This window comes from Aneurinibacillus tyrosinisolvens, assembly GCF_001015055.1.
Classification (GTDB): domain Bacteria; phylum Bacillota; class Bacilli; order Aneurinibacillales; family Aneurinibacillaceae; genus Aneurinibacillus_A; species Aneurinibacillus_A tyrosinisolvens.
This window is the reverse complement of sequence record NZ_BBWZ01000012.1, coordinates 1-54,823: the sequence shown is the minus strand read 5'-3', so window position 1 is coordinate 54,823 and position 54,823 is coordinate 1. Positions and strand designations below refer to the sequence as shown.

Below are 54,823 nucleotides of genomic sequence, written 5' to 3'. Positions count from 1 at the left end.
GGAAAAACACTAGGGCAGGAATGGAGGAGGATGGAGATGTATATTCACCAGTACAGCTTTCCTTTGATTGCTGCAGGCCTGCTCATCCTTGCCTTCGTTTTCATTTACACACGGAAAAGAACAGTCTAGAGGTTTTTCCAGATCCTTGCAACCTTCTATGCCCCCCTTCGTCTACATTGATAAAGGGGGCGATGACTTGAGGAAATATGTAAGTCTATTTACCTTGTCTATGTTTCTTCTGCCCGGGGTTCCCGGTGCCCAGACATCAAACAATATGACGAGTTCTCCTGTTGTTGTAAAAGCAGAAAAGCCGCATAAAGAACAGATCCTGCCTGGCAAAAACAACAGTGATCTGCGGCCAGGGGAAGGGATGACACCTTTGCCCCGGAACGAAGCAAAGCCTGTAAAACCACGGGCAGGACTGACTCCTTTGCCTTCGAATAAATTCAATCCCATAAAACCCGGCGCAGGATTGCTTCCCTTACCCGGTAAAGAGCAAAAAGAGAATCAAAAATTAAAGTGAGCCTGAAATTATCATGATAGCGGGGGGAGGTTTGCTTTTTATCATCTATTGTTCCCGATCCAGAAACCAAGCCCGGCCGCAGCGACCCCCACGCAAACACTAATCCCTACATATAAAATACTTTGCTTCCATTTTCCAATAGCGCCCAGCTGAGCAATTTCATACTGAAACGTAGAGAACGTCGTAAACGAGCCTAAGAACCCGGCGCCAAGCAGCGCTGTGATATGTATGTTTGTGCCCGCACCGTACAGAAGGCCAAGCAAAAACGAACCGGCCATATTCACGGTAAAGGTACCGAATGGAAAAGGAGAATTCATTCGTTTTCCAATGAAGTTGACTACAAAAAACCGGCTCATCGCTCCCACAAAACCGCCAACCGCAACCCACAGCACATCCGTCATTCGATCCTGCTTTCCCGTGCCTTTTCTTTTTCCCTGCCGTTTCCCAGCCATATCCCGAGTAAAGTACAGGCATAGCCGCCCACCAGGCTTAAAAGGATATAAAGGATCGCTAAACTCAAATGCCCTGCCCGCACAAGTTCAAGCGTTTCATAGCTAAAGGCAGAAAACGTCGTAAATGAACCGACAAAGCCGGTCCCAAATCCAGTGCGAAAGTGAGGATGTACAGAAAAGCGCTCCGCCGTTACCGTATAAAAAAAGGCCAGGATAAAACAGCCCAGCAGGTTGATGAACAGAGTCGGGTAAGGAAAGAGATGGGCTCCGCCCCCGGTCCACACGCCCAGCAAATAGCGGGAAACGGAGCCGAGTATACCCCAAATTCCAACAAAAAGATAAACCATCGTATCACCTCATCTTTTTCCATTATGACCTTCTTTACGCAAACAAACAAACTCCTGCCAGTATGTGAGCCTGGCAGGAGTCATCTCTTCTATAATAATGAATCTGAAAAATAACTGTCAACCAAAATCAAATCTTTTCTTCCTATTGAACCTTCCATAGACGTGTACACACCAAAACAGCAAAGGTGCATAGATTCCAAATAGCCGAACTAATAAAGATCGAGGAAGTTCCCCACCATACAATCATCCATCCAGAGAAATACATCGTTATCGGCATGCTACCCGGAAAATCGTCCCTGTAATGCCGCCGATTCTTCCCATCAGATGGCCAGGTGTCTGCTCATGCCTTAATGTATAGACAGCGGTGCTGTGTATGGACAGGGCAAAGCCGATGATAAAAAGGGAAACGGATAACACGGCAAGATTGGTACAGAAATACAAACCAATGTAGGCGGATCCATTTAAAAAAGCGGACATTCCAAAAATCTTCCCCAGCCCGATGCGCGGGCGCAGCCAGTTTATCAGCAGGCTGCCGAGCAAACCGCCAACGCCTGAGATGGATAACACGGCCGCCAGCAAAGAGGATGAGAGGTGCAAGACGTCTTTCGCATAGAAAACAATCGTCGTGCTTACAACCGTCATGGTACAATTTAGAAAAACAACAAAAATCGTCACCATCCATAACAAGTCGTTTGTTTTGAACGTGATCCAGCCTTCCTGAATGTCCCGCCAGAAATGGCCTTTCGTTTTTTCTGCCTTGCTTTCTTCTACGGAAAGCTGGAACATAAACAGTAAGCAGAGGAGATAGCAAATCGCCGTAATAAGAACGCCATCAGACAAATCAGCCAATAAGAAAATCATCCCCGAAAGGGCGGGCCCCATAACACTCACGAACGTTTCAACGAACGTGAACTTCGCGTTTGCTGATGTGAGGTGACTCGGAGGAACGCTAAGTTTGGTCAGGCTGACCTGGGCATTGAAATAGCCGTAGTTAAACGTCATAAGCAGAAAGCCAGCGATGTAGTACAGGTACAGCGCCTGGTTATTTGTTTTGAAAAGGTAGGCGAGGGCGAACAGGAGAACCGCCTGCGCTCCAACCATCCATAGCACCCACTTTTTCTTGTTGACCCTATCAACAAAGACGCCGATAAATACGGCAAACAATAGATTCGGCAGCAGTTCAGCTGTACGCATCGAGGCCATTGATACAGAGGAATGCGTGATTTCGTACATAATGAGCGGCAAGACAATTTCATAAATTTTATTCCCTACCGTTAACAAAAAACTGCTCATTAACAGCATCGTAAACGTTTTGCTTCGCCAGATGGATGCCGGCTTTACCGTAGTTGATGCGCTTACTGACATAATGACTCCCCCAAAGTTTTCAAAGTATGTTTGCCTTCATTGTAAGGGGAGGGGAGCGAATGAAAAATGGTAGAAATTCTTTTACATATTTCAACTTTTTGAGCGAAGAAAGGAGGAAGTCAGGTGCGGCTTGCAAATGATTACCTTCAATTACGAAAATCATTCCCTCAGAGTAAGGAGGGAGAAACGTTCCAGGTGGCGATGGCTGAGCTTGCGGGGGCTCTATTTTGTTCCCCACGGAACGCGAAGCTTATCCTAACAAAAATGATCGATGTAAAATGGCTTTCCTTTGTACCTGGACGGGGAAGGGGAAACACTTCCGAACTTACCTTTCTCATCCATACGGAAGAACTTGTCGTACAGAAAGCAAAGGAGCTGGTGCGAAACGGAGAGGTGGAAGCCGCTTTCCAGCTTCTATTGGAATTCAGTGAGAATCCGGCTACGAAGGAACGGTTTGTAGATTGGTTATCAGGTTATTTCGGATACCAGGTAGAGGAGGAAGAAAATCGGAGTATTGAAGCACTCAAGCTGCCCATTTACCGGACGATCAACACTCTGGATCCCGCACAATCCTACTATGCCTTTGATTCTCATATGATTAAGCAAGTCTTCGCCACCCTTGTAGAGTACGATTATGAGGCCCATAAAATCGCAGGTGGAATTGCCCACCACTGGGTAGCAAACGGGCAGGGTACAGAGTGGACGTTTTATCTTCGCAAACGCATCCATTTTCACCATGGGAGAGAATTAACCGCTGATGATGTTGTATACAGCTTAACGCGTTTACGCAGTGACGCCTGCCCGCAAAACTGGCTTGTTAAAGGCATCAGTGAAATCAAGGCGCTGTCCCGGTATACCGTCCACATTACACTAAAGGAGCCAAATTACCTTTTTCTGCTGTTCTTAAGCTTTGCGCCGGCTTCAATTGTACCGTCGGATGTGTACAAAGAAGGAAAGAGAGCTGCGGGTGCGCTTCCGATCGGATCGGGACCTTACCAGGTCACGAAATGGACGCCCGGGATTTGTGTCCTTGAAGCGTTTGACTCGTATTTTCAAGGCCGTGCGCCTATGGATCGAATCGAGATTATTATCGTTCCTGAATCGCATGGAAGCCTCACATTTGAATTCGAAAACGACCTGCTTATGGTTCATACGGGGGAGGCGGCTATGCCACCTGTCCGTAACTGGACGGAAGCAAAGAGCTTATGCGGAAGCAACATTATGACGATGAACACAAAAAAAGAAGGCATCCTGCAAAATCTATATTTTCGTAAAGCACTGCACCACCTGGTTAACCGGCAGCGAATGGTGGCCGGGCTTGGAGAACCCCGCCTGTACCCGGCAAGCAGTTTCGAGCTGGGGGAGCATGTTCAGGCTTTTGATAAGGACTGGAATCCGGAGGAAGGCCTGCGCATGCTGCGGCAGTCTGGCTATTCCGGCGAAATCCTTCATTTATTTGCATACCGGCGTCATGCGCCGGATGCTTACTGGCTGAAAGAAGAATATAAAAAATACGGGATTCACATTGATGTTACGATCGTTTCGTGGGCTGATATGTTGGTGAGAGAAAACATGGAGAAGGCCGATTTCACTTTGTTTGAACCCGTACTAAGCGAGGGAGTGATTCGGCTTATCGAATGTTACTACTCGGTTAACAGCTTTCTAAGAGCCCATGTTGATGAGGGGCTTGCTTCCTTTATCGATGAAAGCATCCGCCAGGTGTTGGCTGAACAAAATGAAGAGGCCCGCACGCAGAAGCTGCAGGCCATTGAGGAAAGGTTAAAACAGGAATACGCGATGGTATTTCTTGTATACAAGTCGGTCAGCACTACGTTTCATCCTTCGCTCCAGGGTGTGAAAGTAGGGCCAGGAGGCTGGGTGGATTTTAAGGATGTGTGGTTTCAAATCGAACAAGCACATGTTTAATAGAAAGACCCTCTCATAATGGGAAGAGGGCCTTTCATATAATTACCCAAGCGCATGAAGCGTAAAATTAAGCAAAAACAAACCGGCAATAAAATAAAGCGGAATGGGAACTTCTTTCGCTTTTCCAAGCGCGATTTTCAACAAAGGATACACAATAAATCCAAAGGCAATCCCATCCACAATACTGTAAGTCAGCGGAATTAAAGCGATAACGAGGTAGGCGGGAAACCCTTCGGAAAAATCCTTGAAATCGATATTTTGCACACTCTGGATCATCAGGCCGCCGATAATAATGAGAATAGGAGCAATGGCACTATCCGGAATCACTTCAATGAGCGGAATAAAGAACAGGGAAATCAGGAAAAGAACACCTGTTGTAATGACAGTCAGCCCTGTTTTTCCGCCCGCTGCAATACCGGCCGCGCTCTCTACCGCTGAAACCGTCGGACTTGTCCCAAGTATTCCGCACGAGATAACGGACAACGCACTTGCCCGCATCGCTGCATCAAATGCCTCCGGTTTTTCGGCCATGCGAAGATGGCCGTGAACAAGTCCGATGTTTTCAAAGACAAGAACGAGCGCCATCGAAAAGGCGGCAACCCAGAAAGGAAAAGAAAGGATTCTCCCGAACGACATCGCGCCGAACACGGATGCATAGCTGCCGAAGGCAAAGGATGTGATTCCAACATGGCTGATGTCAATTTGCCCGCACAGGACAGCCAGCAGCGTACCGGCAATCATACTGATGAGAAAGTTCCCCGGCACATTGCGGATAAATAGAATTAACGTAATGAGCAGGGTAGCGAGCGTAAGCAGCAAACGCGGGTCTCTAAAATCGCCGAGCGCTACAAAGGTTACCGGGTTGGCAACGACAATCCCGCCTTTTTGTAGCCCGAGAAAGGCTAAGAATAGTCCAATCCCAACCGTAATCGCTTCCTTCAATGACTCCGGAACCGCCTTTGTGATAAGGCTGGAAAGAGGCGTAAAGGCTACGGCGGTAAACATAAGACCCGATACAAAAATAGCGGCGAGCGCTTCCTGCCAGGATAGCCCCATCGTATGTACCATCGTATAGGAAAACAGGGCATTAATACCCATCCCGGGCACAAGCACGATCGGAGCATTTGCCCCAAATCCCATCAGCAGACAACCGACGAACGATGCAAGCACGGTCGCAATGATGCCTGCTTCTGCAGGGATACCGGCATCCGCTAAAATCGATGAATTAACCGCAATAATATATACGATGGTAAAAAAGGAAATCATGCCCGCGAGCAGTTCTCTTTTCACTGTCGTTTTGCTTTTATTTAAGCCAAAGTATTTGTCCATCTTAGTGTACAATGCAACCTTCTTTCTACGTAGTCCCTCACCCACCCATAGTATCAAACGATACAGACGCATCTATACCGCCATAAATTTTTATTTTATCAAAGGTCATCGCTTTATTCTAGAACGAACCGGGACGGTACCATAGTCAAATACAGCAAAAAAGTGAAATAAGATTTATCCTTCCCCCTATTTCTATATTAAACGTCCACGGTTATAATGGATACATGTTTTGAATTCATCAATGGGGTGGTACGCAGATGAAACAAGAAGTTGTCATATACTCAACAGCAGGCTGTATTGACTGCGATTTGGTTAAACGTTTTCTGAAGGAAGAAAACATTCCGTTTGAAGTGCGGGACGTTCTAACAAATAAAGACTTTCAGAAAGAAGTGGAGCGCTATGGATTTCTCGGCGTACCGGTCACTGTTGTAGGCCAGCAAGCCGTAAAAGGCTATCAACCCGATGAGCTTCGCAAGCTGCTTGAAAATCGAACATAGTATCTCCACGAACTCCTGCCACCGAGGCAGGAGTTTTTTTGTGGTGAATACAGAACACAACAAATTATAATTAAAAAAGGACATCATATGTATTCATATTTTAAATAGATGTGCCAAAATGCGAAGAATATGTACAACACGACGAACTTTTTCATTCGCCAGGGATAGTATAGTTGAAGAGTGTAAAACAGGTATGCATAATTAAAAATGGGATTTAAATCACAATAAATCCCGAAGTTTTTAATACAACAGGGGGATAATTGTCCATGGATATAGATTTACAACGAGTTCCTTTGGAGGAAAAGGCAATACTACATAACATTATGCAATTTTACATCTATGAGTTTAGCAAATATATTAATAGCATAAAAGTAAACTTTAGAAGGTGAATTGATAAAAATGAGTATTCAAGTAAAGCTTCAAGATATTATTGAAGGTATAGAAGTGCAGGCTGATAGCATTCGTACCTTTTTAAATACCAATACTGGGGATGTAATTTCAGTATCCGAAGATAATTTGAGAGCAGCTGAAGATGAAGAGCCAATGGACCACTTACCTAATTGGCAGCAAGAGGATTTAAAAATTGCTTATGACGTAGTTGAAAACTTTGAAGACTACAAGGAATTACCAACAAAGTTCGAAATCAATGAATACGAAATGATGGAGGACTTTTGTTTAACGATTCGAAATGAAAAGAACCAAGCATTGATGCTAAACTTAATTAAGGGAAAGGGTACTTTCAGGAGGTTTAAGGACATAATAGTGCAATTAGGAATTGATGTACAATGGTATTCCTATCGTGACCAATGCTATAAACAAATAGCGATGGAATGGTGCCAGGATAACAACGTAGACTATGTGGAATAAAAGCTTCAATTGATGAAGAACTAAAAGCAGCCTTAGAAAAATTACTAAGTATGTGTAGCCGATTAGATGTATTGGTTAATAATGCTGGAATCGGAGTCTTTGGCCGTACACCGACAGATGAAGAGTTTAATCAAATATTTGATGTCAATGTAAAAGCTGTTTACAAACTTTCATTACTTGGATTACCACATTTAGAGAAGACATCGGGGAACATTGTAAATTTAGGTTCAGCAGTAGTGGAGCGACCCTTTGCAAACGAACTCGTTTATATGGCAAGTAAAGGAGCAGTGGCTGCATTGACGAAAGGAATGGCTGCCTCCTGGGGTAAACAAGGTGTTCGAGTAAACCTCATTCAACCAGGTGTGATTGCGTCCGATTTTAATGTAACTGCGGGAATCCCCGTGGAAATCGCCAATAAAATGAATCAGTTCTCAAAAGGGTTGAATGCACTTAACACAACAGGAAATCCCGAGGATGTGGCACAGGCTGTTCTGTTTCTTGCATCTGAGCAGGCCCGTTTCATTACAGGGGCTACACTAAATGTGGATGCAGGGCTAACCCTTGGAACAATCAGAATGTAAAAGGCCTTCAATACCTAGGTATAGAAAAAGGCTTGGCTGGTGCAACAACCAAAAAGGGTTAATCTCCCATGAGTGCTACCAGTGCTACCCGTATAGGGTGCGACAGTCTGTGGTGCAGTCTCGCTGCATGGGTGGCTAATGGGAGAATAGTTTAATAAAAAGTAGTAGGAACCCCGCTGGTTGATGTACAAAGGGGTTCCTTGCTTATTACAAATACCTCACTTTATTCAGTGAAGCTATTTTGCTATACATGCTTTCCATTTCCGATTAGGGTCTTGTTTGTTGTTATTAGTTCCTTAATTCGGATCTGACATTCTTTTTTCACAGTAGTATAATTAATTTATTCCCCAATTTCTCCGAAAATTAAGGATTTGCCCCCTGTGTTTATAGTTAACTTCAAAATTCATTTCCTACTGAACAACCCCCATTTATGGTAATAGAGCAAATTCATTTACAAAGACAAACCCTGTTGTATTTATTGGTTTTATTATTTTTATTGTGGAGGGGTGAAATATGGACAAGTCAAGTTCATTATCTCTACTAAGTGACGAAGATTTATTATCTATTTATTTCGAGGCAAAAACACTCGGATTGGATGATGATTTTTTAAAAATGATCATAGATGAATTAAAGAGAAGGGGGATTGAGCCTGCTTAATACTTTAAGAAGTAGTCTGTATTATTAAATGTCTGATAATATGCACTATCATCTTTTGAAAACAGGGGTTTCTCGACAGCCTAAAAAACATCGCGGGCATGCCCGCGATGTTTTTCCTATCTATCTTTTTGTTTTTTTCTTTTTGGCAAGCGTAAGCCTTTTGGAGGTGCATTTTGTCTTGTAATGATATGGAATCGCCTGTTTATAAGGGGGAGGAGCAAGATCAGCCGGCAAATGTTCAGTTATCGGTTTGTCAATCTTTTTGTCGTCACCATCTGTTTGATTTTTCAGATAGTCTACAGCAATGCTGCCTATCTGGCGGCCCAGGCGCAATCCTTCCGTACAGTCAGCCGGATAATGGACACCGCCATAGATGCGGGAAGCAGCACATTCCTTTGCCAGCACCTCAAGGCGGTCCGCTTGGGTCGGGAAGAAGTAGCTTAAAATGACCTGGGTACAGCCCGCAACCGTTGCGTGGCCGGCGGGGTAGCTTGGGTGGTAGGGCGTACATAGAAGGGTAGCGAGCTCTTGATCAAGCTGGTTGGGCCGCGGCACCTGCCAGCTATATTTTAAATACCATGTTGCGACGAACGTATCACTAATTCCCGCATGAACAGCAGCCAGAATCCGTGCCGCCTGCGGCGCCGGAACGCTGTACGTATCAACGAGCCGGTCAACTATCGGCGTCCACTGCTTGGTTGGCGGCCCGGCATCCCAGTACTTTGCGATTGTAATTTGTGTTTCTGTAAGCCGATTGAGCGTATCCTTCACTTCCTTCAACTGCTCACCGGCAAAATCGATTGTACTCGGATGAGCAATATCCAGATTCACGGCTCTGCGGCGAGAATCGGTGAACCTGCCTTTTCCACTGCTCCGCAGAAAATACATCGGCCAGGACCCAGTTTCTGGACTTACACTGGGCGGAAGCCGTTTTTCACCGGCATATGTAAGCTCAGACCATTTTGGCAGCGGTTCGTATCGTACGCTTTTGTTTTCCAATTTGCATCCCTCTTTTTATAAATCCCGGGAGTTCCCGTTTCCTCTATATTCATATGTCTGGTGCCCGGGAAGAGACACTTATACGATCAGATGAATTCGGCTAGGGGTGAGCGGGTTTAATAATCATTTCAACACGCTGGTTCTTTTGCCGGTTTTCTTCCGTATCATTAGGTGCAGCCGGGCTTGACTCCCCAAACCCTTTCGTTGAAAAGCTGATTTTCTTTCTATGCTGCCTACCGCATTGTTACAGCGTCTTGCGGGATTTGTGGGCAGTGGAGAGACAAAGCTCAGTTCTGAGCAGGAATTAATGGAAGAAATGTTTCACAATGTGACGCCAGAAGAATATGCGAAGCTATCCGCGGCGATTTATGATAATAGAGAGATTAGAGTTGTTGGGAGTAGACGGTAAATTTAGGCCTATTCCAATTGACGATAAGCTTGTTAATCATTACTGGAACGGAATGGATGCCGGCTTATTTCGAGTAATTGGAACAGATCAGTATATTGTAGCCTTCCGCGGAACGGAAGGAGATAAAGTTTTTCAAGGAGGCTGGAAAGACATAGGCGAAGATGTTGCGGGTGTGTTTGGTGTGCCTATATTAGGAGTTCTTGGGGCGGCAGGCCCGCGTATTCCTGCCTCTTCGCAATATAAATCAGCCGAAGACTTTGTGGAAAAAGTACAAAAGAAGGTAGGGAAAAATGGTAAAATTACAACAACCGGGCATTCCCTCGGAGGCTGGCTGGCTACAACCATGGCAAGCAAGTACAATGTTGCTGCCGTAACGTTTAACGCTCCAAGGTTCAGTGAAGAAACCAAATCAATGTATCTAAAAAATGACAATAAAAAAATGGTTCATTTCCGGACAGACGATGACCCGGTTTCAGAAAATCATACGATTCTGCGCATGAAGTATTCTCCAGGATTAAACATCCCTGTGCCTAATGCAGAACACTCTTCTTTTCCGCATGGAATTTTAAATCATTTTCGTTTTGATAAGGATGGTTCTATCCTTGTTAGTTCAGGTCAAGGAGATTTACCTATGACAAAGTCGATTGACAACGAAATTGTCACAAAGGAACACCTGGAGGATTTGACAGGCAGCGTTCTGGAATATGAGAACGCACGAAGATGGAGTTATGACTGGAATTCTATTCACCCTGATCAAAAATCAGATGCAGGGAGAACGGCGTTATTAAATGAAATTGATAAAACAATCGCTGAATACAAGGAGCTTGGCGAGTATCAAAGCATAGGAGAACGGAATGTCCCTGATGAAGTAAATGCTGGAGAAATTGATGACCATGAAGATAAGATCAAAAGCCTAAACGCACCTCAATTCGATCAGTCTCCAAAAGAGAGAGAAGAAAGAATCTCAAAGTTAAATGATGAAATAAGAGATTTGAAAACGGGCTACCATTCAAATGATGAGAAGGTAATTGAAAGATTGGAGTGGTTAAAGAAAATAGTCATAAATGTAAAATAAAAGGAGAGACAGATGAAAAAAAGAAGCATTATTTTACAGTTTACTATTCTAGGTATTATGATACTGGGAGGCTTGATCTGGTATATGCAAACTCCATCACTATCTGATTCAGAAGTAAAAGAAATTGTTGAGCCTCAGTTGGAGAAAGTGTACAACCGTAATGTTACCGTGACAGACGTACATTACCGTCCAACCGAGGGGGGCAACTTTTATGAGGTAACTCTCAAGATGGAAGGGGTGGACCAAACCTTCACCATTAGCCGAATGGCGGGCGAACTCCGCAATCTTCCCCCCTATACGATTATTGACCAAATATGGGATCAGCAGTTCGAAAGAGAAGCGAAGGATATATTCACAAAGCATGGATTTCATATTAAAAATATAACAGCCAATGTTATCGTTCCAAAAAAATTAAATATTCCTTTAGAGAAACTGCCACCCATCCAAGACTTGAGAAATACATATGGGGATCGATTTGAAAGTAATGATATACAAGTAGCACTAGAAGATAAGTTTCCAAAAGATATGGCAGGCAAACTTGGGGAACACCAACGAGTTTTTGCACTGCTGCAGGATCTTCAGAAGAAAAACCTCGTCAATGTGTGGTTAAGAATTAGATATTGGGACGCTGAGCAAATTTATTTAATTAATAGTGATAAGGAAAAGGCAACATACCCGTATCAAAAGCCAGAGGATTTGGAAACAGCACTACAGAAATAACGACAAACCAAGAGGAATTATTATACTACCTGATAAAAACCCGCCGCCAGCATGACAGGCGGGTTTTTGGCATTCATTTCTCTTGGTAATTGCAGAATAGTCAAAATATATATAAGATATTTATAACAAAATGATTTAAAATAGTAACCAAGTAAAAAAAGGAGGGATCATGATGGAAAATCTTAACTTAGCCATCCAACCTGCAAACAAAGCACAAATGCGTTCCCTGCAGCCGCCCACGCTCATTCTGTATATGGGAAAAGCTGGTCTTCTTTAGGGAGATTATTGGATCCACTTACACAGGACGCCTGTGCATTTTATGAGGATCATAACTTATATGAGGATTATATCAGTGTTGTTCTTGAAACAGAGGAGGGAAGAAAGATTGGCCAGGCCTTAGGAAACCGTAAGGCAGCCATTCTGCGCAATCACGGTTTGCTGACGGTAGGGAAGACCGTCGATGAGGCGGCCTGGTGGTTCATAACGATGGAACGTTCCTGCCAGGCACAGCTGCTTGCAGAAGCAGCCGGTACACCTACCCTTATTCCTCATGAACATGCGAAGGTAACCGCTGCTTAGGTGGGGAACCCACTGGCCGGATGGTTTCAATTCCAGCCGCTCTGGGACCGAATTGTAAAGGAACAGCCGGATTTACTGGAGTAACGATAAAAGGGAGGAGAAAAACATGGAAGAGAAATACCCCGTCTTACAGGGTGCAGAACCCTTTTTTGCGCAGGGAAACAACATAGGCGTTCTTGTCCAGCATGGTTTCACAGGTACGACCCAGAGCATGCGCTACCTCGCTGAGCACCTGGCAAGCCGCGGATTTACGGTATACGCACCAAGATTAAAAGGCCACGGCACCCATTACGAGGACATGGAAAACTCAACCTATGAGGAGTGGATCCATTCTGTTGAAGAAGGTCAGATATTAAAGCGGAAGGCGTTCAGGAGCTGGCCTATGCAAAAACGCCTGTCAGATCAATCAAAGAGCTGCTTGAACTGACGGATATCGTCAGAAACGAACTCCCGTCGATTACCTGCCCGGCGCTTGCCTTTGTGTCAACAGAAGATCACGTCGTCCCCCCGGCAAATTCGGATGTTATTTTAGAAAAGATTGAATCGGATAAGAAAAGAAAAATTGTGTTAGAGCATTCCTATCATGTCGCTACGTTAGATAATGATAAGCAAACGATTGCAGATGAGTGTGTGTCTTTTATCGAAGAAACAATAAAGGGGAGCTGATTAAGTGAAAAACGAAACATTATCCATCGTCCATACAAAAGTATTTGCCTCAGCTCCACAGGGCGGAAATCCCTGTCCGGTCGTCTTCGGAGGAGAGAACCTTTCCACCGAACACATGCAGGCACTGGCAGCTGAATTTGGAGAGGAAACTGTTTTTGTCCTGCCGCCTGAAAATCCGGAAGCGGATATACGGCTGCGGTATTTCGTTCCTAACCATGAAATGGAGATGTGTGTACACGCCACGGTAGGAGCTGCCACCGTATTAAAGAAAAAAGGAACCATAACGAAGCCGACGATCAAGGTTGAAACCCCGTTAGGTATCATCACAGTGAAATATGCCGCGAATGCAAATGAATTCGACATTACCGTCGAGCAATTCCCGCCGGTCTTCTCAAGTCATGTTCCCTCCAGGTCCCAGATCGCTTCCGCTCTTGGGATAGACGAATCCGACATTGATGAATCAGTTAGCCCAATCCAATCGGTCTCCACTTCAAGAGCCAAGCTAATCGTACCGGTTCGAAGCGAGGGCATCGTACATGCGATGGAGCCGGACTTTGAGAAATTATGGTCTCTATGCGATGAATTCGAGGTAACCGGCGTTTATCCTTATGCACTGAAGGAGCAAGGAACCAATCCGGTTGCTTCGGCCAGACAGTTTCCCAGGCGTGCCGGATACAACGAAGACCCAGCCACAGGTGTCGCTGCCAGCGCTCTGGGAGCATACCTGGCAAACTACAACGTCGTTGGGGGCGATGATTCATCCGAATGGACATCCGTCACAATACAGCAGGGCGATGCCATGGGGAAACCGAGCGTTTTACATGCCGAGTGTACGATGAGGGACAGCGAAATCATAAAGACCCAAATAAGAGGACAGGCCGCCATTGTGAGTGAAGAAGAGAAAATACATACTTAACTCAAAATTGACAGGCAGATCCGAGATCTCTATAATCAATCTTAATGCAAAGATATAGGGAGCGGAGAGAGATGAATAAAACAACAGCAAGAGTTACCGTAGAGGATATTATGCTGGCATACCATACAGTAAAAGATGTGGTGGAAAAAACACCCTTGCAGAGAAACCAGATTTTATCGGAACAGTTCGGCTGTAACGTCTATTTAAAACGTGAAGATTTACAAATTGTCCGTTCGTTTAAAATCCGCGGGGCGTACAACCATATCCGCAATTTAACCGCGGAAGAACGGGAACGGGGCGTTGTATGTGCGAGTGCCGGCAACCATGCGCAGGGCTTTGCTTTCTCCTGTGCTTCCCTTGGGATTTCGGGAACGGTTTTTATGCCCGCTACCACCCCGCGCCAGAAAGTATCGCAGGTCAAGCTGTTTGGCGGTGACTGGGTAGAAGTCGTATTAACCGGGGATACATTTGATGATTCATACGCGGAAGCAGTGAAATATACGGAGGAGAACGGCAGGACCTTTGTTCATCCATTCGACGATCCGAAAATCATCGCAGGCCAGGGAACGGTCGGCATGGAAATTATGGCGGAAATGTCCGAGGAAGTAGACTACGTGTTTGCCGCTATCGGCGGCGGCGGTCTTATATCCGGAATCGGGACGTATATGAAGAGCATCTCCCTTCCACTAAAATGATAGGCGTGGAGCCGGCCGGGGCTCCATCTATGAAGGAGGCACTCGCGCAAAACAAGCCGGTGGCGCTGGCAAAAATCGATAAATTCGTCGACGGGGCAGCAGTGAAACAGGCAGGAGAGCTGACGCTGGACATCTGCCGCTCCGTCCTGGATGACATTGCGGTCGTTCCGGAAGGCAAAGTTTGCACGACGATTCTGAATCTCTACAACCAGAATGCGATTGTCGCCGAACCCGCCGGTGCGCTTTCGATTGCTGCGCTTGACCAGTATAAGGAGCAGTTGCGGGGCAAAAACGTCGTCTGTATCGTAAGCGGCGGCAACAACGATATTGACCGCATGCAGGAAATTAAGGAACGTTCGCTTATTTATGAAGGATTGAAGCACTATTTTATTATTAACTTTCCGCAGCGCGCCGGGGCACTCCGTGAATTCCTTGATAATGTGCTCGGTCCAAATGATGACATTACCCGGTTTGAATATACGAAGAAAAACGACAAAGAGAACGGGCCTGCGCTTGTGGGCATCGAGTTAAAAAAGCCGGAGGACTATACACCGCTCATCGAACGCCTGGACCTTCACCAGATTGAATACATGGAAATTAACAACAATCCGTCTTTGTTCAATTTATTAATTTAAACGATCGTTTAAAAACAAGAACTACGGTCGTAGTTCTTGTTTTTTGTGCGTTGTTGAAAAATTAGAAAAAGGATGTAAAAATAGTATATATTCATGATTTTCGAATGGATAGGAGGGAGCAGTATCTGGCCGCTTGTTAGTCTTTTAGGATTTGTAGGAATGATTGTATTTGGTTTATTGGCAACTATAGCCGCGCTCCGCAAGAAAAGGACAGCAACCTATTTTAAATACGCGATACTCTGTTTTGCCATGCTGCTCGCGTCGCTGCTGTTTTATAAGCCATAAATAATCGTAAGGCAAAGGAGATGAATGCAACCGAAATGAAGTACGGGAAAGCATTTTTAATTAAGCTCCTCCGATTCACGGTCAATTTCTCTTTGTTTATCGGCCTTGTCTATAACGAACCTTTTTATCACGTACTTATACTCGTTCTTGTACTTGCACCGGTATCGTTCCTGCTGGGTGATTTAGTTATTTTGCCGGCGCTGGGCAGCACAGCAGCCCTTCTGATCGATATCCCGCTCATCTTTGGCGGCCTATTAGCGGTTCATCATTGGCTGGGTGTTTCCATAGGGTACGGCCATTTTTTTCTGTTCACCCTTATCACAATTGCTTTCAGTATCGAAGAATTTATGTACCACATTTATGTGGAGAAGAATCTTTTTGGTGTCGATCGCCCCAGCCTGATGGACATGATTAACAAACTGTAGCCAGGCGATGGTATTTATAACACAGCCCCTCATCCGAAGAGAGGGGCTTTTTTCATTTAATCCCGCTGCGGATTGTCTGTCAGGGACGCTGTTGCTCCCGCATGGCCTTTCTCTTTCTTGAAACCCTTATCCAGCCGCCCGGCATTTTCGATATCGCCTGACATCTTGTATCCTGCAATTTCAACGTTTCCTGTTGTTCCATAAAGCCCCATCCCGCCAAGCTCAGCGTGCACATTCTCCTGGATGTTTTTCTTCTTTTCCGCCATTTTTTTCACCTCCCTCAGTAGTAATGTAACCAGGGGAGGGCCTGCTATCCCATCTAAACAAACCCATTACATTTTTCAAAAACTAGACAAAAGTTCGCCGGTTTATGCGGGTAAAATTGAAGTACAATCATAATAGAATCTCACTTATATAGAAAACCTCAGGGAGATGAAGAAAATGATGTTAACAGCAGCTGTTCTTCTTATCGTACTTACACTTGTTTTAACGCTTAAAGGAATTAACATTCTCATGCACGAAGGTGAAAAATAGCCGAATCCAGGCTCAAGCTGAAAAATTTAATCTAAACAAAAGGAAGACACTCTCCGGGGTGTCTTTTCCTCTGTTTCAAAACAGCAAATAGCATCCGCAAAACCGCCCGATATTTCGCCCATAAATGCAGCATAATAAAACAAAAAAGCAGGAGGAACCCATGCACTATTTATACTCGCATAACGATTTAGATGGGGTGGGATGCGGGATCGTGGCCAAGTTAGCGTTTGGTGACAAGGTAGAAATCCGCTATAATTCCGTTTCCGGGTTAAATTTTCAAGTCGCGCGTTTTTTAGAAAGAGGGAAAGCAGACGGAACCTTATTCATTACCGATTTGTCCGTTAACGGAGAAATCGAAAAGCGGCTGAACGAGTATTTTCAGGATGGGGGCAAGGTAGAACTCATCGATCACCATAAGACCGCTCTTCATTTTAACGAATATGAATGGGGGATGGTGAAGGTTGAATACGAAGACGGCCGCCTTGCTTGTGCCACCTCGCTGTTTTATGAGTATTTACTGGAGAGGAAGTTGATCGAACCATCCAGTGCGCTGGGTGAATTCGTGGAGCTTGTCCGCCAGTATGATATTTGGGAGTGGGAGAAAAATGAAAACATCCAGGCCAAACGGTTAAATGATCTTTTCTTCATGGTTTCCATCGACGAGTTTGAAGAGAGGATGATTCAAAGGATTAAAAACAACGGCCATTTTTTCTTCGATGATTTCGAAGAAAAGATACTGGATATGGAAGACGACAAAATTGAACGGTACATTCGGAGAAAGAGGCGCGAAATGGTGCAGACTTTTATCGAGGGCCGCTGCGCCGGCATTGTCCATGCGGAATCTTATCACTCGGAGCTGGGTAATGAGTTAGGGAAAGACAACCCTCATTTGGACTACATTGCAATCCTGAATGTAGGGGGGAAACGAATCAGCTTCCGCACCATTCACGATGATATTGATGTATCAGAAATTGCCAGCCATTTCGGCGGGGGCGGCCACGCCAAGGCAGCGGGCTGCTCGTTAACCGAGCCAGCCTACCAGTGGTATGTTGCTGAACCGTTCCGGATGGAACCGATGGGGTTTGATGCCTTCAGAAACGTTTACAATGTAAAGCAGGCAAAACACGGGTGCTTGTACGGGAATCGGGAGGAAGAGACCTTTTTTATTTATCCGTCCGGAGAAAACAATTGGGTGATTGAACGGAACGGGAGCGTTATTGAGCCATCTTTTTCCTCATTTGCGGAGGCGGAACGGTATATCAAGAGAAATCATTCGGCCTGGCTTCTGCGGGATGATGCTTTTATCGCGTTCCTCATGGAAAATGTAATGCGGACTAAGGAACAAATCCCTGATTCGATATGAGCAGTTCAACGTCGTCAAACTCCTGTTTCAGCAGCTCCAAAACAAACTTGTAGGCGTCCGGGTCATACCAGGATAACAAATCATGGTCTTCGTAAATTTTCCTTATTCCCATTTTTTCCGTCCGTTTGCCCCTGCTGCCGTCACCCATAAAGAAATTATCAATGACGGCCCGGCTTGTGACTTCTCTCAACACCCTGGCGATATTTTTGGTGCAGGGGAGGAGGGGAGAGATCGCCGCCTGCGTCGGCACCCCTGCTTCTGTTATTTCTTTTAAAGCGCTCAAACGAGCCGCAATCGGCGGGGCGGATGGGGTAAACAGTTTTCGTATTTTCTCAAGATCCGTTTCGATTGTCATACTCACCCGTATCTTCTTTCCGAACTGTTGAAATAAATCAACATCCCTTTTCGCCAGCGGGGACCGGGTTTGAACGAACAGGAAATCAGGCGGCTCAAGCAGCATCGCTTCGAGGAGGGAGCGGGTAATTTCATACTTAGATTCGGCAGGCTGATAAGGGTCGGTAGCGGTGGAAAGAAAAATCGTTACGGGCCCTTTTTTTCTCGCCTTTTGAATTTCTTTCGGCAATAGCTCTGCCGCGTTCTTCTTAACATCCACCCAGGTTCCCCATTCCTCATCGCGAAACCTGGCGATCGGCATTTCCCGTACATAGCAATATTTGCAGCCAAACGCACACCCGGAATACGGGTTTAGCGTATGGGAGAATTCGCTGACAAAGCCCGCGGCCGGGGTTAGAATGGTTTTTGCCTGTTTTTCCTGTATGTTCATATTTGTCACCTGCGTTTATTCTGAGTCTGACTTCTTCTTTATAAACCACAAAGCCAAAGCAAAAATAATCATACCGGCTGCGCCGAGAAAGAGGGGTAAATACGGAAGCCAGCCTCTGTCTGTTTGCGGCGGGGAAGGCTGGGCGGACGACCCTACTCCTCTGTTCTGTACTTGAAACTGATAATGGCCCTGGCTCGTATGGCCATCTGCTCCGATGGCAGACCACGCAACTGTAATCTTCCCGTTTGGCAGGATTGTGGAAGTTGTACCGCTCATTTGCTTGCCGTGTACTTGAATTTGCTGTACAGGAATCTTTCTTCCCGTTTCATCCTGGACCGTAAACGTACTTCCCTGCTCTATGTTGGTATCAAAGGCGAGCTGAAGCTCGTTTGTTTTCTCCTTGATTACGGTATCAGCCAGTGGAATCGCGCCCACTAACTCAGCATGGGCATAGGCCAGATTAGGAATAAGGAAAAGAGTGAACATGACGAAGATTGCTGTGAATTGACGCATAGAAGGACTCCTTTTTCGTTGATAATCACTATTTTACCATTGTTATCAAGGAAGTTGAAAATAACATTTGCAAAAACTAATTATATTAGTTATATTAATACTAATGATATTAGTTTTGATAAAAAGGGGACACAGTAATGCGAATCATTCGTGAACGAGAAGTTTACCAGTTGACCTTTCTGCCTCGCTTTTTTCCTGTTAATTGTTACCTGGTAGAGGAAGAGCATGAACTAACGCTCATCGATGCTGCGCTGCCTTATAGCGCGAAGGGAATTCTACAGGCAGCAGCCCGGATCGGGAAGCCGATTACCCGCATTGTTCTTACCCATGCACACGATGACCATGTAGGTGCGCTTGATGCTCTAAAACAAACACTTCCGGACGTTCCGGTGCTCATCTCCAGGCGGGATGCCCGGATTATGAACGGAGATCGAACGCTGGATCCGAATGAACCGGATACGCCGATACGCGGCGGGGTACCTAAAAAAATGAAAACCCGGCCGGATATTTTATTGGAGGAAGGCGACCGGATCGGCTCACTCCTTGCTGTGTCCGCGCCGGGACATACACCGGGTTCTATGGCGTTTCTCGATACACGCACGAATGCCTTCATCGTCGGTGACGCCTTCCAAACGAGAGGCGGTGTGGCGATCGCAGGACAACTCCGGCCTTTGTTTCCGTTCCCCGCCTTTGGTACGTGGAGCAAACAGGTGGCGCTGGAGAGCGCCCGCAAGCTGCGTGAGTACAATCCTTCCTTACTCGCTGCCGGGCACGGACACATGCTTCTGCAGCCGGGAGCCGCTATCCAGCGAGTTATCGCTGAAGCTGAACAGAGCTCCGGATTTTTACCACAGGAAGGGAGGGCCCAGCATGTCTCCAAGAATCGGCCTTGATTTGCCTGCGATTTTGGAGGCGGCTGTGGAAATTGCCGATAAACAGGGCATCCAGGAAGTAACCCTGGCCTCCTTAGCCCAAAAGCTGAACATTCGCCCTCCATCGCTGTACAATCATGTGAATGGATTGCAGGGTTTGCGTACCAGGCTTGCCATCCATGGCCTGGAACAGCTTCACAGCGCCATGACGAACGCGGCCGTCGGGCGAGCGGGAGAGGATGCGATACGAGCGATGGGAGAAGCTTATGTCGAGTTTGCCCGCGTACACCCGGGGCTGTATGAAGCAACCCTGCTTATTCCTCCGACACAGGACCCGGACGTTGAGAAGACGGGAAGCAAAATCGTAGAGCTCACCGTTCGTGTATTGAAGTCATTCGGCCTTGAAGGTGACATGGCCCTGCACGCGACCCGCGGCCTGCGCAGCCTTTTTCACGGCTTTGCTTCGCTTGAGCAGAAAGGCGGTTTCGGGATTCCACTTGATCTTAACGTGAGTTCCGTCTGCTCATCGATGCCTTTCTGGCGGGAATGCACACGATGAAACAAAATACGAAACCAAATTCAAAGCCTGAATAAGGCGCGGGGGAGAGGGGAACATGAGTTTTTTACTTTTTGTCGTCCTATTTACGGTCGGCTGCGGCTGGCTTGATATAAGAGTTCATACGATTAAAGAACAAGAGGTGGACTAAATGTTTGCAGGGCATTTTGGATTCGCGGCGGCTGTGAAAGCGAAATCACCTGAGGTGCCGCTCTGGGCGCTTATGCTGAGCACGCAGCTGCTCGATGTCGTTTTTGTCCCTCTTTATTTAGCCGGGCTGGAGACTGCAGCACCCGTAGCCGGCGGCGGGTACGGCGGCAGTGTGATTCACGCGGATTACTCCCATTCCTTGATAGGAACGCTCATCCTTGCTCTTCTGGCCGGGCTTTTAGCCGGGAAGTTCTGGGGAAGGCGGAGCGGGATTGTCATTGCATCGGTCGTCTTTAGCCACTGGCTGCTTGATTTCGTCGTGCATCGCGCAGACTTGCCTTTCCTGCCTGGAAATACAGGCCACCTTTCATTGTTTGGCTTAGGGCTGTGGGAATTGCCGGCGGCCAGTATTGTGCTGGAAGCCGCCCTTGTTGTTATAGGGTCTGTTCTTTATTTTCACTCAACGGTATCTCGGGCCGGAAGGAGAAGGAAGCGGATGGCGGCTCTTACTGGCGGGGTACTAAGTATTTTACTTATTCTGTCATTGCTTACAGACGTCCTTAATATTTAGCGGCTAATCTAAAGTGGCGAAATCGCCGCTTTTTTTTATGCACCCGGCATAATCATCATCAAATTGTTAAATCCCTATTATTTCATATGAACTTTCCGTACTCCATCCTTGTCTTTTCAGTGTACAGCAAAAATTATTTCAGAAAAAAATAGATAAGTGATGGCAGGAGGTTTCCAAATGAATACACGAAGATTACAATTTACGTATGTTTTTTCCCTCAGCTTAGCGGCTGCTATTTGTTTTTCTATTGTAGCAGGCCTTGTTAGCACACATGAAATCGCCCGCTTTGACAATATAGTGATATCATTTATACAGGGCTATGAATCACCGGCACTAACAAAGGTGATGAAACTATTTACTTTTATAGGTTCAACTTCCTTCGTAGCTATCCTTTCCGTTGTTGTTTTGATTTTCCTGTATAAAGTATTGCACCATCGTTTAGAGCTGCTTTTATTTATTATTGTTATTGCAGGAACAGCGATTCTTAATCAAGCATTGAAATTTTCATTTCACCGGGAACGCCCAACACTTCACCGTCTTATTGAAGAAACGGGATACAGCTTCCCCAGCGGCCATTCAATGGAGGCATTCGCGATGTATGGCGTATTAGCTTTTCTTGTATGGCGCCATATTCCTGCTCGAGCAGGGCGGACAATTATCATCGTCATCAGTACCCTCATGATTTTAGCGATTGGAATCAGCCGTATTTATTTAGGCGTACATTACCCAAGTGACATCATTGGCGGCTACTTTGTCAGCGGATTCTGGCTCGCGCTTACCATTGGTACTACCAAGGGTACAAAGAACGATTTTGAAAGGAAGATTCGTATACATGCATACATCACTGGACAATAAAACTTTTGTGCCGCCCGCGTCCGGATGGAAGAAAACGAAGAAGAGAAAAGCGGGCTGGGCATTCATACTCAAAAGTTCAGATCTTTATTATAAAGGGGATTATTTCGTTCCTCCTTCCAACCCGCTTGGTGAGCGGTATGTAACGACCAGCTTTATCGTGGAAGGGGGGAGATAGACGTGTTTCGTGGTCAAAGAAAAAAATGGCTGATGTGGATAACTGCAGTGCTGGCAGTCACGATAATCCAGCTCGTATCCTTGCAGCAGCTAAATGCATTCTTAAAACCGCCTTCTTTTCAAAAGCAAAATGCAGCGTCAACAGGAGGAAACGCCGATGCCGCTTCCATGGTGCGGGAAGTCTCTATTCCTAAAAATGCAGACCACTATGTAATAACATCGGATCGAAAAGGAATTGCTTATACAAAACGTTTGCCGGATAGCCAAAAGATTGAATTCGTAATTGAGAATGAGCAAGGTGTTGTTTTCCGTCAGTCGGTAGACAATGTGGCGCATATGGAATGGCTGGGGGAGTCGAATACCCTTCTCTATATGCTGGATAAGGAAAACACACAAGAAATGTACCTATTCCAGATGCAGCACAAAGAACCTTTGCCTGTCGGTGAATGGGATGGAAAGACCCGCAACATCAAAACGGTTTTCTTCTCACCTTATCTAGAATCTTTCTATATTCAAATGAATAGTGAAAACAACGATGAAATATATAAGTATAAGTATTCCACCGGCTTAACGGAACTGCCCGTTAAAGATCTTGCAATCGATCACGTTTCTTATGATGAAAAGCAGGACATCTTGTACATGACCAACCTAATCGGGGAGCAATGGCAGTATAGAAACGGAAAATTACGGGATAAGGACGGTAAGGTGGTCGCCACAGGCAAACAGGAGCCGCACTTCAGTAAGAGGCATTAAAAAAGGGAGAAAACATACTTGATTTAAAAAACCAAGAGTCCTCCCACTTCAACCGAAAGGTAAGTGGGGGGAGTATTCATGGAGGTGAAAGATTGAAGCCAAAACACACCTACTATTACATTCACTTAATCCACGCTATCCTTATCCTTGTCCTGCTCGCTACTGGTTCTTTTCTCTATGTTCCTGCTTTACGGACTTTTCTGGGAGAGTATCGTTATGAGTTAAGACAATTTCATTCAATAATAGGAATCAGCTATTTTATATTTCTTTGCTTTGCTGTACCTTCTGTTTTCCGGTATGCCAGAGCGCACCGAAGATGGCAGAAAACATTTCATATTTGCCTGCAGCTGCTTCTTGGAGTAGGATGGACCGCAAGTGGAATCTACCTATGGCTAAATTATACAGAATATTTAGGCATAAGGCAGGCTTCTATACTGCTGCATGATGCGCTCACTTTATTTATCATCCCCTGGGTAAGCGCACACATTCTGCTCTGGTATATCCGGCGAAATCAAAAACCAGTAAGAAAGGGAGGCAGGGAAAGCCGCGACCGCGGCATCCTGATTTCCCGGCGGGATGTTCTTCTTCTTTTTTCAGGAGCTATACTTGCTTTTATGGCAGGAGGTCTTTTCCGCTGGTTTCAGCCGCTTTCCCCAAGGTTTCTAAATGCGCTTGAGACAGTCAAAAGAAAAGGGTATTTTCGAATTTATTCCGTCCGCAGTGATAACCCTGTTTTTAACAGGGAAACATGGCGTTTGACTGTGGATGGTCTGGTTGAAAAACCGGCTTCCCTATCCTTCGATGAACTAATCACCCGGAAATCCCATACATTCACCAGTGATTTCCATTGTGTCACAGGGTGGAGTGTAAACAGTGTGAAATGGAAAGGAATTCCCTTTAGAGATATTATAAATCAAGTAAAACCAAAGGAAGAGGGGGCTTATGTGAGAATGTATTCGGCAGATCGTCTATATACCGAGACCTATGAGTTAACGCAGCTGCTCGAGGAGAATGTCATTCTGGCTTACGAATTGGAAGGAAAACAGCTTTCTGAAAACCAGGGAGCCCCGCTTCGCCTGTTTCACCCTAATATGTACGGATACAAATCAATCAAATGGCTGAATCGAATTGAAATCGTAAAAGACCGCGAGCTCGGATACTGGGAAGAAAAAGAGGGATACGATTTAAATGGCTACCTTCGTTAAAATGATTTTAATAGCAGGAGTATGGACTGTTTTTTTCCTCTCTTCTTATTTTCTTTTTAACAGCCGGGCGGAAGAAGATATGTTAACACTTCAAAAAGCAATGAACCAGGTTCACATGTGGGAATCGTATGAGAGCAGACAAAGTGTGCTGCTGGATAAAGAAGAAGAACTCCATATGGACTCGATTTCGCACCAGAACCCGTATCTTGCTCAGGTTATTGCACGTGCCAGATTGACAGAGACAGAGGATTTTAAGTTTGAAGTGTACTTTCAGCCGGAAGTTATTTATATACATACGTTAAATAAGGATGTCTGGAATAAGACAGACTACACGCATCCTGCAGCAGGCGATCTGGAAGGGATGAGGGATCCAATGGCATTCTGGCTTCGTACGTTAAAACATGCGGATGAAATCATAAAGGAACACGCAGTCGATGGAGGATATCATTATTCCATCACTCTGCATCCGTTCCGGGACGAAGTGCACGGCATCCATTTTGAAGATATGAAAGCCGCCAGCCTCGAAGCATGGGTAACGACTGCACCGCTGCGGGTGGAACGAATGAAGCTCGTCATCGACTTCAAACCGAATCTTTTGCGGCGGTATAACCAAATGACATATTCAACGGAATTCTCAAGCGTGAATCGAGCCGCCACGATTACGCTTCCAAAGCAATCAGCATCCGCAAAAAAAATAAAATAGCCATTCCCGGTTGATAGGGAATGGCTTGTCTTTTATCCTTCATTTGTGAACGCAGACGCATCAGAATCTTCTTTCTTATCCTTCATGCGGCTGAAAATGGAAGCAAGCGTGGAGCCTGAGATATTGTGCCATACGCTAAAGATGGCACTTGGCACAGCCGCAAGCGGCGAGAAGTGGGCGGTCGCAATCGCAACGCCGAGTCCGGAGTTCTGCATTCCTACTTCCATAGCTACCGCTTTCTGCTTTGCTAAATCCATTCCGCATAAGCGTGCGAAGAAGAAGCCAAGGAGAAACCCGAGAATATTATGTAAAACGACCACAGCAAAAATAAGCGGCCCTGTCGTCGCCAGCTTCGCCTGGCTTCCTGCCACGACACCGGAAACAATCATAACAATAGCGATAACCGAAATAAGAGGGAGCGCTTTTGCCCCGGCTTCCGCCTGCTTGCCAAAGAATTTCTTAACAATAAACCCGAGCGCCAATGGAATAATGACAATCTGCAAGATTGAAATAACCAAAGACCATACGTTAATGTCCACCCACTTGCTCGCAAGCAGAAGAATGAGCAGGGGAGTCACAATAGGCGCAAGTATCGTGGAAACAGAAGCGATGGCAACGGCAAGCGCTACGTCTCCTCTGGCTAAAAACACCATAACATTCGAGGCGGTTCCGCTCGGACAGCATCCAACCAGGATAACGCCAACCGCGACTTCCGGCGGCAGATTCAGCCCAACTGCCAGCAAATAGGCGAGAAGCGGCATAACGATAAAATGGCCTAAAACACCCAGGGCCACATCTTTTGGCCGGCGGAAAACTTCTTTGAAATCCGCAGTGGAAAGGGTAAGCCCCATCCCAAACATGACAATACCGAGAAGAGGAACGATGTATGCTCCAATCCATTTAAAATTGCCTGGAGACATGTAAGCTATGATAGCAAACAATAAGACCCAAATCATAAATGTTTTTCCTGCAAACGTGCTGATTCTCTCTACAACTCCCATAACGTCCTCCATTCCACACTTTTCTAACAAAACATTTTAAACACTTTAAAATGTTTTGACTATCATTATAGAGTTTATATTCTATCATTACAATAACGTTTCTCGGGTTTTCGACAAAAGAGAGGAAACAAAAAAAAGAAATATGATAATATACCATTATGCAAATACAAATAGAGGTAAATTGCGAAAAACGATAAGCTACCAGGAGAGGGGCCCATATGAAAAAAACTTCCGTTACCGCATTGCTTCTTGCTTTGAGCCTGTCTGCATTGACTGGGTGTACGAGCGAAAAAAAGGAGACAGTAAGTTCTCCCGTCTCGCCTGCGGGATCCGGGACTGCGGAGAGTAAAACCAACTCTAGCAATCATTCCCCCAATCCGGCAGCGAATTCTACTACTGAGGGAAAAACGAATTCGAATGAAGGGGCTTTGAAATCGCCTGCGGATTCCGGCGAAGCAAATAGTGCAACTGACCCAGATACAAGTAAGGATGCCCAACACGTTGTTGCTCAGCCGGAAAGCATTGCCGTGCTTGTGAATAAACAGTTTGTACTTCCTGAAAGCTATGAACCGAGTGATTTAGTCTATCCGAATACGAGATTTATCTTTAAAGAAAAAGTTGAAAAACGTAAGCTGCGTAAAGAAGCAGCCGAAGCGCTGGAACAAATGTTTAAGGGGGCAGAGAAGGATGGCGTGTATTTGGCCGGTGTTTCCGCATACCGTTCGTATACCACCCAAAAATCATTGTTTAACAACTACGTGAAGCAGGATGGGGAAAAAAAGGCCCGGACGTACAGCGCGGTACCGGGAACGAGCGAACATGAAACCGGGTTGGCCATCGATGTGTCCGGAACGAATGGAAAATGCGCGGCAACGGATTGCTTTGCCGGGACCAGGGAAGCAGGCTGGCTTGCCGAGCACGCCCCTGAATACGGGTTTATTATCCGTTACCCGAAAGGAAAGGAATCGATAACCGGGTACAAATATGAGCCCTGGCACATTCGCTATGTTGGGAAAAAAGCCGCGGCACAAATCGCCCAGAAGGGGATTACTCTAGAGGAATATTCCCGCGCAATTCCTGTTTCGAAATAAGAGCTTTGCCTAGCCTTTGCTAAGGAAAACGTCCGCAAGCAGCTTATAGGAGCGCAAGCGCGCCTCATAGTCATGGGTAATCGTGACAAACATCCATTCGTCCGCCTGGTAGGCCTGCTGCAAAGTATGTACCTGTTCTTTCATTTGTTCCTTTGTGCCAATCAGCATGTTCTGGCGTTTGCTTCGGATTGCCTGCCGCTCAGCTTCGGTATACGGGTAGGCTAAGGCTTCCTCCACGGAAGGGATTCCGAGGTGCGCCGTTCCCTGATCTGTTTTTATCCCCCATAAATCCAGGCTTGCGGCCAACCGGGACGCCTCTTCCTCGGTTTCTGCGCAGATGGCGGATACTGTCACAATGGTCTTTGGCTTCTGCTGTATACGGGAGGGCTGAAAATTCTGCCGGTATTCCTGCAGGATGGCCGGTCCGTCGCTCTCGCTCATAAAATGGCCAAACGCGAACGATGCACCCAGCTCAGCGGCGTATTTCGCGCTCTTCCCGCTCGTGCCAAGCAGCCATATTTCAGGCGGAACAGGCGGAAGGGGACGGGCGTGAATACCGGCAAAAGGGTGATCAGCCGGCAGTTCATCATAAAGGTACCCTATGAGATCAGAAAGCAGGGACGGAAGACGATGAACGTTCTGTAAATAATTTTCCCGCAGAGCGAGCGTTTCATGAGCGGATCCGCCGGGTGCCCGTCCGATCCCGAGGTCAATTCTTCCGGGATAAAGCGTGGAGAGCAAGTTGAAATTCTCCGCCACTTTATATGGGCTGTAATGCGGCAGAAGCACGGCCCCCGAGCCGATGCGGATGGTAGAGGTAAGGGCACCCAGCCGGCCGAGCAGCACTTCGGGCGACGGATTCGCCAGGGATGTCATTCCATGATGCTCAGCGACCCAGTACCGCGTATAGCCAAGCTGTTCGGCTCTTTGCAAGAGGCGGGCGGTTTGTGCCAGTGCTTCAGCAGGGCTGCTTCCGTTTGAAATTGGAGATTGATCAAGTATGCTTATTTTCATAATGTTCCCCCGTGCTATATTTTTGATATCTAAATGGTAGCAATATGCATGGTGAAACGCAACGGGAGTCGAGTGCATCCATTTTGCTTAAATCCTTCACATCTTTGTCGAAATTTTTCGGAAAAATGCACTCCCTCTTTGCGAAAAGTTTACGTATAATCAATAAATAAGGGGGATGGGATATATGATTACTAGCGGATACATACTTGAAGTCGACGGAAATCAAACGGTCATTTTACCTTCGGAATTAATCGAAACGTTATCATCGTACATAATTGAGATGGAAATTGAAAATGGCGAGCTTGTTTTGAGAGCGCTTCCAAGATAGTGGTTATTAAAAAGAGAGCCGGTTCCGGCTCTTTTACGCTATAAAGAAAGTAAGTTCTCCGATATATTTAGAAAGTCAAAATGAACTGCAAATATACAATACTTCCCATTATAACGACAAGTGATGGTTTAGTTAAATGAATTAACCAGACTTTCTTAAAACAAACTTTTTAATGCGATAAAAATACATAAGAAGGGGGAAGATAAGAAAAATAACGTGGAGGGATTCACATGGGCTTCTTTGATTTTCTTAACAGGAGGAATGAAAAACGGCGCAGCGAAATGCTTCAAAACGGAATATGCCCCGATTGCGCGGGGAGGGGGTTTTATGAATACGGGTTTGAGTTCTTTCATACCGTTGACTGCCCACAGTGCGGGGGGACTGGAGAACTATCGCCGGATTAGACATGAAGATAGTACATCCTTACTGTGGGCCTATAGTGAGGCACAGAGTAGAGTATAGGAGAAAGCCGTTTATACGCAAACAAACGGCTTTCTTATGTTATTTATGAGTCTGCGCCTCGTCTATAAGCTCATTCAATGCCTCAGAAAATTTAACAATGCCATCCTCAATCATCTGCTCATTAGCCCGGCCGAAAGTGAATCTAACATAACCTTTTTTGGTTCCTAAAGCGCTTCCGGGCATAAAGATAACGCCACGATAAATCGATGCCTCCATTAACTTTACTTCATCCACGGGAGCTTTCATTTTACACCACATATGGATACCCCCTTCAGGAACCAAAAATTCAACTTGATCGCGAAGGTGCTTCTTTAAAAGAGAAACCATGCTATCTCTTCTTTTTTTCAGTTCCAGCTGAAGCCTATCGATATGTTCATGAAAAGAGGGCGAAGTTAAAAACTCACTTGCAATCCACTGCGGAAAAACACTATGCCCGTAATCGATTTGCTGTTTAGCATCCGACAAGCGGTTGATCACCTGTTGGGGACCAATAATCCAGCCGATTCTCAATCCGGAAGAAACGATTTTGGATAAAGAACTAATATAGAGAACCGTACCATGATGATCCATCGACTTTAGCGTAGGAGGCGGCTTCTTTCCAAAAGTGGTTAACGTATAAGGATCATCCTCAATAATCGGTATACCGTACTTCGCCGACATCGCAAGGATTTTCTTGCGGCGTTCAGGGTGCAAACTCGACCCCGTGGGGTTTTGAAAGTTAGGGTTAAGAAAAACCATGCGGAGGCTGTGTTTTTTGTGGATCGCCTCGATATCACCGGGGTTTACCCCGTTTTTGTCGACCGGCAGCAAGTGTATTTTCAGGCCCATTGATTTAAAAATAGGCAGGGAATAGCTGTAAGAAGGGTCCTCAATCGCGACGGAGTCTCCTGGTTTAAGCAAACATTGGACGACAAGGTGGAGAGCCTGCTGAGCTCCGGAACTAATGAGGATGGAGGAAGCTGTTGCGTCAATATTTTTATATTTTTTTACATGGTCAGCGAGGGCCTCGCGCAACTGTAAATTCCCCTGCGGATTTTCATAGCCTAAATGGAAAGAGTAGTTTCCATTTTTAATAATTTTCTCAAACTGTCCCTGAGGAAATAAATCAGAAGACAATTCACCTGTAGCTAAATCAACAAAATGGTTGTTCTGTGTTTCTTTTATAATCCGACGGATGAGCGGTACATTAGGCAAGAGGGAGCCCCCTGCCACATATTGATTCCAATCCGGGGTACCCCCGCTAAGGTTCCTCATCATAAACGGACTAACCCGTGTCCCGCTTCCTTTTTTACTAATAATAAGCCCCAATGCGCGCAATTCTCCGTAAGCAGTAACAACCGTGCTGCGATTTACCTCCCATTCTTTAGCAAGAACACGCTCGGAAGGCAGTATGGTTCCGGGAGGATATTCCCCATTGGAAATACGGGATTCAATATATTCCACGATTTGTTTATAAATCGGTTTATTATCCGACCGGTTCGGTTTCCATTCCATCTCTTTTCTCCCTCTCCTACCGTTCTGAACAGAATCAGGACTATTATAAACAATTGGATGGGAAATAAAAAGTTTGATTGGATGGTCCATTTATTTTATAATCAAGTATCCTAAAAGATATAATTAAATAAAGAAATGCGGTGGAACTATGAGTGGCGGCATGTGGTTTGCTTTAATCGTTCATATCTGTTTTATTGTTTTTGGGCTGTCGATTTGGGTTTTTTATAAAAAGAATAAAGACCTTTTGTAAAGGGAAAACTATAATTGAACTGAAGAAAAAATAGTAAAGGCATATATTTTCTTGTAATTATCCGCAAAAAAAGATAAAGTTACTCTATAAACTTTTAAAAATAAATAGACATCCTTCGGGGCAGGGTGAAAATCCCGACCGGCGGTGATAGAGGCTTGTAGCCTCTTTAGTCCGTGAGCTGAGGTTGTAAACCGATGCTGACCCGGTGTAATTCCGGGACCGACAGTATAGTCTGGATGGGAGAAGGATATACGGTATAACGGTGGTTATCTCGTTTGTTTGCGTACGTTTTTTAGGTGCAGCTTTTTGGACACTATCTTACACAATAAACCCAACCGCTTACATACTACCGATCTACCCTTTCCCAGAAGTGTAGACAAAGCCCTGAAGACGGAGTTCGTTCCGTTTTTAGGGCTTTTTTGTTTCACAGAAAAGGGGGGAACAGAATGGATCACAAGCATTACATGCAGCTGGCCCTGCAGCTTGCAGAAGCTGCGCGCGGTCAAACGAGCCCGAATCCAATGGTTGGGTGCGTCATTGTAAAGGACGGAGCCATTGTTGGATTAGGCAACCACCTCAAGGCAGGAGAGCCGCACGCCGAAGTGCATGCGCTGAGAATGGCCGGTGAGAAGGCAGCAGGAGCTACGGCGTACGTTACTCTGGAGCCGTGCAGCCATTACGGGCGTACGCCTCCGTGTGCGGAAGCGCTCATAAAAAGCGGTGTACAATGCGTCGTGATCGCCATGCTGGACCCGAACCCGCTCGTAGCCGGAAGAGGCGCCGCCATGCTGGAAGAGGCGGGAATCGAAGTTATCGCTGGCGTATGCAGTACGGAGGCTCAGCGCTTAAACGAAGTATTCGTAAAGTTTATTTCAACCCAGCGTCCGTTTGTTACGGTCAAAACCGCCACAACGCTTGATGGAAAAGTAGCGACCATTTCTGGAAGCAGCCGCTGGATTACAGGAGAGCAAGCGCGCGAGGAAGTCCACCGGCTGCGCCACCAGCATGATGCGATTCTCGTTGGGGTGAACACAGTACTGGCCGATAACCCCCAGCTTACAACAAGGCTTGCGCTAGGCGGCAGAAATCCGGTACGCGTCATTATGGACAGTACCCTTCGCATTCCGCTTGAATCAGCAGTTGTAACAGACGGAGCTGCTCCTACGTGGATTTTTACAACGGAACGTGCGGAGATAGAAAAACAGCTCCAGCTTGAGAAAAAAGGGATTCGCATTTTTTCTGCCGGGTCCGGACCGAGTGTAAACATTCTACGTATGCTGGACATTCTCGGAGAACAATCCATTTCTTCGCTTCTAGTAGAAGGTGGAAGCCAGGTGAATAGTGCGTTTCTTCACGCGAAGGCGATTGATAAAATCGTCGCTTATGTCGCCCCGAAGCTTATCGCCGGGCAGACAGCCCCGTCATCGTTCGGCGGAATCGGCATTGAACAAATGAACGATGCCATTTCACTGGCAGACGTGCAGGTTGAACAAGTTGGACAAGACATCAAAATCTCAGGGTATCCAGTATGGGGGGAAGCGCATGTTTACGGGAATCATTGAAGAAATGGGCGCCATTCGCTCCATCAAACAAAAACATAATGCGGCCATCCTTGAAATTGCAGCTGATAAAGTTTTAGAGGACGTAAAACTCGGCGACAGCATTTCTGTGAATGGAATATGTCTTACTGTTACTAAATTTTCCAATAGCTCTTTTCACGTCGATGTAATGCCGGAGACACTTGCGAAGACGAGCCTGCTTCACTTGTCCGGCGGGTCTCCTGTCAACCTTGAACGGGCGATTCCGGCAGGGGGAAGATTCGGGGGCCACTTTGTCTCAGGCCATATCGATGGAACCGGCACCATCGCTGCCCGCAAACCATACGGGAATGCCATTCTGTTTGAAGTAGCGGCGGATGATGAACTTCTGCGCTATATCATGCCTAAAGGTTCGATTGCAATAGACGGCATTAGTTTAACGGTTGTTTCCGAAACGAATACAAGCTTTACCGTTTCGATTATTCCCCATACGCTTCAGGAAACGGTCCTGCAGCACAAAAACAAAGGGGACATAGTTAATCTTGAGTGTGACATGATGGCCAAATACATTGAGCGGTATGTTACGCGGAGGGAACAGAAAGAAAAGAAATCCTCGCTTACGGAAGCGTTCCTAAGCGAACATGGATTTATCTAAACTAAAGAGAAAGGTGGGAAGAAACATGTTTTATTCCATAGAGGAAGCGCTCCGCGATTTACTTGAGGGAAGGCCAATTATTGTCGTGGATGATGAAGACAGAGAAAATGAGGGAGACTTTATTGCTCTCGCTGAAAAAACAGACGCTTCCACAATTAATTTCATGATTACACACGGCAGGGGGCTCGTCTGTGTCCCGATAACGGAGGAAAGAGCCGCCGAACTGCAGTTGTCCCCTATGGTAGAAGATAACACGGACAATCATGGGACAGCTTTTACCGTGTCGATAGATGAAGTGGGTACAACGACGGGGATTTCGGCTTTTGAAAGAGCGGAAACCGTACAGGCGCTCCTGCGCTCGATAAGCAAGCCGGAAAGCTTTAGACGTCCGGGCCACATTTTTCCTCTTGTCGCAAAAAAAGGCGGCGTGCTTCGCAGGGCCGGCCATACCGAAGCGGCTGTCGATTTAGCAAAACTGTGCGGTTCATACCCTGCAGGCGTCATTTGTGAAATCATGAATGCGGATGGTACCATGGCACGCGTGCCGGACCTTGTAAAAATTGCAGAAGAACATGATCTAAAGATGATTACGATCGAGGAACTGATTCGTTACCGGACAAGGAAAGAGCAGCTCGTCACAAAGGAAATCGAAGTGATGCTGCCTTCTGAGTACGGGGATTTTCGCATCGTAGCCTATACGAATGAAGTGGATAACAAAGAGCACGTTGCCCTTGTGAAAGGGACGATTGATCCTGAGTCCCCTACGCTTGTCCGCGTGCATTCCGAATGTTTGACAGGCGATGTTTTCGGCTCCCTTCGCTGCGATTGCGGCCCACAACTTCACGCGGCCTTGTCCCAGATTGAAGAGGAAGGATCCGGCGTTCTCCTCTATATGCGCCAGGAGGGAAGAGGCATTGGCCTCATTAATAAACTAAAGGCGTACAAATTGCAGGAAGAGGGACTGGATACGGTAGAAGCAAATGCCAAACTCGGGTTTGCACCCGATTTACGGGAGTATGGAATTGGGGCCCAAATTCTTGCCGACCTTGGCCTAAAGAAAATCCGGCTGCTGACGAATAACCCGAGGAAAATCACAGGGATTGAAGGCTACGGACTTGAAGTGGTGGAGCGGGTTCCGATCCAGATGAAGCCCGTAGAAACCAATGAGAAATATTTACGGACAAAGCAAAGTAAGCTCGGCCATATGCTGAATTTGTAGACGATGCATAAAACACAATAAAAAGGAGAGAGTTAAATGACAAAAACATACGAAGGAAATCTGATAGGAACCGGTTTAAAGGTAGGCATTGTAGTGGGGCGTTTTAATGAGTTTATTACAAACAAGCTGCTTGGCGGGGCGCTTGATGCCCTGAAGCGGCATGGTGTAGCTGAAGAGGACGTCGAAGTAGCGTGGGTTCCCGGCGCGTTCGAACTTCCTCTTATCGTTAAAAAAATGGCGGATTCTAAGCGTTATGACGCTTTAATTGCACTTGGCACGGTGATTAGAGGTTCAACCCCGCACTTTGATTATGTATGCAATGAGGCTGCAAAGGGAATCGCTTCTGTCGGTTTACAAACTGGCGTTCCTGCCATTTTTGGCGTACTAACCACCGATACAATCGAACAAGCAATCGAGCGGGCAGGAACGAAAGCAGGAAACAAAGGCTGGGAAGCAGCAGCATCAGCTATTGAGATGGCAAACTTAATTAGAAGTATGGAATAGTTATAGTAAAAAGACAAAAGGAGGCTGGCTCGAAAAAGTCGCTTTTCAACGACCCTTTGAGACAGCCTCTTGTTTATTCTTCATCTTCATCACAGTGTTCTCTGTGCCTTTCGCGCCCCATTTCACGCCTTCTGCGGCAACAGCAAAATCTGCGCCTGCGTCTCTTTCTCCTGTGACAACCACACCCATCGTTTTCGCTGTTTCGTGAATCTTCCATTTCAGAAAGATCCGTTTCGTTTCCTGTAACGTTGTTTGAGTGAATAAGAAGAAGAGGCTGTTTTGTATACATTTTCACCCCTCCTTTTTATAGCGTTACTATTATATATGCTAGTCCTAAACAAAAGGTATAGGCAAGTTCCCAGTAATGGCAAATTTCTATAGGATAGTATTTTTTAATAGACATATAATTCCGTTTTATCAATAAACGATAAAATGATATAATTGACATATGGTAATACATAGAAGGAACAGAGCTTACAGCAGAAGAAATCATTCACTACTGTGTAGGGAAGCTAGCCGGCTATAAAAAGCCCAGATCCGTTGACTTCATTAATGAGCTTCCACGGAATCCTTCCGGTAAAATATTAAAAACAGTGCTTCGTGACCATTATTGGGGAAAACAGAGCGTAAAAATTTAACGAAAAAGGGGAGGGTGTTCGTTGTTTATAACAAAAATTCAGCCAAGGGTATCCGAAACAGATGGTGTTGGCCATATTAACAATACAACGGTTCCTGTATGGCTGGAAGCAGGCAGGGAAGAGATTTTCAGGATGTTTATGCCTGATTTAGGCTTTAGCAATTGGAGGCTTATTATCGTAAATGTAAACATAGATTATGTGAGCCAGATTTTTTATGGGAAAGAAGCGGAAGTGCGAACCTGGATAAAAAAAATCGGCAACACAAGCTTTGTATTATACGAAGAAATTCACCAACACAATACGGTATGTGCGAAAAGCACCGCCACCTATGTGAATTTCAACCATGAAACGCAAAAGACCGAAGCCATACCGGAAACGATTCGCGCACAATTCAAAGAGCATATGCATGAGTTTTGAAACAGTAAAAAAAGAGTATTAGCCCGGGAGCTAACGCTCTTTTTTTGTTTTATATACTTGTTGGCTTATGAGGAAAATCAGTTCGTAAATTGATAATAATATGAGCTTGCTGGGATCAGATTCGTAAGGCGTGTATTGTAAGCCCAAAGCTCAGAAATGATTTTATCCCCAATCCAGTCTTCTGGAAGCAATTCTTTTGGCAGCATTGGATCACGCAAACTTAATTCACTAATGATTTCACCTAACTGCAAGAAATACACAAAAATATCCAGCGGATCTGGATTTCCCTTTAGTTTTTGTTCAACATCCGGCATGAATTGCTCCTTAAAATAATTCCACTTTTCTGTATACATTTGCTTTATTTCATTTAGCTGCCAAATCTCAACCGCCATCTTCGGTGTAATTTCATTGTGAAAAATAATTCCCTTAACCAGGGTGACGTGGTTTTGTATGCCATAATCCTTCGCAAGTTCAATGATGCGCTTCGAGTAATCCCAGGGAGAAATATATACGCCTTTATAGAGGGGGCCAAAACCCTGGTGAAGCAAATCGCTTCTAAATGGATCTCTTTTTTTACGATCACCTTCCGGGATTTCTACCATCGCGATATACCACGTTTTATCCCATGCCGCTTGATATTGGCCTGGCTTTTGGTTAATCGACTGAATAAATGATCTCCCTTGCTGCGTGATGGAATAGAAAGAGCGGGCAGGTGAGACAACATATCCTCCCTTTTCAATTGGGAGAGGGTATTTCGAATGTATTGGGGCGAGTATCCGCGGCCTTCATAAATCTTCACCAGCTCCTGGACCTCCAGACGGGCAATTCTGGTTAGAATATAAAGGATTTGTTTTTCAATCGACAGCATAGCAAACCTCCAAAATCTTATATAGAAGGAAAAATATAATTTCATTCAGACTTAATTATAATATAAAATAAAACTTACAACAAAAATAAAATTATAAATTGACAAAACCAAACAGTATAAATATAATAAAAATTAAGTTATAAAACAAAATAAATATTATAAAAAAGAGGTGTTGAAAATGGTGAAAGTTACGGTGCTTCTTCCAAAGCCCGAAAATCAACAGGCGTTTGACGACCATTATTTCAGTGTTCACGTGCCCCTGGTAGAAAACCTTCCGCAGGTACAGGACGTCTCGATTCTACGAACATTCGAGGTGCAGAACATGAGTATTCATCCTTACATCGTTGCTCAATTTAGCTTTGAGAACAGGGAAGTGATGGATCAATCGCTTGCGTCGGCTGAGGGGAAGGCGTTGTATGCAGATGTTTCGAATTTGCTGGACTTCCTGCCCCATCCTCCGATGATCCTATTCGCTGAATAAGAATATAAAAAGAATAATGAGGTGGCTAAATTATGAAGAAGCTGGCAAGCATTTTATTTAGTGTGACTTTATTGAGTATGCTTAGCGTGCCTGTCTGGGCCGACAATGCTCCCGCCAAGGATGCTTTTGGCAATGTCGGGTCTTTTATGAAATGGAATGGCCCGTACAGCATTAAATTACAAACACCGAAGCAGGAAATTTCAATCCAGGGAAACATGGAGAACTCTAAGTTCATGATTCCTTTTAAGCAGGTATTTTCAAGCACCGGCGCAAAAGTAACCGGAAATAAAAACGCCATAACCGCACTTGATGGCGAAAAGGTTATAACAGCAAAAGCCGGTGAATCCAGAATGAGAATAAACAATGAAGAAATCCAGCTGGACAGTATAAACGAAAATAGAAACGGCGATTTGTTTGTTTCCCTTCGCGCCTTCATTGAATCATACCAGCCCGATATCGATTGGAACGCCAACACAAGGACCCTTACCATTCATCTTCAGAGTAAAACATCATCATTTAAGGCAGCATCTCCCGCGATTCCATTACATCAGGAAATTCCCGCGAAATATGTTCACACAGATAAAAAAAATCAAATGGATGTAAACTTCCCACTTAAGTGGAGCGGGGCACCGAAAGGAACAAAAGCGTTCGCGGTTGCTATTTATGACTTCCACGCAGTGCCTGACAGTTTCCTGCACTGGGGAATAATGAATATCGCGCCTTCTATCAATCAATTGGCAGAAGGGGTTTCACACACAGCGAAAGTCCCATCCGGCAGCTACGAGCCAGCACCTTATTTCGGTCCCGCGCCGCCAGCTCAATCCGGTGATCATTATTATAAGGTAGTCGTATACGCCCTTGACACGGACCAATTAAAAAACATAAAAATAAACAAATTCCCTGCTTACATTGAAGATTTCGAACAGCAAATTGCCGGACATATTCTAGACCGGGCTGTCATTACGTATACATACAAACTGCAGTAATGAGGCAGTGCGGAAAAAGCCGTGCTTATCAAACCTATCTAAATTAAACTTTGGATAGGTTTTTTCTTATGTAAACCAGCTTGTCTGGTGGGATAACATCTTGGAATGTAAGATTATATACCATGGTTTTTTAGAAAAATCAACTTATTCTGTTGATTTATGTTTGGAAATTGATTAAATTAAGAATATAAAATAACTTGATGTTATATAACCTAACATATAAAAAATAAAATCAGCGAGAAATATTTGAAAATTTTTTCGCAAAAGGAGTGAATGGAAGTGGATAATGAAAAAATTATAGAATTAGCCAAGAAAATTTTAGACCTGGATAAAAAAAGGGATGAAATCTACGAAGAACTTATGATTAGAGCGGGTGATAAAGGATTTGAAATTTTAAGAAAGCTGCAAAACAGTTTTCCAGGATAACATATAAACTAATACGCTGACACGAGTGCTTATGCTAACCCTTCTATAACCATAGAAAGGAATAATTCAACAACAGGGAGGATGAGCATATGGTGCCGTATAACAAAGCCTTATCTCGGGCATTTAGTGTTGCTGCCATATTGCAGTTTATATTGAACCTTTCACTCATTTTGTTAGCGGGCGTTCTATGCACTCTGCTTGCAAAAGAGATCTCCCACTTTATTCAGTTTTTTACCCTCCATGGCGAGGTTCCTGTTCAAAATTTACTCGAACGTATCCTTGTTTTTTTTCTGTACTTTGAATTCATCGCTATGATCGCGAAATATTTTCAGGAAAACTACCACTTTCCGCTCCGCTACTTTCTCTACATCGGCATCACCGCCATGACCCGCCTAATTATCGTCCACCATGACGATCCCTTCCACACCTTTCTCTACGCTTGTGTGATTCTCGTACTCATCGTCAGCTACTGCATCGCAAATTTTACATCACAACACCGCGAAAGATTATAGACAGCCGGCTATAACAACAGATAAGATAAAATAAGCTGAAATCAAGTAGGAGTTGAAATGAATGGCTAAAGGGTTGGAAGGGAAGCGGATTGTGATTGCCGGCTCCCGTAAAGTGGATGAAATTAGTACATTAATCGAAAAACAGGGTGGAATTCCTGTTTCCCGTCCTTTGCAGGGGACATCATTTCTGGCGGAGAAAGAAATCGAACAGGACTTACGCCGCTTTGTAGAAGAAGGAAGCGATTGGGCGATTTTCACAACCGGAATCGGAGCCGAAACGCTTTTAGGTTTGGCGGAGAAGCTTGGAATTGACGCTTCTTTTATAAATCGCATTCAGCAGGCAAAGGTGGCGTCAAGAGGCTACAAAACGAACTCCGCTTTAAAGAAACTGGGGATTACACCGGTTGCGACAGATGATGACGGGACGACCCGGGGATTGATTCGTGCTCTCGATTCCCTTGAATTCACGGGACAGCGGGTAATGGTGCAGCTTCATGGGGAAACAGCGCCTGCTTTGATACGTTTCCTTGAAGAAAGGGGAGCGACCGTTACACAGCTCCTTCCATATCAGCACGTTGCTCCGGATGAGCAAGTGGTAGGAACCGTGTGTCAGGAGCTAGCGGAAGGTCTGGTAGATGCCATTTGTTTTACGACAGCAACACAGGTACGGTTTCTTTTTGATTATGCCAGGCAGCATGGCCGCTTAGCGGAAATTAAGGCTGCGTTTGAGCAGAAGACTCTGGCGGTTGCGGTTGGAAAAATCACAAACGAATCCCTTAGAGAAGAAGGAATTGAACGTGTTCTTGTCCCGGAAAATGAACGGATGGGCGCCATGATTATCGAGCTGTCCCGCTATTATGAAGAGCAGCATGTGAACGGGGAAGCATAATAAACCAGGTGATTTTGAACAATAGAATTAAGCGGGCAGAGAGTTAGGAGACATCAAAAGGATGTCTCCTATTCAATTTGGGTGTAACATAAAGGAAGTACAATCCATCAGAATTAGAAGGAGAACAAAAATATGTCAAAAGAAAATTCCACCAATAAAAGCACGAAACTACTTAATCATATCGCGCTGTCGGTTCTTGACCTTGCTCCGATCGTAGTCGGCGGAACACCCGCCGATTCTTTCCGAAACACTCTGGATCTTGCCAGGCATGCCGAGAAGTGGGGATTTAACCGCTACTGGCTGGCAGAACACCACAATATGCCCGGAATTGCCAGTTCGGCGACATCGGTAGTCATTGGGTATGTGGCAGGCGGCACTTCGAAAATCCGCGTCGGCTCCGGCGGTATCATGCTGCCCAACCATGCACCGCTCATGATTGCCGAACAGTTCGGAACGCTGGAATCGATGTATCCAGGCCGCATTGATCTCGGTTTAGGGCGGGCTCCAGGCACCGATCAGCGCACCGCCCGCGCCCTGCGCCGTGAGCTTAGAAGCGATGACCAGGAGTTCCCTGAACTGCTGGATGAACTGCGTTCCTATTTGAGTCCGTCTTTGGAAAACGGCCCTGCACCTGTACGGGCAGTTCCAGGCGAAGGACTCAATGTTCCGATTTGGCTGCTGGGCTCAAGCGGCTTCAGCGCACAGCTGGCTGGACAGCTGGGGCTTCCCTTCGCATTTGCCAGCCATTTCTCTCCGGATTATACGTTGCCGGCCCTGCAGCTGTACCGCAACTACTTCCGCCCTTCCGAAGTGCTCGATAAGCCGTACGCAATGGTAGGCGCGAATGTCATTGCCGCCGACACGGACGAAGAAGCCCGCTTTCTGGCTACATCACAGCAGCAGCAATTCCTGAACCTGGTCCGCGGCAACCCGGGTCCGCTCAACCCGCCGGTAGAGAATGTAGAGAATTTCTGGAGCGATTACGAAAAAGCCGCCATTGATAAACAGCTGCGCTCATCCATTGTCGGCAGCCCCCAGGTCGTCAAGGAAAAACTGCAGGCTTTCCTTGACATCACGCAGGCGGATGAAATTATTATTAACGGCCAGATTTTTGACCATAACGCACGGCTGCGCTCCTATGAAATTGTGGCCCAGATTGCCGGCGAGGAATAGACAGCCCTGGAAAATGCACGGTTTTAGCGTAAACAAAAGGAGGATTGGAAATGACAGACACCGATTATTTACAGCAGTTAAAAGATCATTTTTCCGAGGTTCCATTTTGGAAACATACGAGCTGCGTGATTGAAACGATAGAACAAGACCATGCTGTTATCTCCCTTGAGATCAGCCACGAGCATATGAATGGAAACATGACGCTTCATGGCGGAATGTTTGCAACGCTGCTGGATAACGCAATGGGGCTCGCGGCGCGCTCTAATGGCGATTTTAAGCAGGCGACGACGAATATGAACATCCATTATGTAGCGGCGGCCGGTGAAGGGAAAATTTATGCGAAGGGAAGAGTTGTGCACCGTACGAAAAGAACGGCAACCACAGAAGCGAGAGTAGAAACCGCAGATGGAACCCTTCTCGCGATGGGAACGGCAACCTTTCGAGTGCTGAAGGTGTAGCTTACCTTTTTTCAGAATCGAATACACAACATTGTGGCAATTTAAGGTTGATACGACATCCGGTTCGTTCCATGGTAAAATATTTTCGAACATTATCACTATCAGAAGAGTAGGGGAACGATTATGAAGACACAGACACCAATAAAAACGGATATCGAAATTGCCCAATCCGTTAAAATGAAGCCCATTGCTGAGATTGTCGACTTGCTGGACGTAACGGAAGGCGAGTGGGAACCTTATGGTAAATACAAAGCAAAAATCGATTTATCCCTCCTGGAGCGGAAAAAGCAGCACCCGGATGGAAAGCTTGTTCTCGTAACCGCAATCAGCCCAACCCCTGCAGGAGAAGGAAAAACAACCGTAACCGTAGGGCTCGGCCAGGCATTAAACCGGCTCGGTAAAAAAGCGGTCATCGCCGTACGCGAGCCTTCTTTAGGGCCAAACTTTGGCATGAAAGGGGGAGCAGCAGGCGGAGGGTACTCTCAGGTTGTACCGATGGAGGATATCAATCTTCATTTCACAGGGGATTTTCATGCGATAACAACCGCGCACAATTTGCTTGCCGCCCTGCTTGATAACCACGTTCACCAGGGAAATGAACTCAACATCGATCCGCGGCAAGTCGTATGGAAAAGGGTAATAGATATGAACGATCGGGCACTCCGCGACATCGTGATTGGCCTTGGCGGAAAAACGAATGGGGTACCGCGGGAAGCTGGATTTGACATTACCGTTGCCTCCGAAATTATGGCGATTCTTTGTTTATCGGAAGATTTAGAGGAACTTAAGGAATCACTGGCCAGCATGCTTGTTGCCTATACATATGAAGGGACTCCTGTATATGTACGGGATTTGGGAGCGCAGGGAGCGATGACGCTTGTCTTGAAGGACGCGATAAAACCAAACCTGGTGCAGACGCTGGAGCATACACCTGCCCTTATTCATGGAGGACCTTTTGCCAATATCGCCCACGGCTGCAACAGCCTGATTGCAACGAAAATGGCCCTGAAGCTAGGTGATTATGTTGTAACGGAAGCGGGATTCGGTTCTGACCTGGGCGCGGAGAAGTTCTTGAATATCAAATCGCGTAAAGGAGGCCTTCATCCATCTGCGGTCGTTCTTGTTGCTACCGTTCGAGCATTAAAGATGCACGGAGGGGTGGCCAAGCAGGATTTAGGCAGTGAAAATGTGGGTGCATTAATTGAAGGCTGCAGCAACCTGGAAAAACACATCGATACAATCAAGCATTTCGGCCTGCCGTTTGTCGTTGCTTTAAACCGCTTCCCAACCGATACAGAAAATGAACTGAAGGCTGTAAAAGATTTGTGCGAAAAGCAGGGGATTCCTCTGGCACTTACAGAAGTATGGGAATACGGAGGTGCTGGTGGAGAACCATTGGCGCAAAAAGTAATGGAAACGATCGAGAACGCGGAAAATCATTTTCGCTTTCTATATGACGAAGGTTCTTCCATACCGGAAAAAATCGAGAAAATCGCCAAAAAGGTATACGGAGCAGACGGGGTTCTTTTCACAGATAAAGCTCGCAAGCAAATCAAAGAATACGAGAGATGGGGATGGGATGCTATGCCTATCTGTATGGCGAAAACCCAGTATTCTTTTTCGGATAATCCAGCTTTGCTTGGAAGACCAAAAGGGTTTGTAATCACCGTCCGCGAGCTTAAACCTTCATTGGGTGCGGGTTTCATTGTCGCTTTAACAGGTGACATCATGACAATGCCCGGGTTTCCAAAGCGTCCCGCAGCGCTTGCCATGGACATTGATGAGGAAGGAACGATTTCCGGTTTATTTTAAGAAATAGTGTCGCTCGGCAAACCGTCTGTAGCTCGGCAGCACAAATCCAAGGCATTCCTTATATAAGGGATGTCTTCTTTTCGTTAAAGTATTCTGATTATATAAAAGGTTAAGAAAATGCTAATAAATGCATGCTATGTCCAGGGACATCTTTATTTCAGAAAATTATAATGGACTCATAACAACAAAAAAGGAGGGAGGTGTCTCAAATGAAAAGCGTAAAAGGAGAATTAATTGCAGAGTTTATTGGCAGCTTCATTCTGATTTTTATCGGTGCGGGTTGTGTGGCTGCTCTGGTTTTAAACGGAGCTCAATACAACATATGGGATGTGTCCGTGATCTGGGGTTTAGCTGTTAGTATGGCTCTTTATATAACAGCGGCTATATCCGGCGCGCACATTAATCCGGCGGTAACCTTATCACTCGCCGTTTATCGTGGATTCCCCTGGGCTAAGGTACTCCCTTATGCTACAGCCCAAACCGCGGGAACCTTTACTGCTTCCGCCGCAGTATACGGGCTGTACCGCAATGGGTTCCTTCAGTATGAAGCGGCAAAGGGAATTACCCGGGGGAGCGCACAAAGCCAAACTTTGGCGAGTATTTTCTCTACCTATCCTGCACCCTACTTAAGTAATTTTCAAGCCGCATGCGTAGAAATCGCCATATCCGCTTTTTTAGTAGCGGCTATATTTTCCTTTATTGATGAGCGAAATTCATTCGCCCCCACAAAGGCACTGTTTCCGCTAGCAGTTGGCATCGTGGTAGCTGTAATGGGAGGTTCCTTTGGAACACTAACAGGGTTTGCAATGAATCCGGCCCGTGATTTTGGCCCTAAATTATTTACAGCCCTGGCCGGCTGGGGTCAGGTTGCACTACCTGGACCCAACGGATATTTCTGGGTTCCTATCATCGGACCCATCATTGGAGCACTCCTGGGAGGAGGGCTGTACGATTATTTCATTGGCAGATACCTCCCTGTTGAAGATCCTTTATTACAGGAAACAGATAACAGCAAGAAGGAAATAGCGGCTTCTGCGGAAACGGTTTAATTTTTAAATAATCATAGAAAAGAGGGAGACCCTGTATGCAGCGTTCAAAAAGATTTGAGATTTTAGAACAAAGATCCGTGAACCAGGATGGATTTGTAACGGAATGGCCAGAGATGGGATTTGTAGCCATGTCGAGTCCTGAGGATCCGAAGCCGTCTGTCAAAGTGGAAAATGGAAAAATCGTCGAATTGGATGGAAAGAAAAGAGAAGGTTTTGATATGCTGGATCAGTTTATTGCCGATTATACGATCGATGCAAGCATTGCTGAAAAAGTAATGTCCATTGACAGTTTAGACATTGCCCGCAAACTGGTGGACATTAACGTAACCCGTTCGGAAATATTGTCCCTATCGAAAGGTATGACCCCTGCAAAAGTAGTGGAAGTGCTCAATCATATGAATGTCGTGGAAATGATGATGGCTTTACAAAAGATGAGAGCGAGAAAGACCCCTTCCAACCAATGCCATGTAACAAACGTACGGGATAACCCGGTGCTGATGGCGGCGGATGCTGCGGAAGCAGGACTCTTTGGATTCGATGAACAGGAGACGACCGTCGGGGTTGTCCGGTATGCTCCCTTCAATGCGTTAGCCTTACTCGTAGGTTCCCAAACGGCAAGGGGCGGAATCCTAACCCAGGATTCCCTGGAAGAAGCAACGGAACTTCGTTTAGCTATGCTGGGGCTGACTTCTTATGCCGAAACCATTTCCATCTATGGCACGGAACCTGTTTTTATCGACGGGGATGACACACCGTGGTCAAAATCGTTTTTAGCCTCTGCCTATGCTTCCCGTGGTGCCAAAATGCGCTTTACGTCGGGAACAGGTTCCGAAGTTCAAATGGCGGGTGCGGAAGGAAAGTCGATGCTTTATTTGGAAATTCGCTGCGTGATGATGGCCAAAGGAGCGGGTGTTCAAGGGTTACAAAACGGCTCAATAAGCTGCATTGGAATTCCAGCCTCCGTCCCAAGCGGAATCCGTGCGGTATTAGCGGAGAACCTGGCCACAACGTTATTTGATTTGGAAGTAGCCTCAGGAAATGATCAAACCTTCTCCCATTCAGAAATCCGGCGAAGTGCAAAAATGTTATGTCAGATGCTGCCGGGTACTGACTTTATTTTTTCCGGATATAGCGCGGTACCGAACAGCGAAGATATGTTTGCCGGCTCCAATATGGATTCAAGTGATCTGGACGATTACTTAATTATTCAACGGGACATGATGGTTGACGGCGGGTTAAAACCAGTAGATGAAGGAAGTGTCATTGAAATTCGCTATGAGGCTGCCAGAGCTTTGCAAGCCGTTTTCGAGGAATTAGGATTCCCGGCGATTACAGACGAAGAAGTCGAAGCGGCTACTTATGCCAATAGCAGTGTCGATATGCCGCCGCGAAATGTTGTCGAAGATTTAAAGGCAGCTGAACGAATTTTACGGGATGGAATCGGGGGATTTGATGTCGCCCTCGTCCTGGCAAAGCGCGGGTACAGGCAAACGGCCGAACGGATTTTCGATATGCTAAAACAAAGGGTAGCCGGCGATTATTTGCATACATCGGCCATCATTAATAAAGAAAATGTTGTGATTAGCGCGGTAAATGATGAGAACGATTACACGGGTCCGGGAACCGGATACCGTATAAGCCCGGAAAGATGGGAAGAAATCAAAAACATTCGCCAGGCCATTAGCCCGAAAGATTTCGATTAAAGGAGGAATGAGGTATGACTACAGCCACATTTTCGATAGAAATGAAGATAACGGAGATCGGCACAGCAACAAAAGGGACGAATCCCAGAGAAGTTATAGTGGCCATCGCTCCTGCTTTTGGAAAAGAAATGAATAAAACGATCGTCAAGGTTGACCATGCGGCAGTATTGCGCGAAGTGATTTCCGGAATTGAAGAACAGGGGGCAATCCCGCGCATTATTCGGAGTTTACGTACCGCCGACCTGGCCTTTATGGCACATGGAGCAGCTAAATTGAGCGGTTCTGGAATCGGAGTTGGATTACAGTCACGAGGGACGACGGTTATTCATCAGCGTGACCTGGATCCATTGAGCAATCTTGAGCTATTTCCCCAATCTCCGTTAATTACCCTGGAAACGTACCGGGCGATTGGACGGAATGCAGCGATGTATGCCTTAGGGGAAAGCCCCAATCCTGTTCCGGTTGTTAATGATCAAATGGCGCGCCCTAAATATCAGGCGGTTGCCGCACTCCTCTATTTAAGAGAGTGTCAGTCTATTGTTCCGGATGCCAGGCCGGTTGAGTTACTGGCAGAATTTACAATAAAAGAGTAGGAGGGAATTTATATGGAAAAATTGACGAAAGAGCAGTATCCGCTTGGTTTAAAACGTCCTGATTTATTATTTACTCCGACAGAAAAAGCCTATAACGAACTGACATTGGATGCTGCCCTAAAAGGACAGGTGACAGGTGCAGATCTGCGAATCAGCCCGAAAACGCTGCTCATGCACGCCGAAATTAGTGAAAGTTTAGGCAGAACTCAATTAGCGAAAAACTTCCGCAGAGCAGCCGAAATGATTAGTATTTCGGATTCTCGTATATTGCAAATCTATAATGCCTTGCGCCCGAATCGGTCTACAAAAGAAGAATTATTAGCGATTGCTGATGAATTAGAAGAACAATATGGTGCAGTGGAAAATGCGGGGTTAATTCGTGAAGCTGCGGATGTATATGAAAGGCGTGGCAGATTAAAGAAAATTGAGGACTAACCTATGATGAAACGAATTGTTGCTGGTGTAGATATTGGCAATTCATCAACAGAAGTGGCTATCGCGCGGATTGAGGGTGAGCAGATTCAGTTTCTTTCCCAGCATTTGGTGAAAACAACAGGCGTAAAAGGGACCACCCACAATGTGAGGGGGATTCAGTTTGCCTTGCAAGAGGCTGCCAAACAAGCCGGGCTTGATGTAGAGGAAATTGATCTCATCCGGCTCAATGATGCTGTTCCAGTGATTGGGGATCTGGCCATGGATTTAATCAGTGAGACCATTATCACCGAATCTTCCATGATAGGCCATAATCCGGATACTCCAGGTGGAGCAGGGCTGGGCGTTGGAACAACGATTTTAATCGATCAATTATTTGATGCGGCAGAGAAAGGACAGGGTTATATTACGGTTATACCCAAATCGTTTGATTATGAATGGGTGGCTCACCGCCTTAACCAGGCAGAAACTGAAGGAATATCCATTACAGGAGCCATTGTTCAAAAAGACGATGGAGTATTAATCCACAATAGGCTGCATAAAAAAATTCCGATTGTGGACGAGGTTTCCCTGATTGAAAAAGTTCCTCTATTTAAGCTGGCAGCCGTCGAGGTGGCTTTACCCGGCCATGTCATTCGGACGTTAAGCAATCCTTATGGACTCTCCACGGTGTTTCAACTGGATCCGGATCAGACGATACAGATTGCTCTGGTTGCCAAAGCGTTAGTAGGCAATCGTTCCGCAGTTGTCATCCGCACACCGCAGGGGGAAGTGGTCGAACGAAAAATTGAAGCGGGCCGGATGATTTTAATAGGGCCACGGAGCCATATGGAAGTGTCGGTTAACGATGGGGCAGAAAGCATAATGAACACGTATGAAAAAATCGGCACGCTGCAGGACGTTCGGGGAGAGACTGGGACAAACGTTGGAGGCATGTTTAATGGCCTGAGGCAGGATTTGGCTCAATTAACCGGGCAATCACCGAATGAAATTACCATTTCAGATTTTCTGGCCGTTGATGCGGTCATTCCGACGTCCATTAGCGGTTCCATGGCCGGCGAGCTTTCTATGGAAAGTGGTGTGGCCCTGGCCTCCATGGTGAAAACAGATAAGGTCCCGATTCAGAGAGTCGCTTCCCTGCTGGAAGAAGAAATAGGAATTGCGGTTGAAGTTGGCGGAGTAGAAGCGGAGATGGCCATTCGTGGAGCCTTAACAACTCCCGGAACGAGAAAGCCGATTGTCATTCTTGATATGGGCGGCGGCTCAACCGATGCCGCTATGATGGATGGAGCCGAAAAAACGGTCTCAACCCATCTGGCCGGTGCAGGCGACATGGTAACGATGCTGATTAATTCGGAACTGGCTTTAGGAGATAAGGATGTAGCGGAAAAAATTAAGAAGTATCCATTAGGTAAAGTGCTCAGTTTGTTTCATATGCAATTAGAAGACGGAACGATTTTGTTTTCCGAAACGCCTTTTCCCCCGTATACCTTTGGAAAAGTAGTCATTCGGGAAGAGAAAGAGTTTACACCTCTGTCTATCCGCAGTTCGATGGAAAAAATCCGGGAGATTCGCCGGAGCGCTAAACGAAGAGTGTTCGTTACGAATGCATTGCGTGCGCTTAAGCGAATTATTCCTACAGGAAATTTAAAACATTTATCCTTTGTTGTTATGGTGGGAGGATCGGCGCTTGATTTCGAGATTCCACAAATGCTGACAGAGGAACTGGGCAAATACGGAATCGTTGCTGGTTTTGCCAACATACGCGGCACGGAAGGCCCGCGGAACGCAGTCGCTACCGGCCTGGTACTGTCCTCCGTAAAATATGGGGTAACTAAATGAATAAGCATGAAGTTTATATTCCCATTTTATATGATAGCCGTATTCCATTTCACCAAATGAAGGAAATCTGTGCCGGATTGGAAGAAGAGGGGGTTCCTTTTCAGCTCTATCAGCGGGATGAAATACTCGACTTTGTTCAACTGGGGGCCCTGGCAGCCTCTATGTCTCCACTGCAAGTTGGCATAGGGGTGGATCAGCAAGGGAACTCGTGCCTGCATCACGAGAAATTGAGGCAGGCAGAACCATACTTAAAAGACAGGCTCATAAACGGACGCAGATTAGGAAAGAATGCAGCCCGTTTGGTCAAGGGTTTACCATTATACTTTTTATAAGGGAGGATGAAAATCAATGGATCAGATTACGTTAGAACTGGCAAAAAAAATGATAGAAGGTGCAGAAGAAGAAGCCAATCAAATCGGGGTACCTATGGTCATTAGTATTGTGGATGAGGCGGGAATTTTGTCGCCTGCCACAGAATGGATGATGCGCTGTTGGTTAGCGTAGATATTGCCCAGAACAAAGCCTGGACTTCGGTAGCCATGAAAATGCCTACCGCTGATTTAGCGCAATTGTCCGGGCCCGGGAACGAGCTGTATGGAATCAATACAACAAACAGTGGGCGGGTTGTCGTGTTCGGAGGGGAATCCCGCTGCGTAGAAATGAGCGAATCATAGGTGCGGTAGGTGTGAGTGGCGGGTCAGTTGCTCAGGACATCCAGGTGGCACAGGCGGCTGTCAGGGTACTTAGTGATTTAGAATGGATGCCAAATCTAGTTGAATAAAAATGAGTTTGCTCTAGTGATTTAGACCCCTTTTGTCCAATCGTACACTTTCACTGATAAGTTCGACTTTTTTAAAAATAAAAAGTAGTGTAAAATAATCGAAGGGGGTTCAGGTTGGAGGGTACTGTGACCGTATTTACATTGCGCAATATCGTGAACATCGAAATTCTCCAGGAAATCCAGGATCGCTTCGCGGATGCTACCGGCCTGGGAGTCGTCATCGCAGACGAACAGGGAGTACCTGTTACTAAGCCCAGTAATTTCACTGCCTTTTGCTCCCATATCCGTTCATCAGAGGAAGGGTTACAGCGCTGTATGTTATCAGATGAACGGGTAGGAATCATAGCAGCCGAGCAGGGGAAACCTGCCATACATCGTTGCCATTCCGGCCTGGTTGATCTGGCCGCACCTATCATTCTCAATGGCAATTACCTGGGGGCGGTTCTTTGCGGCCAGGTATTAATTGAAGAGAAGGATAAAGAAAGGCTTGAACAGGTTCGCCAGAATACGAAAAACCTGCATATTAATCAAGAACTCCTCGATCTTTATTTTGAGAAGATTGAATTTACCAGTCAAAAACGCGTAGAAGCCGCAACAGAAATGCTCTATCTTGTTGCCAATTATATTATCAAGATGGGAGCAACTCACCTCGCACAGGAAGAATTAAATGAGAAAAGCCAGAAGTTGATGGAAGAATTACAAATTCGTGCTGAACTGGAGAAAATCTTGCGAGAAACACAATTAAGAGTATTACAGTCGCAGATTAACCCTCATTTCTTATTTAATACATTAAATACAATTTCCCGCCTGGCCTACCTGGAGAACGCAGAACAGACACAAAACGTTACGTACTCTTTAGCAAAAATACTAAGGTATAGTTTACGGAACATAGACCAACTTGTTCCTCTAAAGGAAGAGTTAGAACACATCAAGAACTATTTAAACATTCAACAATCTCGTTTTCGAAACAAAATCCAATATGAACAGTGGTTGGATTTGGATGTTGATGGAATAAAAATTCCAATCCTCACCATTCAGCCAATTATTGAAAACGCTATTATACATGGATTTGAGCCGCAGGATAGTACGGTTGTCCTTAAACTTCGTGGATTTTCGATGGATAACAAAGTGATCCTTGAGATTTCCGATAATGGCATGGGAATGCCCGAAGAGAAACGGCTATCCATATTTTCAAATAAAAATTCCGAAAACAACGGTCATACCACAGGAATCGGAATGAACAATGTACAAAAACGAATTCAGCATTACTTTGGAGAAGAGTATGGTATCGCAGCAATTGAAAGCCAAATCGGAGCTGGGACAATGGTTCAAATCATCATCCCGAAATTAGGAGGGAATCTGGCTTGAAATTGATGATTGTTGATGATGAACCGCTGGAGCGGGAAGTGTTAACAATGATGATTAAGAAACACAACATGGCCGTAGATCAATTCTTTGAGGCAAAAAATGGTGTGGATGCTGTGAATTTAGCCAGGCAGGAGCAAATGGATCTGGTGCTGATGGATATCAAAATGCCCATTATGGACGGTTTTGCGGCTGCTGAAATTATCAAAAAGGATGTTCCTGATTGCCGCGTGATTTTTCTTACTGCCTATGATGAGTTCGATTCCGGGTGCCGGACAGCGGAATGGGAAGCGGATGATTATTTACTGAAGCCGGCTCACCCGGATGAAATTCGGCGGGCATTAATTAAATATATCCCGGAGTCAGCTGCTCCCGTTTCACAATACTTAGAAGAAAGCTGGGAACATTACGATATCGTAAAAATCGTAGAATATATTGAACATAACCTTCACATGGAGTTAAATTTAGAAATTTTAGCTGGATTGGTCCATCTTAGCGCACAATATCTTAGCAGACTGTTTAAACAGGAAACAGGTCTTACGATTACACAATATATTACTGCCCGTCGCTTAGAAAAAGCCAAGCATTATCTTGATTATACGAAAGAAACCGTGATGGAAATCAGCGAAAAATGCGGTTTTTCCGACTCGAATTATTTTGCAAGGGTTTTCAAGAAATATGAGGGTATAACGCCAACGCAATATCAGCAGCAATCTATCCTTGCAAGGAAGAAGCGGATAAATTCATTCGGTAATTTCGTCATGTAGATTGTAGACTGACTATCAAACATAAAGCAAAAAAATTGCTACTAAAGGTCATATAAATGCAGTTACAAACAAAAGACAGAATGTTATAATATTAACTAATAGTAAATAAATACAAAATATTATAAAAAATACATCCGTTATTTTTGTACAAAGCATTTTTAAATTACGTTTTCAAAAAATTACAATAGATGAAGGAGGAATAAAACATGATTTGCGTACAACCTGGACAAGAACAATCAAAGGTGAATTTCAAGGAGCAGTATGATAACTACATAGGGGGAAAATGGGTTTCACCGGTGCGCGGAGAATACTTCGACAATATTTCGCCTGTTAATGGAAGACCATTCTGCCGCATTGCACGCTCCACTGCGGAAGATATTGAACTTGCCCTTGACGCAGCCCATGAAGCAAAAGATGGCTGGGGTCGAGCTTCGGCTGCAGACCGTGCCCGCGTTCTAAATAAAATTGCCGACCGCATGGAAGAAAATCTGGAAGTGCTGGCCGTTGCAGAAACATGGGATAACGGAAAACCCGTACGCGAAACGATGGCAGCTGATATTCCTCTGGCAATCGACCATTTCCGTTACTTCGCCGGCGTTCTGCGTGCAGAAGAAGGGACGATCAGTGAAGTGGATGAACATACGGTAGCCTACCACTTCAATGAGCCGCTCGGAGTAGTCGGGCAGATCATTCCGTGGAACTTCCCTATCTTAATGGCATGCTGGAAGCTGGCTCCTGCATTAGCGGCCGGCAACTGTGTTGTACTGAAGCCAGCCGAACAAACTCCGGCATCCATTATGGTTCTTGCCGAATTGATTCAGGATTTACTTCCACCGGGTGTTTTAAATATTGTAAACGGTTTCGGTTTAGAAGCCGGTAAGCCGCTTGCCTCGAATCCGCGTATCGCAAAAATCGCGTTTACAGGAGAAACAACAACAGGACGCTTAATTATGCAATATGCATCGCAAAACATTATTCCAGTTACCCTTGAACTGGGTGGAAAATCACCTAATATTTTCTTCCCGGATGTGATGGCCAAGGACGATGCTTTCCTCGATAAAGCCATCGAAGGATTTGTGCTGTTTGCACTGAATCAGGGTGAAGTATGTACCTGCCCATCCCGCGCACTCATTCACGAATCCATTTATGACGAATTTATGGAGCGTGCGCTTGCCCGCGTAGCCAGCATTAAACAGGGAAATCCGCTTGATACCGATACGATGATTGGGGCACAGGCCTCCCTGGAGCAGGTCGAGAAAATCCTGTCCTACATTGATATCGGTCTGCAGGAAGGCGCAGAGTGCCTGATTGGAGGCGAGCGCAGCATACTGGGAGGAGATTTAAACGAAGGCTATTATATTCAGCCTACCGTGTTCAAAGGTGACAATAGCATGCGCATCTTCCAGGAAGAAATCTTCGGACCTGTTGTATCCGTTACAACGTTTAAAGATGAAGCTGAAGCGCTGCGGATCGCGAATGACACGCTGTACGGGCTTGGAGCGGGGGTATGGTCACGCGATATGAATACGGCTTATCGTATGGGACGTGCCATTAAAGCAGGCCGTGTTTGGACAAATTGCTATCACGCTTACCCGGCTCATGCTGCATTTGGTGGTTATAAACAGTCCGGTATCGGGCGTGAAAACCACAAAATGATGCTCAACCACTACCAGCAAACGAAGAATCTACTCGTAAGCTATTCACCGGATGCATTAGGTTTCTTCTAAACCTGGAGGTGAAAAATGGAGGAAATCAAGAAAGTCATCGCCACAGAGGCTGCGATTGCGCTGATTGAACGGCTCAAGGAGAAGTACGGTCCCCTGATGTTTCATCAGTCGGGCGGATGCTGTGATGGAAGTTCTCCTATGTGTTATCCGCGCGGAGAATTTATCGTAGGCGATCAGGATATTCTGCTTGGAGAAATCGGCGAAACTCCTTTCTATATTAGCGTTCCTCAATATGAGTACTGGAAGCATACGCAGTTAATTATTGACGTGGTAAATGGCCGGGGCGGAATGTTTTCCTTAGAAGGACCGGAAGGCGTGCGGTTTTTAACCCGCTCCCGTGTATTTACAGCGGAGGAGCGAGCTGTGCTCGCTAACGAATAACCAAAGGCTAACAAATATGGAAAGCCCTCTTGAGAGGGTAAGTAATTTATTAGAAAAGAAAAACGCTCTTCCCCTGTGGAAAGAGCGTTTTTTCATGCCGGCGTGAGACTAAGCGGCCGTATCACTTCCTTTTTTCTTGGCCTAAGCGCGTACAAACCCTTCTTCCTGCATGTACTGCTCCGCTTCTTCATACGTTTCAAAAGAAGCTTCCAGGTTCAAGCCGGTGTACACATTCCACAAGTCGTTCTCGTGTACAAGTAAGAGCGTCTGCTCTTCCGGGCCAGTCCATTGCTCACCTTGCTCCTCCTCCATTTCCGAATCATCCGAGAGAGACTCAATGGACGATTTGATTAAGGAACGGAGTTCATCCGCCGCATAATCACGAATATTCACCAGGCCTTTGTCGTCTGTGTCGTAATCAGGCAGGTGTCCGGCATATACAAAGCCGTTGCCGTTCGGGTGCAGGTGGTAAACTACGATTTTTTTGTCAAAAGCGCTTTCTTCATAATGAAAATTCACTCGTCCCAGCGAGACATTTTTTCGTTCTAATTGCGGAAATGATTCAATAATCGCGAGCTTTTCTTCAAACGTCAGCATACATATATTCTCCGTTTCTGTTGGACTGTTGTCGTTTGTGATTATATCACATACTTGTTTTCCGGCGAAACCTGCGGTGTATGAATAAGACCGGAGCACGTATTGCCAAAGAGCGAAGAGTCTCGTAGAATAAGAAGAGTCAAGATCCTTACATGCCTATGTAAAAATCTGATTTGAGAGTAACTCAAATCAGATTTTTATTAGTTTAATAACTTTCACTATCTGTTTGCCTACTCTTTGATGGAGGTGCATACGACGGCGATACCGCTGATGGACCGTATGGTGTAGGCATTGGAGCGTTGGCTGATGGAGGTGCATACGACGGTGATACAGCCGATGGACCATAGGGCGCATACATTGGAGCGTTTTCTGGTGGCACATACGACGGC

Annotated in this window: 65 protein-coding genes, 4 pseudogenes and 1 riboswitch (1 of these 70 cut by a window edge); of the genes and pseudogenes, 53 read left to right on the top strand and 16 right to left on the bottom strand. The window is 45.6% G+C overall.

The annotated features are described in order from the left end of the window. Together MBEAL2_RS13120 and MBEAL2_RS13115 are read left to right on the top strand one after the other, a co-directional pair. Positions 1-129 carry the 3' portion of a DedA family protein gene (locus MBEAL2_RS13120; protein ID WP_047152745.1) on the top strand. 462 nt of this gene lie to the left of the window's left edge, so 129 of the gene's 591 nt are visible here — the last part of the coding sequence; its start codon lies off the left edge, out of view; its stop codon occupies positions 127-129. Between the two features lie 67 nt (positions 130-196). Then, complete coding sequence (locus tag MBEAL2_RS13115) at positions 197-523, top strand: hypothetical protein (RefSeq protein ID WP_047152744.1); 327 nt, start codon at positions 197-199, stop codon at positions 521-523. A 41-nt stretch (positions 524-564) separates the two neighbouring features. On the opposite strand, the gene crcB (MBEAL2_RS13110) is transcribed toward MBEAL2_RS13115, so the two are convergent. The 3 genes from crcB (MBEAL2_RS13110) to MBEAL2_RS13100 form a co-directional block, all read right to left on the bottom strand. Continuing rightward, positions 565-924: a fluoride efflux transporter CrcB gene (gene crcB / locus MBEAL2_RS13110; protein ID WP_047152743.1), complete on the bottom strand. Its 360-nt coding sequence runs from the start codon at positions 922-924 to the stop codon at positions 565-567. Further along, a complete protein-coding gene (gene crcB, locus MBEAL2_RS13105) occupies positions 921-1,322 on the bottom strand; it encodes a fluoride efflux transporter CrcB (protein ID WP_047152742.1) in 402 nt (133 codons plus the stop codon). The genes crcB (MBEAL2_RS13110) and crcB (MBEAL2_RS13105) overlap by 4 nt, the downstream gene beginning before the upstream one ends. Before the next feature lie 267 nt (positions 1,323-1,589). Further along, complete coding sequence (locus tag MBEAL2_RS13100) at positions 1,590-2,687, bottom strand: MFS transporter (RefSeq protein ID WP_052947702.1); 1,098 nt, start codon at positions 2,685-2,687, stop codon at positions 1,590-1,592. A gap of 123 nt (positions 2,688-2,810) precedes the next feature. Here MBEAL2_RS13100 and MBEAL2_RS13095 point away from each other — a divergent pair, with 123 nt between their 5' ends. Then, positions 2,811-4,613, top strand: a complete 1,803-nt coding sequence (locus tag MBEAL2_RS13095) for an ABC transporter substrate-binding protein (protein ID WP_047152741.1) — start codon at positions 2,811-2,813, stop codon at positions 4,611-4,613. A gap of 42 nt (positions 4,614-4,655) precedes the next feature. Here the strand turns inward: MBEAL2_RS13095 and MBEAL2_RS13090 are convergent, their stop codons facing one another. Further along, positions 4,656-5,942 carry an NCS2 family permease gene (locus tag MBEAL2_RS13090; protein WP_047152740.1) on the bottom strand — a complete coding sequence of 429 codons (1,287 nt, stop codon included), beginning with the start codon at positions 5,940-5,942 and terminating at the stop codon, positions 4,656-4,658. 257 nt (positions 5,943-6,199) lie between these two features. Between MBEAL2_RS13090 and MBEAL2_RS13085 the strand changes: the two genes are divergently transcribed. The 4 genes from MBEAL2_RS13085 (at position 6,200) to sda (ending at position 8,544) form a co-directional block, all read left to right on the top strand. Continuing rightward, on the top strand, positions 6,200-6,439 hold the full coding sequence (locus MBEAL2_RS13085) for a glutaredoxin family protein (protein WP_047152739.1): 240 nt from the start codon (positions 6,200-6,202) through the stop codon (positions 6,437-6,439). Between the two features lie 399 nt (positions 6,440-6,838). Further along, positions 6,839-7,306 carry a UPF0158 family protein gene (locus MBEAL2_RS13080; RefSeq protein WP_047152805.1) on the top strand — a complete coding sequence of 156 codons (468 nt, stop codon included), beginning with the start codon at positions 6,839-6,841 and terminating at the stop codon, positions 7,304-7,306. After that, positions 7,303-7,887, top strand: a complete 585-nt coding sequence (locus MBEAL2_RS13075) for an SDR family NAD(P)-dependent oxidoreductase (protein ID WP_369405501.1) — start codon at positions 7,303-7,305, stop codon at positions 7,885-7,887. The genes MBEAL2_RS13080 and MBEAL2_RS13075 overlap by 4 nt, the downstream gene beginning before the upstream one ends. A gap of 513 nt (positions 7,888-8,400) precedes the next feature. Then, positions 8,401-8,544 carry a sporulation histidine kinase inhibitor Sda gene (gene sda, locus MBEAL2_RS30215; protein ID WP_082129926.1) on the top strand — a complete coding sequence of 48 codons (144 nt, stop codon included), beginning with the start codon at positions 8,401-8,403 and terminating at the stop codon, positions 8,542-8,544. 120 nt (positions 8,545-8,664) lie between these two features. Here sda and MBEAL2_RS13070 read toward each other — a convergent pair whose 3' ends face one another. Beyond that, positions 8,665-9,543, bottom strand: a complete 879-nt coding sequence (locus MBEAL2_RS13070; protein WP_152667789.1) for a vanadium-dependent haloperoxidase — start codon at positions 9,541-9,543, stop codon at positions 8,665-8,667. A 226-nt stretch (positions 9,544-9,769) separates the two neighbouring features. Here MBEAL2_RS13070 and MBEAL2_RS31775 point away from each other — a divergent pair, with 226 nt between their 5' ends. The 9 genes and pseudogenes from MBEAL2_RS31775 (at position 9,770) to MBEAL2_RS13025 (ending at position 15,948) form a co-directional block, all read left to right on the top strand. Then, on the top strand, positions 9,770-9,952 hold the full coding sequence (locus MBEAL2_RS31775) for a hypothetical protein (protein ID WP_047152738.1): 183 nt from the start codon (positions 9,770-9,772) through the stop codon (positions 9,950-9,952). Then, the gene (locus MBEAL2_RS13060) at positions 9,936-11,027 is read left to right on the top strand and encodes a Tle-like phospholipase domain-containing protein (protein WP_047152737.1); all 1,092 of its coding nucleotides are present in this window, start codon (positions 9,936-9,938) and stop codon (positions 11,025-11,027) included. The genes MBEAL2_RS31775 and MBEAL2_RS13060 overlap by 17 nt, the downstream gene beginning before the upstream one ends. A gap of 12 nt (positions 11,028-11,039) precedes the next feature. Beyond that, on the top strand, positions 11,040-11,747 hold the full coding sequence (locus MBEAL2_RS13055; protein WP_047152736.1) for a hypothetical protein: 708 nt from the start codon (positions 11,040-11,042) through the stop codon (positions 11,745-11,747). 285 nt (positions 11,748-12,032) lie between these two features. Further along, the gene (locus tag MBEAL2_RS13050; RefSeq protein ID WP_236692828.1) at positions 12,033-12,326 is read left to right on the top strand and encodes a class II aldolase/adducin family protein; all 294 of its coding nucleotides are present in this window, start codon (positions 12,033-12,035) and stop codon (positions 12,324-12,326) included. Between the two features lie 106 nt (positions 12,327-12,432). Then, positions 12,433-12,992: pseudogene (locus MBEAL2_RS13045) on the top strand (alpha/beta hydrolase). A 4-nt stretch (positions 12,993-12,996) separates the two neighbouring features. Next, complete coding sequence (locus tag MBEAL2_RS13040) at positions 12,997-13,908, top strand: PhzF family phenazine biosynthesis protein (RefSeq protein ID WP_052947700.1); 912 nt, start codon at positions 12,997-12,999, stop codon at positions 13,906-13,908. A gap of 71 nt (positions 13,909-13,979) precedes the next feature. Beyond that, positions 13,980-15,238 (top strand): annotated as a pseudogene (ilvA, locus tag MBEAL2_RS13035) (threonine ammonia-lyase IlvA). 93 nt (positions 15,239-15,331) lie between these two features. After that, positions 15,332-15,523 (top strand): hypothetical protein, encoded by a 192-nt coding sequence (locus MBEAL2_RS31770; protein WP_047152735.1) that lies wholly within the window; start codon positions 15,332-15,334, stop codon positions 15,521-15,523. A gap of 35 nt (positions 15,524-15,558) precedes the next feature. Next, entirely contained in the window at positions 15,559-15,948 is a 390-nt protein-coding gene (locus tag MBEAL2_RS13025; RefSeq protein ID WP_047152734.1) for a DUF2512 family protein, read from the top strand. A 56-nt stretch (positions 15,949-16,004) separates the two neighbouring features. Here MBEAL2_RS13025 and MBEAL2_RS13020 read toward each other — a convergent pair whose 3' ends face one another. After that, positions 16,005-16,214, bottom strand: a complete 210-nt coding sequence (locus tag MBEAL2_RS13020) for a hypothetical protein (protein WP_047152733.1) — start codon at positions 16,212-16,214, stop codon at positions 16,005-16,007. Between the two features lie 428 nt (positions 16,215-16,642). On the opposite strand from MBEAL2_RS13020, the gene MBEAL2_RS13015 reads away from it, so the two are divergent. Next, positions 16,643-17,845 carry a DHH family phosphoesterase gene (locus MBEAL2_RS13015; protein WP_047152732.1) on the top strand — a complete coding sequence of 401 codons (1,203 nt, stop codon included), beginning with the start codon at positions 16,643-16,645 and terminating at the stop codon, positions 17,843-17,845. Here MBEAL2_RS13015 and MBEAL2_RS13010 read toward each other — a convergent pair. Beyond that, complete coding sequence (locus tag MBEAL2_RS13010; RefSeq protein ID WP_047152731.1) at positions 17,817-18,629, bottom strand: SPL family radical SAM protein; 813 nt, start codon at positions 18,627-18,629, stop codon at positions 17,817-17,819. The two genes, MBEAL2_RS13015 and MBEAL2_RS13010, sit on opposite strands and share 29 nt — an antisense overlap. Before the next feature lie 15 nt (positions 18,630-18,644). Continuing rightward, positions 18,645-19,142: a copper resistance CopC family protein gene (locus MBEAL2_RS13005; RefSeq protein ID WP_047152730.1), complete on the bottom strand. Its 498-nt coding sequence runs from the start codon at positions 19,140-19,142 to the stop codon at positions 18,645-18,647. 137 nt (positions 19,143-19,279) lie between these two features. Here MBEAL2_RS13005 and MBEAL2_RS13000 point away from each other — a divergent pair, with 137 nt between their 5' ends. From MBEAL2_RS13000 to MBEAL2_RS12965, 8 genes and pseudogenes are all read left to right on the top strand, one after another. After that, positions 19,280-20,035: an MBL fold metallo-hydrolase gene (locus tag MBEAL2_RS13000; RefSeq protein ID WP_047152729.1), complete on the top strand. Its 756-nt coding sequence runs from the start codon at positions 19,280-19,282 to the stop codon at positions 20,033-20,035. Further along, positions 20,013-20,608: pseudogene (locus MBEAL2_RS12995) on the top strand (TetR/AcrR family transcriptional regulator). Before MBEAL2_RS13000 ends, MBEAL2_RS12995 begins: the two are co-directional and overlap by 23 nt. Positions 20,609-20,721: 113 nt before the next feature. Continuing rightward, entirely contained in the window at positions 20,722-21,291 is a 570-nt protein-coding gene (locus MBEAL2_RS12990; RefSeq protein ID WP_047152728.1) for a hypothetical protein, read from the top strand. A 177-nt stretch (positions 21,292-21,468) separates the two neighbouring features. Continuing rightward, positions 21,469-22,146: a phosphatase PAP2 family protein gene (locus MBEAL2_RS12985; protein WP_161798209.1), complete on the top strand. Its 678-nt coding sequence runs from the start codon at positions 21,469-21,471 to the stop codon at positions 22,144-22,146. Beyond that, a complete protein-coding gene (locus tag MBEAL2_RS12980) occupies positions 22,124-22,321 on the top strand; it encodes a hypothetical protein (RefSeq protein WP_047152726.1) in 198 nt (65 codons plus the stop codon). The genes MBEAL2_RS12985 and MBEAL2_RS12980 overlap by 23 nt, the downstream gene beginning before the upstream one ends. A 2-nt stretch (positions 22,322-22,323) precedes the next feature. Then, positions 22,324-23,073 (top strand): hypothetical protein, encoded by a 750-nt coding sequence (locus tag MBEAL2_RS12975; RefSeq protein WP_047152725.1) that lies wholly within the window; start codon positions 22,324-22,326, stop codon positions 23,071-23,073. Between the two features lie 92 nt (positions 23,074-23,165). Further along, on the top strand, positions 23,166-24,278 hold the full coding sequence (locus tag MBEAL2_RS29265) for a molybdopterin-dependent oxidoreductase (protein ID WP_052947699.1): 1,113 nt from the start codon (positions 23,166-23,168) through the stop codon (positions 24,276-24,278). After that, positions 24,262-24,981 carry a hypothetical protein gene (locus MBEAL2_RS12965; protein WP_047152724.1) on the top strand — a complete coding sequence of 240 codons (720 nt, stop codon included), beginning with the start codon at positions 24,262-24,264 and terminating at the stop codon, positions 24,979-24,981. The genes MBEAL2_RS29265 and MBEAL2_RS12965 overlap by 17 nt, the downstream gene beginning before the upstream one ends. A gap of 32 nt (positions 24,982-25,013) precedes the next feature. On the opposite strand, the gene MBEAL2_RS12960 is transcribed toward MBEAL2_RS12965, so the two are convergent. Next, positions 25,014-25,982 (bottom strand): bile acid:sodium symporter family protein, encoded by a 969-nt coding sequence (locus MBEAL2_RS12960; RefSeq protein WP_047152723.1) that lies wholly within the window; start codon positions 25,980-25,982, stop codon positions 25,014-25,016. A 218-nt stretch (positions 25,983-26,200) separates the two neighbouring features. On the opposite strand from MBEAL2_RS12960, the gene MBEAL2_RS12955 reads away from it, so the two are divergent. After that, a complete protein-coding gene (locus tag MBEAL2_RS12955) occupies positions 26,201-27,073 on the top strand; it encodes a M15 family metallopeptidase (protein WP_047152722.1) in 873 nt (290 codons plus the stop codon). A 9-nt stretch (positions 27,074-27,082) separates the two neighbouring features. Here MBEAL2_RS12955 and MBEAL2_RS12950 read toward each other — a convergent pair whose 3' ends face one another. Further along, the gene (locus MBEAL2_RS12950) at positions 27,083-28,087 is read right to left on the bottom strand and encodes an LLM class flavin-dependent oxidoreductase (RefSeq protein WP_047152721.1); all 1,005 of its coding nucleotides are present in this window, start codon (positions 28,085-28,087) and stop codon (positions 27,083-27,085) included. A 184-nt stretch (positions 28,088-28,271) separates the two neighbouring features. Between MBEAL2_RS12950 and MBEAL2_RS31765 the strand changes: the two genes are divergently transcribed. Then, positions 28,272-28,415: a hypothetical protein gene (locus MBEAL2_RS31765; RefSeq protein WP_161798208.1), complete on the top strand. Its 144-nt coding sequence runs from the start codon at positions 28,272-28,274 to the stop codon at positions 28,413-28,415. 327 nt (positions 28,416-28,742) lie between these two features. After that, positions 28,743-28,877, top strand: coding sequence for a hypothetical protein (locus MBEAL2_RS33620; RefSeq protein ID WP_269082474.1), 135 nt, complete (start codon positions 28,743-28,745; stop codon positions 28,875-28,877). A gap of 39 nt (positions 28,878-28,916) precedes the next feature. On the opposite strand, the gene pdxR is transcribed toward MBEAL2_RS33620, so the two are convergent. Continuing rightward, positions 28,917-30,371, bottom strand: coding sequence for a MocR-like pyridoxine biosynthesis transcription factor PdxR (gene pdxR / locus MBEAL2_RS12945; RefSeq protein ID WP_047152720.1), 1,455 nt, complete (start codon positions 30,369-30,371; stop codon positions 28,917-28,919). Positions 30,372-30,728: 357 nt separating this feature from the next. Next, a riboswitch (FMN riboswitch) is annotated at positions 30,729-30,873 on the top strand. Between the two features lie 194 nt (positions 30,874-31,067). Here pdxR and ribD point away from each other — a divergent pair. From ribD to ribH, 4 genes are read left to right on the top strand one after another with little or no spacing between them, the layout of a single operon-like run. Continuing rightward, on the top strand, positions 31,068-32,183 hold the full coding sequence (gene ribD, locus MBEAL2_RS12940) for a bifunctional diaminohydroxyphosphoribosylaminopyrimidine deaminase/5-amino-6-(5-phosphoribosylamino)uracil reductase RibD (protein WP_047152719.1): 1,116 nt from the start codon (positions 31,068-31,070) through the stop codon (positions 32,181-32,183). Beyond that, the gene (ribE, locus tag MBEAL2_RS12935) at positions 32,164-32,814 is read left to right on the top strand and encodes a riboflavin synthase (protein ID WP_047152718.1); all 651 of its coding nucleotides are present in this window, start codon (positions 32,164-32,166) and stop codon (positions 32,812-32,814) included. The genes ribD and ribE overlap by 20 nt, the downstream gene beginning before the upstream one ends. 25 nt (positions 32,815-32,839) lie before the next feature. Further along, positions 32,840-34,033 carry a bifunctional 3,4-dihydroxy-2-butanone-4-phosphate synthase/GTP cyclohydrolase II gene (locus MBEAL2_RS12930; protein WP_052947698.1) on the top strand — a complete coding sequence of 398 codons (1,194 nt, stop codon included), beginning with the start codon at positions 32,840-32,842 and terminating at the stop codon, positions 34,031-34,033. Positions 34,034-34,069: 36 nt separating this feature from the next. Then, positions 34,070-34,537: a 6,7-dimethyl-8-ribityllumazine synthase gene (gene ribH, locus MBEAL2_RS12925; protein WP_047152716.1), complete on the top strand. Its 468-nt coding sequence runs from the start codon at positions 34,070-34,072 to the stop codon at positions 34,535-34,537. Between the two features lie 73 nt (positions 34,538-34,610). On the opposite strand, the gene MBEAL2_RS31110 is transcribed toward ribH, so the two are convergent. Beyond that, entirely contained in the window at positions 34,611-34,826 is a 216-nt protein-coding gene (locus MBEAL2_RS31110) for a hypothetical protein (RefSeq protein ID WP_152667788.1), read from the bottom strand. Between the two features lie 169 nt (positions 34,827-34,995). Between MBEAL2_RS31110 and MBEAL2_RS31105 the strand changes: the two genes are divergently transcribed. After that, the gene (locus MBEAL2_RS31105) at positions 34,996-35,175 is read left to right on the top strand and encodes an AMP-binding enzyme (protein ID WP_152667792.1); all 180 of its coding nucleotides are present in this window, start codon (positions 34,996-34,998) and stop codon (positions 35,173-35,175) included. Positions 35,176-35,196: 21 nt separating this feature from the next. Then, positions 35,197-35,592: an acyl-CoA thioesterase gene (locus tag MBEAL2_RS12920; RefSeq protein WP_047152715.1), complete on the top strand. Its 396-nt coding sequence runs from the start codon at positions 35,197-35,199 to the stop codon at positions 35,590-35,592. Positions 35,593-35,669: 77 nt separating this feature from the next. Here the strand turns inward: MBEAL2_RS12920 and MBEAL2_RS12915 are convergent, their stop codons facing one another. After that, on the bottom strand, positions 35,670-36,194 hold the full coding sequence (locus MBEAL2_RS12915; RefSeq protein WP_052947697.1) for a PaaX family transcriptional regulator C-terminal domain-containing protein: 525 nt from the start codon (positions 36,192-36,194) through the stop codon (positions 35,670-35,672). After that, the gene (locus tag MBEAL2_RS29260) at positions 36,188-36,460 is read right to left on the bottom strand and encodes a hypothetical protein (protein WP_052947696.1); all 273 of its coding nucleotides are present in this window, start codon (positions 36,458-36,460) and stop codon (positions 36,188-36,190) included. The genes MBEAL2_RS12915 and MBEAL2_RS29260 overlap by 7 nt, the downstream gene beginning before the upstream one ends. A 178-nt stretch (positions 36,461-36,638) precedes the next feature. On the opposite strand from MBEAL2_RS29260, the gene MBEAL2_RS12910 reads away from it, so the two are divergent. The 19 genes and pseudogenes from MBEAL2_RS12910 (at position 36,639) to MBEAL2_RS12825 (ending at position 53,837) form a co-directional block, all read left to right on the top strand. Continuing rightward, positions 36,639-36,941 (top strand): EthD family reductase, encoded by a 303-nt coding sequence (locus tag MBEAL2_RS12910; protein WP_047152714.1) that lies wholly within the window; start codon positions 36,639-36,641, stop codon positions 36,939-36,941. Positions 36,942-36,973: 32 nt separating this feature from the next. After that, positions 36,974-37,927 (top strand): YbhB/YbcL family Raf kinase inhibitor-like protein, encoded by a 954-nt coding sequence (locus tag MBEAL2_RS29255; protein ID WP_052947695.1) that lies wholly within the window; start codon positions 36,974-36,976, stop codon positions 37,925-37,927. A 279-nt stretch (positions 37,928-38,206) separates the two neighbouring features. Continuing rightward, positions 38,207-38,353, top strand: a complete 147-nt coding sequence (gene ykzB, locus MBEAL2_RS32265; RefSeq protein WP_173427717.1) for a protein YkzB — start codon at positions 38,207-38,209, stop codon at positions 38,351-38,353. An 89-nt stretch (positions 38,354-38,442) separates the two neighbouring features. Then, entirely contained in the window at positions 38,443-38,865 is a 423-nt protein-coding gene (gene psiE / locus MBEAL2_RS12900; RefSeq protein WP_047152713.1) for a phosphate-starvation-inducible protein PsiE, read from the top strand. Between the two features lie 61 nt (positions 38,866-38,926). Further along, positions 38,927-39,754, top strand: coding sequence for a uroporphyrinogen-III synthase (locus tag MBEAL2_RS12895; protein WP_047152712.1), 828 nt, complete (start codon positions 38,927-38,929; stop codon positions 39,752-39,754). Between the two features lie 132 nt (positions 39,755-39,886). Continuing rightward, positions 39,887-40,927, top strand: coding sequence for an LLM class flavin-dependent oxidoreductase (locus MBEAL2_RS12890; protein ID WP_047152711.1), 1,041 nt, complete (start codon positions 39,887-39,889; stop codon positions 40,925-40,927). 50 nt (positions 40,928-40,977) lie between these two features. Next, a complete protein-coding gene (locus tag MBEAL2_RS12885) occupies positions 40,978-41,385 on the top strand; it encodes a PaaI family thioesterase (RefSeq protein ID WP_047152710.1) in 408 nt (135 codons plus the stop codon). Between the two features lie 123 nt (positions 41,386-41,508). Next, positions 41,509-43,197: a formate--tetrahydrofolate ligase gene (locus MBEAL2_RS12880; RefSeq protein WP_047152709.1), complete on the top strand. Its 1,689-nt coding sequence runs from the start codon at positions 41,509-41,511 to the stop codon at positions 43,195-43,197. 209 nt (positions 43,198-43,406) lie between these two features. Further along, the gene (locus MBEAL2_RS12875; protein WP_152667787.1) at positions 43,407-44,246 is read left to right on the top strand and encodes an MIP/aquaporin family protein; all 840 of its coding nucleotides are present in this window, start codon (positions 43,407-43,409) and stop codon (positions 44,244-44,246) included. A gap of 35 nt (positions 44,247-44,281) precedes the next feature. Next, positions 44,282-45,949 carry a propanediol/glycerol family dehydratase large subunit gene (locus MBEAL2_RS12870; RefSeq protein ID WP_047152707.1) on the top strand — a complete coding sequence of 556 codons (1,668 nt, stop codon included), beginning with the start codon at positions 44,282-44,284 and terminating at the stop codon, positions 45,947-45,949. Positions 45,950-45,963: 14 nt separating this feature from the next. After that, positions 45,964-46,542, top strand: a complete 579-nt coding sequence (locus tag MBEAL2_RS12865) for a propanediol/glycerol family dehydratase medium subunit (protein WP_047152706.1) — start codon at positions 45,964-45,966, stop codon at positions 46,540-46,542. Between the two features lie 12 nt (positions 46,543-46,554). After that, positions 46,555-46,977, top strand: a complete 423-nt coding sequence (locus MBEAL2_RS12860; RefSeq protein WP_047152705.1) for a diol dehydratase small subunit — start codon at positions 46,555-46,557, stop codon at positions 46,975-46,977. A gap of 3 nt (positions 46,978-46,980) precedes the next feature. Then, positions 46,981-48,816, top strand: a complete 1,836-nt coding sequence (locus tag MBEAL2_RS12855; RefSeq protein ID WP_047152704.1) for a diol dehydratase reactivase subunit alpha — start codon at positions 46,981-46,983, stop codon at positions 48,814-48,816. After that, on the top strand, positions 48,813-49,148 hold the full coding sequence (locus MBEAL2_RS12850; protein ID WP_047152703.1) for a glycerol dehydratase reactivase beta/small subunit family protein: 336 nt from the start codon (positions 48,813-48,815) through the stop codon (positions 49,146-49,148). The genes MBEAL2_RS12855 and MBEAL2_RS12850 overlap by 4 nt, the downstream gene beginning before the upstream one ends. Positions 49,149-49,164: 16 nt before the next feature. Next, positions 49,165-49,492, top strand: a pseudogene (locus MBEAL2_RS12845) (GlcG/HbpS family heme-binding protein); the annotation flags it as partial. Between the two features lie 219 nt (positions 49,493-49,711). Beyond that, positions 49,712-50,965, top strand: a complete 1,254-nt coding sequence (locus tag MBEAL2_RS12840) for a sensor histidine kinase (RefSeq protein ID WP_052947694.1) — start codon at positions 49,712-49,714, stop codon at positions 50,963-50,965. 5 nt (positions 50,966-50,970) lie between these two features. After that, a complete protein-coding gene (locus tag MBEAL2_RS12835; protein ID WP_236692831.1) occupies positions 50,971-51,729 on the top strand; it encodes a response regulator transcription factor in 759 nt (252 codons plus the stop codon). A 206-nt stretch (positions 51,730-51,935) separates the two neighbouring features. Beyond that, complete coding sequence (adh, locus tag MBEAL2_RS12830; protein WP_047152701.1) at positions 51,936-53,456, top strand: aldehyde dehydrogenase; 1,521 nt, start codon at positions 51,936-51,938, stop codon at positions 53,454-53,456. 15 nt (positions 53,457-53,471) lie between these two features. After that, a complete protein-coding gene (locus MBEAL2_RS12825) occupies positions 53,472-53,837 on the top strand; it encodes a DUF779 domain-containing protein (RefSeq protein WP_047152700.1) in 366 nt (121 codons plus the stop codon). A 141-nt stretch (positions 53,838-53,978) separates the two neighbouring features. On the opposite strand, the gene MBEAL2_RS12820 is transcribed toward MBEAL2_RS12825, so the two are convergent. Next, positions 53,979-54,434 carry a hypothetical protein gene (locus MBEAL2_RS12820; RefSeq protein ID WP_047152699.1) on the bottom strand — a complete coding sequence of 152 codons (456 nt, stop codon included), beginning with the start codon at positions 54,432-54,434 and terminating at the stop codon, positions 53,979-53,981. A 189-nt stretch (positions 54,435-54,623) separates the two neighbouring features. After that, on the bottom strand, positions 54,624-54,823 hold a 200-nt coding region (locus MBEAL2_RS32865), incomplete at its 5' end, for a hypothetical protein (protein ID WP_236692826.1).

Bases quoted from the DNA above. Each gene is read 5' to 3' on its own strand.
- crcB (WP_047152743.1), bottom strand. From the start codon at position 924: ATGACGGATGTGCTGTGGGTTGCGGTTGGCGGTTTTGTGGGAGCGATG.
- crcB (WP_047152742.1), bottom strand. From the start codon at position 1,322: ATGGTTTATCTTTTTGTTGGAATTTGGGGTATACTCGGCTCCGTTTCC.
- MBEAL2_RS13100 (WP_052947702.1), bottom strand. From the start codon at position 2,687: ATGTCAGTAAGCGCATCAACTACGGTAAAGCCGGCATCCATCTGGCGA.
- MBEAL2_RS13090 (WP_047152740.1), bottom strand. From the start codon at position 5,942: ATGGACAAATACTTTGGCTTAAATAAAAGCAAAACGACAGTGAAAAGA.
- MBEAL2_RS13085 (WP_047152739.1), top strand. From the start codon at position 6,200: ATGAAACAAGAAGTTGTCATATACTCAACAGCAGGCTGTATTGACTGC.
- MBEAL2_RS13080 (WP_047152805.1), top strand. From the start codon at position 6,839: ATGAGTATTCAAGTAAAGCTTCAAGATATTATTGAAGGTATAGAAGTG.
- sda (WP_082129926.1), top strand. From the start codon at position 8,401: ATGGACAAGTCAAGTTCATTATCTCTACTAAGTGACGAAGATTTATTA.
- MBEAL2_RS31775 (WP_047152738.1), top strand. From the start codon at position 9,770: ATGCTGCCTACCGCATTGTTACAGCGTCTTGCGGGATTTGTGGGCAGT.
- MBEAL2_RS13055 (WP_047152736.1), top strand. From the start codon at position 11,040: ATGAAAAAAAGAAGCATTATTTTACAGTTTACTATTCTAGGTATTATG.
- MBEAL2_RS31770 (WP_047152735.1), top strand. From the start codon at position 15,332: ATGATTTTCGAATGGATAGGAGGGAGCAGTATCTGGCCGCTTGTTAGT.
- MBEAL2_RS13025 (WP_047152734.1), top strand. From the start codon at position 15,559: ATGAAGTACGGGAAAGCATTTTTAATTAAGCTCCTCCGATTCACGGTC.
- MBEAL2_RS13020 (WP_047152733.1), bottom strand. From the start codon at position 16,214: ATGGCGGAAAAGAAGAAAAACATCCAGGAGAATGTGCACGCTGAGCTT.
- MBEAL2_RS13015 (WP_047152732.1), top strand. From the start codon at position 16,643: ATGCACTATTTATACTCGCATAACGATTTAGATGGGGTGGGATGCGGG.
- MBEAL2_RS13010 (WP_047152731.1), bottom strand. From the start codon at position 18,629: ATGAACATACAGGAAAAACAGGCAAAAACCATTCTAACCCCGGCCGCG.
- MBEAL2_RS13005 (WP_047152730.1), bottom strand. From the start codon at position 19,142: ATGCGTCAATTCACAGCAATCTTCGTCATGTTCACTCTTTTCCTTATT.
- MBEAL2_RS13000 (WP_047152729.1), top strand. From the start codon at position 19,280: ATGCGAATCATTCGTGAACGAGAAGTTTACCAGTTGACCTTTCTGCCT.
- MBEAL2_RS12990 (WP_047152728.1), top strand. From the start codon at position 20,722: ATGTTTGCAGGGCATTTTGGATTCGCGGCGGCTGTGAAAGCGAAATCA.
- MBEAL2_RS12985 (WP_161798209.1), top strand. From the start codon at position 21,469: ATGAATACACGAAGATTACAATTTACGTATGTTTTTTCCCTCAGCTTA.
- MBEAL2_RS12980 (WP_047152726.1), top strand. From the start codon at position 22,124: ATGCATACATCACTGGACAATAAAACTTTTGTGCCGCCCGCGTCCGGA.
- MBEAL2_RS12965 (WP_047152724.1), top strand. From the start codon at position 24,262: ATGGCTACCTTCGTTAAAATGATTTTAATAGCAGGAGTATGGACTGTT.
- MBEAL2_RS12960 (WP_047152723.1), bottom strand. From the start codon at position 25,982: ATGGGAGTTGTAGAGAGAATCAGCACGTTTGCAGGAAAAACATTTATG.
- MBEAL2_RS12955 (WP_047152722.1), top strand. From the start codon at position 26,201: ATGAAAAAAACTTCCGTTACCGCATTGCTTCTTGCTTTGAGCCTGTCT.
- MBEAL2_RS12950 (WP_047152721.1), bottom strand. From the start codon at position 28,087: ATGAAAATAAGCATACTTGATCAATCTCCAATTTCAAACGGAAGCAGC.
- MBEAL2_RS31765 (WP_161798208.1), top strand. From the start codon at position 28,272: ATGATTACTAGCGGATACATACTTGAAGTCGACGGAAATCAAACGGTC.
- MBEAL2_RS33620 (WP_269082474.1), top strand. From the start codon at position 28,743: ATGAATACGGGTTTGAGTTCTTTCATACCGTTGACTGCCCACAGTGCG.
- pdxR (WP_047152720.1), bottom strand. From the start codon at position 30,371: ATGGAATGGAAACCGAACCGGTCGGATAATAAACCGATTTATAAACAA.
- ribD (WP_047152719.1), top strand. From the start codon at position 31,068: ATGGATCACAAGCATTACATGCAGCTGGCCCTGCAGCTTGCAGAAGCT.
- ribE (WP_047152718.1), top strand. From the start codon at position 32,164: ATGTTTACGGGAATCATTGAAGAAATGGGCGCCATTCGCTCCATCAAA.
- MBEAL2_RS12930 (WP_052947698.1), top strand. From the start codon at position 32,840: ATGTTTTATTCCATAGAGGAAGCGCTCCGCGATTTACTTGAGGGAAGG.
- ribH (WP_047152716.1), top strand. From the start codon at position 34,070: ATGACAAAAACATACGAAGGAAATCTGATAGGAACCGGTTTAAAGGTA.
- MBEAL2_RS31110 (WP_152667788.1), bottom strand. From the start codon at position 34,826: ATGTATACAAAACAGCCTCTTCTTCTTATTCACTCAAACAACGTTACA.
- MBEAL2_RS12915 (WP_052947697.1), bottom strand. From the start codon at position 36,194: ATGGTAGAAATCCCGGAAGGTGATCGTAAAAAAAGAGATCCATTTAGA.
- MBEAL2_RS29260 (WP_052947696.1), bottom strand. From the start codon at position 36,460: ATGCTGTCGATTGAAAAACAAATCCTTTATATTCTAACCAGAATTGCC.
- MBEAL2_RS12910 (WP_047152714.1), top strand. From the start codon at position 36,639: ATGGTGAAAGTTACGGTGCTTCTTCCAAAGCCCGAAAATCAACAGGCG.
- MBEAL2_RS29255 (WP_052947695.1), top strand. From the start codon at position 36,974: ATGAAGAAGCTGGCAAGCATTTTATTTAGTGTGACTTTATTGAGTATG.
- psiE (WP_047152713.1), top strand. From the start codon at position 38,443: ATGGTGCCGTATAACAAAGCCTTATCTCGGGCATTTAGTGTTGCTGCC.
- MBEAL2_RS12895 (WP_047152712.1), top strand. From the start codon at position 38,927: ATGGCTAAAGGGTTGGAAGGGAAGCGGATTGTGATTGCCGGCTCCCGT.
- MBEAL2_RS12890 (WP_047152711.1), top strand. From the start codon at position 39,887: ATGTCAAAAGAAAATTCCACCAATAAAAGCACGAAACTACTTAATCAT.
- MBEAL2_RS12885 (WP_047152710.1), top strand. From the start codon at position 40,978: ATGACAGACACCGATTATTTACAGCAGTTAAAAGATCATTTTTCCGAG.
- MBEAL2_RS12880 (WP_047152709.1), top strand. From the start codon at position 41,509: ATGAAGACACAGACACCAATAAAAACGGATATCGAAATTGCCCAATCC.
- MBEAL2_RS12875 (WP_152667787.1), top strand. From the start codon at position 43,407: ATGAAAAGCGTAAAAGGAGAATTAATTGCAGAGTTTATTGGCAGCTTC.
- MBEAL2_RS12870 (WP_047152707.1), top strand. From the start codon at position 44,282: ATGCAGCGTTCAAAAAGATTTGAGATTTTAGAACAAAGATCCGTGAAC.
- MBEAL2_RS12865 (WP_047152706.1), top strand. From the start codon at position 45,964: ATGACTACAGCCACATTTTCGATAGAAATGAAGATAACGGAGATCGGC.
- MBEAL2_RS12860 (WP_047152705.1), top strand. From the start codon at position 46,555: ATGGAAAAATTGACGAAAGAGCAGTATCCGCTTGGTTTAAAACGTCCT.
- MBEAL2_RS12855 (WP_047152704.1), top strand. From the start codon at position 46,981: ATGATGAAACGAATTGTTGCTGGTGTAGATATTGGCAATTCATCAACA.
- MBEAL2_RS12850 (WP_047152703.1), top strand. From the start codon at position 48,813: ATGAATAAGCATGAAGTTTATATTCCCATTTTATATGATAGCCGTATT.
- MBEAL2_RS12835 (WP_236692831.1), top strand. From the start codon at position 50,971: ATGATTGTTGATGATGAACCGCTGGAGCGGGAAGTGTTAACAATGATG.
- adh (WP_047152701.1), top strand. From the start codon at position 51,936: ATGATTTGCGTACAACCTGGACAAGAACAATCAAAGGTGAATTTCAAG.
- MBEAL2_RS12825 (WP_047152700.1), top strand. From the start codon at position 53,472: ATGGAGGAAATCAAGAAAGTCATCGCCACAGAGGCTGCGATTGCGCTG.
- MBEAL2_RS12820 (WP_047152699.1), bottom strand. From the start codon at position 54,434: ATGCTGACGTTTGAAGAAAAGCTCGCGATTATTGAATCATTTCCGCAA.